Genomic DNA, 56855 nt, shown 5'->3' on the forward strand with positions numbered 1-56855 from the left:
AGCCTGGGACCTTTTCAGATGAGCACCAAATGAGCGTAAAGATAACATGGATTGACCTCCTTAACCTTTTGTTCATGGTTGTAATATTGTCCTGCGGTACGAGCATAGATTGTACAAAGTGAATTAGAGCTTGTGCGAATTCATTATTCTGAAGACGAGAGGGGTTTCAAGAGCATGAATAATTTCTTCTATGTCTTGAACGGGAAGAAAATAAAAAGGTTCTTCTTTGTTTTCGCGGCTGCCCTGTTCGCCGCAGGTGTGATTTACGTGGAAAGTGATAATATTACTGTCTTCTCGGAAGGCAGTCCTTCGGCCGTATACAGTGTATCGACGGATAAGAAGATTATTGCTCTAACTTTTGATATCAGCTGGGGAGACAAACGTACAGAGCCCATACTTAAAGTGCTGAAGGAGAAAGGAGTCCAAAACGCAACCTTCTTCCTCTCTTCCCCTTGGAGCAAAACGCATCCGGAAATCGTCAAGGCCATCCAAGCAGAGGGTTACGAAATTGGCAGTCATGGGCACAAACACACCAATTATAGCGGGCTAAAAGAAGAGGAGATCAAAGAGCAGCTCAAGACTGCTCACTCTATACTAACCGATCTTACAGGTAAAGAACCCAAGCTGCTTCGTCTGCCGAACGGGGATTTTGATAAAAAGGTGCTGAAGGTGGCTGACGAGCTTGGTTACAAGGTCATCCAATGGGACACGGACTCCCAGGACTGGATGAACAAAGGAGTAGATACGATTGTGAACCGCGTAGTTACAAAGTCTCATCCCGGAGATATCGTGCTGCTTCATGCCAGCGATTCCAGCAAGCAGACTCATGAAGCCCTTCCTGTAATTATTGATGAGCTCCGTAAAAAAGGATACGAGTTCGTTACTGTCTCTGAGCTGCTGAACCAATCCAGTGCAAAAGGATCTGAGGTCCGGGATCAGACCTGGGTCGATCAGCAGTTGAATACGGCAGCAGGCCTGTGACTAAAATTGTAAAGCCAGGACCCAGCCTTTACGGTGGGTCTTTTTGTGCGCTGCCTGTACATAATTGCCCTATTCATGCACAAAAGCCCGGCAAAGTGCCGAGCTTCAAGGTTGTGTGAATTAAGCATTCCTCTTCACTAACTTATGTAGGAGCAGAATCTGATATGCATTACATGCTATCAAAGGAACAAGGATCAGGGTTGTAGCAAAATTAACCTGGATCTTGAGTACACCCACCATTTCGATGATGGTACAGGCTATCATGAAAAACAAGGTTGGAATCCAAGCATTCGAGTTCGTTGCCTTGGCCTTGAAATAAGCAACTGCTGCGGCCACCAGAAGAATAATAATGCCCAAGACAATATCTGTCTTGTCCCCCGCCTCCCCGCTAACAAAAATACGGAAGAACATCAGCTCAAGCAGCGCCAACGCGGTAAGAACCAGCTGAACATACTGCCAAGTTCGTCTTGAGAATACACCCGTTCCCATATAATTCATCATAAGGTAAGCGAAGAAGCCCATCTGGGAGTACACACTTACCATAATCCCCACGCCCAGAAGTATGCCGATATAAATAAAAAAGTCTGCTGTATTCTTAAATCCGGTACCTTGACTTAGCTTGAGGATCTCCCCCGCAATAAGTGCGCAGCCCGCGCCTACTGCAAGCGTTGTCCAAAATAAATATAACCATCTTTTCAAATTCAATGTTGTATCGCCCCCCACTTCGATTTATTTTACCAACGTTTATGACAAAAAACCATGCCCTTACCGAACATAATTCCTATTTGACGATCACATACTACCAGCAATGATAATTAGAAGGAGGCCAGGCACGGATGAAATGGACGAGATTCCGCTCATTATTGTGTATTGTATGTATGATTATTCTCCCGCTTACTGCATGCGGTTCAGATCAGGGATCCTCCTCTTCGCAAGGCGGGGGATATAAAGACACTAAGACGATGGTTCTTGATATTCTTAAGACAGACGATGGTAAAAAAGCAATCATGGAAGCATTAAGCTCCGGAGGACAGGGAAGCAGTGGTGGTGGAAGCAGCGGTGGCGGCGAGGGCGGTGGAGAATCAGGCTCCGGGGGCGAATCGGGCTCTTCTGGTGGTGAAGGTTCTGGTTCTGGCTCTGGCGGAAGCCCAGGGATCAAAATGCTTCTCGCGCCTCAGACTGCAGACCAGGTTCGAACTGCGGTAAAGGACACCATCACCTCCCCGGAATATAAAAAGGAAATCGAGAAAATCATGACGGATCCCAAGTTTGCCGGTGATTTCGCAAAAGTGATCAATTCTCAAAGTAAGCAGCTTCACATGCAGCTGATTAAAGATCCAACTTATCAGAAGTCTGTAAGTGAAATTATGAAGTCCCCCGAGATTTCAAAAATGTTCCTTGATCTGATGAAAACACCGGATTACCGGAAGCAATCCATGACTGTCATGCAGGAATCCATGCAGAGTCCTTTGTTCAAGATGGAGGTTATGGACTTACTAAAAACAGTGGTTCAGGAACAATTAATACCTAAAGTCGAAAAACAATCTGGCGGTGAGCAAGGTGAAGGCGGCGGCCAAGGAGATAACCAGTCAAAACAGAGTAATGGCGGAGGCGGGGGAAGTAAAGGTGGCGGGGGCGGCGGAAGTTAGCTAAGCCGGTCCGTTAGACGAGCCTGTCCAATCAATGGATTATAAAAAAACAAGGCTGGCCCAAAGGGTCAGTCTTGTTCGCACTTCTGGATGATTTGATCCGCCACGTCCGCATAGATATGGCCTGTACTGCTGTTCTCTTTGTATACCGAAGGTGAATAATCAGCCTCCGAAATGTGGTTATCCGGTGCTCCAAGAGGGATTTGGGCAAGCAGCTCGCTGTGAAGATCCTCCGCCAGCTTGGCTCCTCCGCCACGCCCGAATATATAATCACGCTTCCCGCAGTCCGAACATTCATAATACGCCATGTTCTCTACTACGCCGAGCACCTCATGTTTGGTCTGTACAGCCATCGCCCCAGCTCTTGCGGCTACAAATGCGGCCGTTGCATGAGGTGTGGTTACAATAACCTCCCGGCTCTGTGGCAGCATTTGATGCACATCCAGAGCGATGTCACCCGTTCCTGGCGGGAGATCAAGAAGAAGGTAGTCCAGTTCTCCCCAACTCACATCGGTCAAGAATTGACGAAGCATCTTCCCTAGCATAGGTCCCCGCCAGATTACCGGGCTGTTCTCCTGGATGAAGAATCCCATGGACATGACCTTCACACCATAGCGTTCAACTGGCTTGATCGCACCATCCAGTACCACAGGAGATTCTTCAATCCCCATCATATCAGGCACACTGAATCCGTATATATCCGCATCAATCAAGCCGACCTTCTTCCCCTTGCGGGCAAGGGCTACAGCCAGATTAACGGTTACCGTAGACTTACCCACCCCGCCTTTACCGCTGGCTATGGCAATAAAATTCACCTTAGACTCCGGGTCAAGCAGCGGCAGTTCCTCCAGGCCCTCTCCCCGCCCTTTAAATCTTTCGGCGGATGAATCTGGCTGCTGGATACCTGCCTCTTTCTTCTCCTGCTCAGAGGCTTCCCGGAAGCGGATGTGCACATCTCCCGCTCCAGCTGAAGCGAGCCTGTCTTTGATTTGGTGCTCAAGCGTGGACTTTGTCTCCTCATTCGGCTTGGCACACACAACGGTGAGTGATACGCGATCTTCCTTAACCAGGATGTCCCGAATCCATTGTAGTCCGACTAAGCTCGTCTTAGTTGCAGGCTCCAGAACTTCACGCAGCGCTTCCTGTACTTGTTCTCTTGATAACAATATTAGCACCTCGACTTTATCTCAGAGATCTATGTCCTAGTGATACTTCGTCCATTATACCACTATGAGGCGCCTTCTGCGGAAGAGCCGGTTTTCTCACCTGAACTGTATCTAAGAATGCCTTTGTAAATGGATGCGGCCACTTTGCGTTGATATTCCTGCTCACCCAGCAGCTTCGACTCCAGCGGATGTGACAGAAAGCCCACCTCGACAAGGATTGAGGGAATCTTCAATGATTGCAGGATATAAATATGATCCGCACTCTTGGCCACCCGGTCCGTGTTCTCCAGGTTCCGTCTAAGCTCCTGCTGAACCAGATCAGCAAGGACTCCGCTCTCTACCTGCTTGCCCGGGTAGAACGTCTGGGCACCGCTCCACCTGTCCGAGGGAAAGCTGTTCATATGAATGCTGACAAACATTTTGGCTTCCTTCTCTTCAATAAAACGAAGCCGCTGCTGCAAATCCTCGGTCTTCCGCTTACTATACCCTTTGGTGCCAGGATCCGCTAAGTCCTTATCTTCTTCCCTCGTCATGACCACAATGGCCCCGGCCTGCTGAAGATAGTCACGCAAATACAGCGTAACAGCCAGATTAATATCCTTCTCAATCAATCCCTGCTTGCTAACAGCTCCTCCGTCCACTCCCCCATGTCCGGCATCCAGAGCGATTACCTGTCCTGCCAGCGGAAGACCCCAATAGTTCCAGGCCTTGGAGGAGGATGGCACCTCATAAGCTGCTATCCCAATTACAAGTGCCAGCAGAGCAAGTCCAATCAGAGCCCGCTTAATTAGGCTCAGCTGTATCCAGACCGTAACCTGATCCTTCCGTTGTCTCATCAAAAAAGTCCACCTCCGTACCCATAAATGATTCTAATCATCTATATGGGACGAGGTGGACAAATATAACCTTAGGAATTGACGTGTTCTTTCATGCCTTCAATCAGGACCTGGGCTACCTCAGGACGTGTGAATTCTGGCGGCGGGCAGACTCCTTCACGCAGAAGTCCGCGTACTTTGGTTCCCGAGAGCGTCATGTGATCTTCTTTTGGATGCGGGCAGGTCTTGCTTGAAGCCATATTCCCGCAGGTTGTACAAAAGAAGCTGTGCTCGAAGAACAGCGGTGAAATGCCAAGCTCATCCGCGGTAAAGTTAGAGAAGATCTCCTGGGCTTCGTATGTGCCATAGTAGTCACCTACACCAGCATGGTCGCGGCCAACGATGAAATGCGTGCATCCGTAGTTTTTACGAACCATGGCATGGAAGATCGCCTCGCGGGGACCAGCATAGCGCATGGCAGCCGGGAATACTCCAAGGAACGCTCTATCTTGTGGATAATAGTGCTTAAGAAGAACCAGGTAACTCTTCATTCGTACGTTAGCCGGCACATCGTCGGACTTGGTCTCACCCACAAGCGGGTTCAGGAACAAGCCGTCCACAATCTCCATCGCACTCTTCTGGATGTACTCATGAGCACGGTGGACCGGATTCCGGGTCTGGAAGCCTACCACAGTTCTCCAGCCTTTCTCGGCAAATATACGGCGCGTCTCGGATGGAGTGAAGTAGAATTCTTCAAATTTCGCTGGTTGTGGACGGTTCAGGACCTGGATAGGTCCCCCAACGTAAGTCGAGGACTTCTCGAAAAGCTTCTTAACCCCCGGATGCTCGAGATCATCAGTCTTGAAGACATTTCTGGCTTCCTCAGATTGATCTACCTGATAGATACTTTCGACATCAATCAGACCGTAGGTCACCCCGTCTTCCCCGATCAGGGCAACTTTGTCCCCAATTGCAAGCGAAGCGGCATCAGCCTCATCAACGGCAAGGGTAATTGGAATACTCCAAACGGTTCCATCTGCAAGGCGCATACGACTTACAACTGACTTATAGTCCTCTTCATTAAGAAATCCGGTCAACGGGGAGAAGGCGCCCACTCCAATCAGATCCAGGTCAGATATAGCCCAAGAGCTGATCGTCAGAGATTTAAGCTCCTTGGCGGTCTGTAAAAGCTTGTCCCGTTCATCCCCCTCTACAACACGTTGTACGAGGGTGCCTCCATGCGGCAAAATGGCTGTCATATCATTCGCTCCTATTCTATTATTTGTGAAGTCCACATTCTGTTTTCTCGGAAGTTGCCCAGCGTCCAGCGCGTGGATCTTCACCCGGCATTACAGCGCGTGTGCAGTATTCGCATCCGATACTTGGGAAGTTCTGATCATGAAGCGGGTTGTAGAGCACATTATTCTCGCGGATGTAATTCCACACATCTTCGGTAGTCCAGTCAGCGATAGGATTGAATTTAATCAAGCCAAACTTATAATCATATTCCACCTTCTTAGCATTTGCCCGTGTAGGAGCCTGGTCACGGCGAATACCTGTGATCCAAGCATCATAACCCGACAGCACACGAGTCAGCGGCTCTACTTTACGGATGTTGCAGCAAGCATTCGGATCACTCAGCCACAATTGGTCACCATGCTGGGCGGCCTGCTCTTCAGGTGTCAATTTCGGTGATACACGAACAAACTCAATGTTATATTTCTCAGCCATCTTGTCGCGCGTCTCATAGGTTTCTTTGAAATGGAAGTCGGTATCCAGATAAAAAATATCTGCCGTGGTGCTGATCTTACGCAGCATATCCACAAGAACTACGTCCTCTGCACCAAAGCTGCAGGCAAAGGTAATGTTAGGAAAAGTCTCAACAGCCCAAGAAATAATCTCTTGAGGAGTTGCCGTCTCGAGCTCTTCCGCCTTGATCTTGACCAGATCTTCTTTCTCCAACAAATTCATATTGTGTACCCCCAATTGTGTTGTAATAAAGAAATAAAGTGATAAAGTCCAACTAAACGAATAAGAATTACTGTTAATAGTATAAAACACTTGAAATTGATGTCAATGACTTAGCCGCAATTCGAATAGAAAACTCACTAAAAAGGGCTGATGCCTGTTAAAAAGATAAACACCTCTCCAAATCGTATGCACGACTTAGAGAGGTGTTCAGGAGTAATCCTATTTTTGCGAGCTGCGACTGAAGGTGCGTACAGCTTGTGCCTACAGCTTATGAATAAGGTTGTACATCACTTGAGAAGCCTCGGCCCGGGTTGCCTGCTTCTTAGGTGCAAAGGTGTCCGCAGAGCGTCCTTTGAGCAGTCCTTCCTTCACCGCCGCAGCCACATCATTCTTGGCCCAGGTGCTGATATCGCTGCTATCCTTGAATGCAGCTGCTCCTGCTTCGCTAGTCTTACCGGTGGTCAGATTGTAAGCTTTGACGATCATGACACTCATCTCTTCGCGGGTAATCTTCTTGTCAGGCCCGAACTGAGTGCTGCTGATGCCGTTAACCAGGCCGCTGCTGTAAGCTGCCGCAATGGCATCCGCATACCAGCTGTCTTGGCTTACATCAGCTAACTGAACCGCCTTCGTAGCTTTCAGGTTCAGCTGTCTAACCAGCATGGCCGCGAACTCGGCGCGGGTAATCTCTTGTTCAGGAGCAAAGCTCTTATCGCTAACCCCCTTCACAACGTGCTTAGCCGTAAGTTCTCTGATAACTCGGTTACCCCAGTGACCGGCTGGCACATCGCTGTACGATTTGTCGTAAGCAAAGACTCCGTATTTACTAAAATGGGTAACCTCGGCAGTCATTGTATTTCCAGTGATCTTCCCGCCAATATATTGCATACTTCCGCTATCTGAAATGTAATACACACCAAGCAACGTGTGATCCGCTTGCCCTGTTAATTGGAAGGTTAACGCGATCGGCTTGGAGAATTGATCCAGTCTGGTTGCCTTTCCACTACTGTCTTTGGCAGAGAGTGTCAGTTCCAGAATTGAACTCGCAGGCTGCACTGCCGCTCCACTGGTGCTGTTCGCACTCGAGATTTGGGCTGTCTGTTCAGAAGTCAGCTGGTTAACCTGCAAAGCGATCTGTGACCCGCTCTGTTTATCCGAAGGAATCAGCTTGGTCAGACTATCCACAACTTCTTTTGGAATTACCACTGAAGCCACTCCCAGGTTAAGCTGGACACTATTGTCCCCGGCAACCTGACCCAGAGTTCCCGGCAACAGAACTTCCGTGCTGGCTTGATTCTGAAGAATGGTGACATTCACGCTAAGCAGTCCATTCTGAGGCTTAGGCAGATCAGCTGGCTTAATAATCACTGAGCCTGTAGCTGGATTTGGCGTTGTAGTTCCTGTGTTAGGAGTGCTGCCGCCGTTTCCTGAGTTATAAATATTTGTGATTCTGCCCTGCAAGCTGGAAGCTATTACTCCGCCCTTGAATTTCTTAACAATGTAATTATAGAACGCGTCCAAATCGTTCACTGTTGTGCCTGTAGTCAAATCCTTGCCTTCGGTAAGAACTTTATAATTGTCCCCGCCTGCTGCCATAAAGTTATTCACCGTTATAGTATATAGGGCTTTATCATCGATCGGTGTCCCGTCCTCTTTGGCGAGGGCTGTAACCCTTTGCTCTATCGGTCTTCTAAAGTCAGCTGTGTACTTCAAGCCTGAGATTTGAAGTGTTTTGATATTATCAGTGCCATCCGCATTTTTGCCCCACTGCTGCATAAGAAGAGTTCTTATCTGAGCCCCAGTCACTTGGAGCTTCACCAGGGAATTACCAAAAGGCTGAATTTTGGCCAAATCCGAGAAGGTGATATCCCCTTTAGGAAGATCCGCACGAATTCCACCCGGGTTCATGAAAGCGAAGTCTGTATCCATGGTATCCCGCATAGCATCAGCAATTAAGTTCCCGAGTGCGGACTCAGCATTATAAGCATTAGTTCTGGTAATAGCCACAGTAGTGGTACCCACAGGCTTTGTGAGCTCCGGATGTCTGGCCAGTGCATCATTAACGAGCTTCGTAACCTGCGGATCAGGAGTGACTCCCTCCTGCTTCACGTCAACAACATCCGCTTGTTTCTTAACAATATCATGAGTCTTAGGGTCAATTTCCAGGTCGATATCCGCATAGGCTGTACCATACGAGTAAGCCTGTACAATCAGCTTATTGTTGATGACAGTATTTACTTTAGCATGATTGTCTCCGGCAAAAATTACATCAACATCGGGATCGACAGCCTTAGCCAAGTCTACAGCCTCACCGGTAGTTACCTCATTTTTAGTACTAGCCGGGTCATGGGCGAGCACTACAATAGCATGCACACCTTGAGCTTGAAGTTCTTTTACAGCTGCATTGACTACCGGAGCCTGTTCTACCAGCTTCACTCCTGAAAGCGCACTAGGCGATACCTTTGTAACTGTTGCCATTGTTACCACACCGATAAATCCTACCTTCTCGCCCCCAATTTCCTTGATGACATATGGCTTAACAATAGGCGCATAGGTATCCTCTGTTGCTGATGGAGATTTATACAAAGCATTGGCATTAATATAATCAAAATTGGCTTTATCAAAAACAATTTCAGGTTTAATCGGATCCGGTCCCCCGTTCACTTGAGCGAGAAGCGCGGGAACCCCCTGGTCAAATTCATGGTTGCCCAGTGTACCCACATCAAATTTCATCATATTCAAGAAATCCATCGTAGGCTTATCCCGTTCCAGAGAGGACACCGGTGCGCTGGCGCCAACGGAATCGCCGTTATGAACCAGAAGCGTATTCGGGTTGGTGGCTCTGGCTTTGTTCAAATAAGCTGCGAGGTAGTCGGCACGACCAACATTTCCCTCACCAAAATTTGATGTCGTATCAAGCTGGCCGTGGAAGTCATTAATACCTAGAATCTGTACCTTCACATTAGAACCCGGATCTACTGGAGGCGTAGTTCCTCCTGCCAATGAAAGTGAGTAGACTCCAAATCCCTTTTCATCGGTTTTGTTCGTATATTTAATCTCTGTATTGTTATTCAAGTATTTCACTGCATCAGGAGAGGATGTGAAAGTTACATTCACCTTGTCATTTACCGGCAGAATCGACCAGTTGTTATCTGCTGCCGGGTCAATGTCCTTATGCTCTGTGATATAGTTCATCAGGATCTGACGGTTCTCATCAGCAGAGTCGACAACTAATTCAGCACCCTTAAGGCCCGGGAAGTTCCCGCCACCGCCAGCGCGATAGTTGTTCGTCACTACGATGAATTCCTGCTCAGGATTAATGTCCTTGCCACCGTATTTGAGATTCACAATTCGGCTCGACTCTGCGTTATTAGTACTGCCATCCGCATTGTATTTAGCCGGCTTGGTTACATCAAACTGATAGGTTACGCCATCAATGATGTCAAAGTTATACACGGCGAACTTGGGACTTAAAAGCGACTGTTCCTCTGTCTTGGCCGGATCGATCTGGTTGAACATTCCCGCTGACATCTCGAGCCACTCTTTTACCGTGGAACCTTTAACTTTAACAGCTTTTAACGTGTTGTCGTACAAATAAAGGTCACTTGCGCTCTTAATCGCGATTGGCCCTTTAGCGATATCCGTGTACTCGGCGGGACCGTTTCTACCTGCTTTGAAAGGCGCTCCTACGGATAGAATTGGCAGATCTTTATACTGGGGCGCATTTTTACTGATATAGTCCTTAACAAACCATTCCTGCGCCTTGGTCACGATTTGTACAGATGGATCATCCTTCACTAATGCGAAGTAACTATAAATCGGTGCCGAAGTCTCTCCAATCGGACCGTTCGCATACTTAATTGTCGCCTCATGCTCTGACTTGACTGCCTCCTCAATTGCAGGATCAGCAGTTACGAGAGGCTTCTTATTCACCTTATCATAGATTTCTCTGTTCGAGGATTGCGAGCTGGATACTGTCCAACGACCTTCAGCGTTCTTGGTAAGCGTCAGATCAATGATACCAAGCTCAGCACCCCCAAAGCCTGCTTGAACAGCTGCTACACCGTTAATTGTACCTCGTACATTATCAACACCTGCAACCGGATTGCCACTAGTATCCTTGAAAATAACATCTAGTGACTTATTGTCACCTGTAGGAAATACCTTATGGGTATGAGAGAAAGTAATTGCATCGATCCCCTTCACTTTGCTCAGTGGAAGAATCGCATTCTCTGCCATAGTGTTGGCTTCAGCGCCCGCATCAAAGCCTGAATGTGTCAGAGCGATAATGATATCGGCTCCTTCTTCCTTCATCTTGGGAACAAACTTCTCAGCAGTTGCCACAATATCTTTTGTAGTCACTTTACCTTCGAGGTGGCCTTTATCCCAGTCCATAATCTGTGGAGTAACTAGACCCAGTACCCCAACTTTGACTGTTTGTTCATTTCCTTCTTCATCAATATAAGTTTTATTTAAAATTTCGTAGGGATCATATTTATTCTCATCATTATCTGGATTATTGTCATGATCATCGACATATACATTGGCATTCACATAAGGGAAGCTTGCTCCTTGAATTGACTTGTTCAAGAAATCAAGACCATAATTGAACTCGTGGTTACCAAACGTAGCAATGTCGTACCCCATCATATTCATTGCTTTATACACGGGGTGAACCGACCCAGGTTCCTGCAGCTGATCTACTTTAGCCACGTAGGTCCCGAGAGGAGTTCCTTGAATCAGATCACCGTTATCGACCAGCAATGTGTTCTTAACTTCCTCACGCGCTTGCTTAACTAAGCTGGCTGTCTTAACCAAACCAACAGTTGGCGAAACTTGATCTTTATAGTAATCATAGGACATAAGATTTGTATGAATATCGGTTGTTTCCATTATTCTTAGCTTAAGATTAGAGTTAACAGCAGGAGTAGTATCGTCAGCTGGGGTGTTAGTCGGATCTTGATTTGTTAAAAGAGCTGCCGCAGATGATGTCTGCTCCGATGACAAGGTTCCAGCATTGGAGGAAGCCGCCGCATGCATCTGTCCCGCCAAAAACTGAGTTGATAATACACAGACAGCTAGAGTGCTCGTTGCTGCCTTTCTAAATCCTTTTCGAAGATTGAAGTCCATTCCTTGTTTTCCACCCTTCTAGATTACTGTTACTGTGGGAGGTTATCCCTATTATTAATTTAATTTCAGTATGTTAACTAGGTTCCAGTTAATTGTTCAATAAAGTAGCTATGTAGGTAAAATATAAGTGCGTTATTTGAGATATGGCAAAAAACCGCTATCCCGTTGGAAATAGCAGCCTTGAAGAAATATCTATACAGTTATCTATGTATAGAAAAAGCCCCTGGCCGAATGGCCAAGGACTTTGGTGTTGATTAACGTTTCGAGAACTGTGGAGCGCGACGAGCGGCTTTGAGACCGTATTTCTTACGCTCTTTCATACGAGGGTCACGAGTCAAGAATCCTGCTTTTTTCAAAGCTGGACGGAACTCAGGGTCTGCTTTAAGCAGAGCACGGGAGATACCATGACGGATCGCGCCCGCTTGACCAGAAATACCGCCACCATGTGCAATAACAATTACATCATAGTTAGTCAGGGTTTCAGTCAAGTTCAGAGGTTGTTTAACGATGAGTTTGAGTGTTTCCAAACCGAAATATTCATTGATATCACGTTTATTGATGACAATGCGTCCTTCACCCGGTACAAGGCGAACACGAGCTACCGAATGTTTACGACGACCTGTCCCATAGTATTGTACTTGTGCCATGAAACTGTCCTCCCTTTTAATTATCCGCGAAGTTCGTAAACTTCAGGTTTTTGTGCTGCATGTGGATGTTCAGTGCCAGCGTATGCTTTCAGTCTCAGCTTCATTTTCTCACCTTGGCGAGTTTTTGGAAGCATCCCGTGAACAGCAGACTCGATCATACGTTCAGGTTTAGTTTTCAGGAGATCCTGAGCAACTGTCACTTTCAAACCACCTGGGTGCAGGGAGTGACGATAGTATTTCTTGTTCTCCAATTTCTTACCTGTCAAATGAATCTTCTCAGCGTTGATAACGATAACGAAATCGCCGGAATCAACGTGAGGTGTGAATTGTGGCTTGTGCTTGCCGCGAATTAGAGCAGCAGCTTCACTTGCCAGACGGCCCAAAGTTTTGCCTTCAGCATCGATAATGTGCCAATTGCGCTCTACTTCATTTGGCTTAGCCATATAGGTGGTACGCATGAAAAGATCCTCCTTCATTCTCGTCCGAAATCTAAGTTTCTATGATACAAATGTGCAGCTGTAAAGCCCATCATTCCATCATATATATCTTCGTTCGTTGTTAGTTGTTGTTGTAGTTAGTAAAGCTAAAATCACATTTTGGCGGTTCTCTTAATTGGGGGCTGTGGGATAGCCGTTAAGAAAACACAAACTTTATTTTACAGTATACAACTTTATTAAGCAAGTAGTTTTTTGAAAACTCATGGCATGTCCTCGTAAAATTATTCAAGTTAATTAAATAAATCACCGAACACATCAAGAACGGACTTTTTCTTCTTAGAATGTCCGTAATTCTTATGACTTCCTTGCTGCGGATAATGCGAGTTATGACGGTCCTTGTTATACTCAGGTCTATATTCATTATCATGAGGTTTGCGGTATTGTTCCCGATCGCGTCCACCGTACCATTCATTAAAAGCCGGGCGGGCCTCATTAACCTGGTTCATCAGCTTATCCAGTTCTCCACGATCCAACCATACTCCCTTACAGCTCGGACAGACATCAATCAGGACACCATTCTTCGCCACTTCTCTCAGTTGTACATTATCACAAATCGGACACCGCATATTAATTCCCTCCTTGAGTAAACGCACTATATCCTTCTTAATACGTCTCACAAGGACTCATGGTTTCACTGAAGAGATTACTCTGCATTCCCTTCCACCTCTTCCAAGGCAAAAGAAGGCGGCTGCGGCTTATCCTCCAAAAAGTTGTACTCTACCTTCCAAAGCATCAGGCCTTTCCCTTCAGCCGTTGGGCCAGCGGCACCCCGGTCTCTAGCTTCCAATATTGTCCGGAAGTCCTGGGGCTTACGCTTGCCTTCCCCGACTTGGAGAAGCGTACCCACAATAATCCGCACCATATGCTGCAAGAAGCCGTTACCGGTGATAAAGAGTTCAATGACTCCTTGATCTCTTGGGTGCCCCTCGCGGCACTTGGATCTATCCACCTCAATATGGGCCTCATATATGGTACGCACATGATTCTGTTTGGTAGAATGGCGGGAAGCAAACGAGGTATAGTCGAAAGTTCCAACCAGATACGCCAAGGCCTCTCTCATTGCATCAATATCCAGAATGCCGGGATGATGAAGCTGGAGATGACGATGAAACACATCCGGGTATTGATTAGCGTTGATTGTATACCTATAAGTTTTTCTCTTGGCTGAATGACGAGAGTGAAAACCAGGCTTCACTTCCCTTGCTTCGAGAATGACAATGTCTTTGGGAAGCCGGCCATTCAATGCAAGACACCAGCGTTCAAGCGGAATAGCTGACAGCGTATGAAAGTTAAATACCTGCCGGTAGGCGTGAACCCCCGCATCCGTTCTTCCTGAACCGATTATCTTGATCTCTTCGCCCGTTAATTGACGTATTGCTTCTTCCAAATGATCCTGAATTGTATTCCCACCAGGCTGCGATTGGAATCCGTAATAATTCGTTCCGTCAAAGCTGACGGTCATACAGAGATTGCGCAACATAGACCCTCCTTAGTCCCCCAGGGGGGATTCCAAAGGGCTGCGCCCTCTGGACACCTATTAAAGGATGGTGATCCTTAAACCTATTGTTTTCACAACCCTCCCAAACCCTCCCTTCCCTAAGGGAGGTCCCCAAGGGCTCTGCCCTCTGGACACCCTGATGAGTGACCTGGGAGAGCAAGAGGGAGTGTTTGGGATTGGCGAGCATGGATTCGCTTGTCGTCCCCTCCAGGGACCCGCTTGGGTTAGTGGTGCATAGTTACAAGCTGAATGGTGGCGGAGGAGGCTTGTTGGCGCAGGAAGGGCTGCGTAGTGCAACGAGCCGCTTGCCGTCCCTGCGGGACCCGCTCCACTTCTTCGAGATTGCTTCCAGGCCTGCCCCTCGGGATGCCGCGGCCAATAAGGCCGCGCTGACCGGGAGGTGAGCTCTTCCTTCTCGATCTACTCACAAAGCCTGCTCCCTGGAGGCCGGGGCCGGTAAGGCCACGCTGAGCAGGGAGCTGCTCGCCTCCTCGGGTTCACCCTCAAGGCTGCCCCTCGGGATGTCGCGGCCAATAAGGCCGCGCTGACCGGGAGGTGAGCTCTTCCTTCTCGATCTACCCACAAAGCCTGCTCCCTGGAGGCCGGGGCCGGTAAGGCCACCCTGAGCAGGGAGCTGCTCGCCTCCTCGGGTTCACCCTCAAGGCTGCCCCTCGGGATGTCGCGGCCAATAAGGCCGCGCTGACCGGGAGGTGAGCTCTTCCTTCTCGATCTACCCACATAGCCTGCTCCCTGGAAGTCGGGGCCGGTAAGGCCGCGCTGAGCAGGGAGCTGCTCGTCTCCTCGAGTTCACCCTCAAGGCCTGCCCCTCGGGATGTCACGGCCAATAAGGCCGCGCTGACCGGGAGGTGAGCTCTTCCAAGAATAGCCCCAGACAAACTAAAACTCTCTGGAAGCCGGGTCCGCAGGGCCCGCTGACAGAGAGTAACTTAGCTTCGGAGCTACACTTGTATAACATAGGAGCAGCTCTATAATAGAGCAAACCCCGCGCAAACCAAAAGGCTCGCCCGGGGCTGAATGCCGCGGGATTGAGCCGGGCTCCACCGCGAAAGTCGCTCTCTATGAGTATCCCTAATCCATCCACAAGAAACTTGCGGGTGTCCAGAGGGCTGCCGCCCTTTGGGGTCCCCCTGTTAGGGGGATTTAGGGGGTAACCTCAAAAATTTATGCGCGGTCTACCAGTTCCAAGTAAACCATAGGTGCGCCGTCACCACGACGAGGTCCCAGTTTCAGGATACGAGTGTATCCGCCTGGACGCTCAGAGTAACGAGTTGCGATTTCCGAGAATAGTTTTTGGATTGCATCCTGTTCACCATCAACGGATTCGCGGCGTACAAATGCAGCTACTTGACGACGAGCGTGCAAGTCACCACGTTTTGCTTTCGTAATCAGTTTTTCCGCAATAGAGCGAACTTCCTTCGCTTTTGCTTCAGTAGTCTGGATACGTTCATACAAGAACAAATCAGTTACCAAATCGCGGAACAATGCTTTACGAGCGCTGGAATCACGTCCCAATTTTTGATAAGCCATGTTTTTCCCCTCCTTTGCTAAACGTTAGCAGGCTATTCCTCTGTACGGAGTCCCAAACCAAGTTCCTCAAGCTTCTCTTGAACTTCTTCCAAAGATTTGCGTCCGAGGTTACGGACTTTCATCATATCTTCTTCAGTCTTCGTAGTCAGCTCTTGTACTGTATTAATGCCAGCACGTTTGAGGCAGTTATAAGAACGAACAGAAAGATCAAGCTCTTCTATCGTCATTTCAAGCACTTTTTCTTTTTTGTCTTCTTCTTTCTCAACCATGATTTCAGCGTCCTTCGCTTCGTCCGTGAGGCCCACGAACAAGAAAAGGTGCTCGGTCAAAATCTTAGCGCCGAGGCTGACCGCTTCTTCCGGTCTGATACTTCCATCGGTCCATACTTCAAGCGTGAGCTTGTCATAGTTGGTCACTTGACCAACACGCGTATTCTCGATAGAGTAATTCACCCGGGAAATCGGAGTATAGATAGAATCAACAGGTATCACACCAATCGGTTGATCGTCGCGTTTGTTCTTGTCTGCTTGAACATAACCACGGCCACGGTTGGCAAAGATACGCATGTGGAGTCTGGAACCCGGTGCCAGAGTAGCAATGTGAAGTTCTGGATTCAGAATTTCCACATCACTATCTGCACGGATATCACCTGCAGTGATTGCTCCATCGCCATCCGCATCAATCTCGAGAACTTTCTCCTCGTCAGAATGAATCTTCAGGGAAAGAGCCTTCAAGTTCAGAATGATTTCCGTAACGTCTTCCATAACACCTGGGATCGTAGCGAACTCATGCAGAACACCATCGATTTGAACCGAGGTTACCGCTGCACCTGGAAGCGAGGAGAGCAAAATCCGGCGTAAAGAGTTGCCGAGAGTTGTTCCATACCCACGCTCAAGTGGTTCCACTATAAATTTACCATAGGTGCCTTCCACGTTAACGTCTACGGTCTCAATTTTTGGCTTTTCGATTTCTATCACTGCAATACCCTCCTTCGAAACGTCGTTTCTTCTGAAACTGTCACCTTTTTGTGAGTCTATCATGTAGTATGCCTAAACAACCATTCTTACCAAGTTGCGACGGGGTTATACCACACTAGAGGTTGACTTCATTAGACACGACGACGTTTTGGAGGACGGCATCCATTATGCGGCACTGGAGTAACGTCTTTGATCATGTTAACTTCGAGTCCTGCAGCTTGAAGCGAGCGGATTGCAGCTTCGCGGCCGGCGCCTGGACCTTTAACCATGACTTCAACGGACTTCATTCCATGCTCCATTGCAGCTTTAGCAGCGGTTTCCGCAGCCATTTGAGCGGCAAAAGGAGTCGATTTACGGGAACCTTTGAACCCTTGACCACCAGAACTTGCCCAAGAGATCGCGTTACCGTGTGGATCCGTAATTGTAACGATCGTATTGTTGAAAGTGGAGCGAATGTGCGCCACGCCAGATTCGATATTTTTACGGTCACGACGTTTAGTACGTACGACTTTTTTCGGTTTAGCCATTGTCTGTTATCCCTCCTTCTTATTTCTTCTTGTTCGCTACAGTACGACGAGGTCCCTTACGAGTACGGGCATTCGTTTTAGTACGTTGTCCACGAACCGGCAATCCACGACGATGACGAACACCGCGGTAGCAACCGATCTCGATGAGACGTTTGATATTTAAAGAAATTTCACGACGCAGGTCACCTTCTACCTTAACCGTTTTGTCGATAGATTCCCGGAGTTTGCTTACTTCGTCTTCTGTCAAATCCCGAACGCGAGTGTTCGGGCTGATGCCTGTTGTGCTCAAAATTTTCTGGGAAGTCGTTTTACCGATTCCGAAAATGTAAGTCAAGGCGATCTCAACGCGTTTATCACGTGGCAAATCCACACCAGCTATACGAGCCATTTTACGCTACACCCCCTTCTTAACCTTGTCTTTGTTTGTGTTTCGGATTTTCGCAAATAACCATTACATTGCCTTTACGACGAATGACTTTGCATTTTTCGCAAATTGGCTTTACAGAAGGTCTTACCTTCATATCAATTACCTCCTAAAAGTTTTACCAGAGTAAAACTAATTTCGAAAGCATACGGCTGGCTTTGCTGAGCAAAACCCACCTCCAAAGTTGTTAACCTGGTTTATATTAATTGGCATTAATAAAACCCAACTTTGCTATCATACCACGAAACTATACTCATGCGGTATGGAATCTATTTACGGTATGTTATACGACCCTTAGTCAAATCATAAGGTGATAACTGTATAACCACTTTGTCCCCTGTCAGAATACGGATAAAGTGCATCCGCAGCTTACCAGAAACATGAGCTAGAATCTGATGACCGTTCTCAAGCTCAACTTTAAAAGTAGCATTCGGCAACGGCTCAATAACCGTTCCTTCAACTTCAATGACATCTTCTTTAGCCATAAGTCAGTCTCCTTTCTTTTCAGCTTTGGTTTCGGTGAATTGAACAAACGTGCTTACTGCATGACGCAATTTGCCGTTTGTTACCCGACCACTTTCATTTAAACTATTAACAACTTCGCTGCTAATCAAGTCCTGAAATTCTAAATGCTGAATGTTCTTCCGTTTTGCCTGATCAAACTTTCGTTTGTTCCCGTCAGCGATCCGGACAAACCTGTCATCCAGAAGCTCTACAATAACTCCGATCCCTCCAGCATCCTTGCCTTTGAGAATTCTTACGATTTGACCGATCTGCGGGTCTGTGCGGTGTGTCAAAGGGTTCACCTACGCATCCAGTTTCGTAAAAATTTCGAGGCCGTCAGCTGTGACAGCAACCGTATGCTCAAAGTGAGCACACCATGAACCGTCAACCGTGACAACCGTCCAATTATCTTCCAACGTCTTGACATAACGCTTTCCGATATTGACCATCGGTTCTATTGCAAGCACCATCCCAGGCTTGAGCCTAGGACCACGATCAGGAACACCGTAGTTTGGAATCTGAGGTTCTTCATGGAGCTTCGCTCCAATTCCGTGACCTACATACTCTCTGACAACAGAAAAGCCTGCATCTTCAATCACTTTTTGAATCGCATGCGATATTGTAAATAAGCGGACATCTGGCTTAACAAGCTCAAGACCGGCATATAGGGAACGCTCCGTTACATCAAGAAGCTTTTGAACCTCATCAGTAACTTTACCTACTGGATAAGTCCAAGCTGAGTCACCGTGGTAGCCCTTGTATTCCGCTCCGATGTCAAGACTGATGATGTCGCCTTCGTTTAATTTACGCTTGCCGGGGAATCCATGAACCAGCTCTTCGTTAGTCGAAGCGCATATGCTGTAAGGAAAACCGTTATAGTCTTTAAAAGATGGCACTGCATTTTGACTCCGAATGTACTTGTCAGCGATTTGATCAAGTTCTCCCGTCGTAATACCGGGCTCGATCGCTTGTGCCAAGATCCGGTGCGTCTCCGCAACGATCCGCCCTGCTTCTCTCATAAAGCCAAGTTCCGTTTCGGATTTACAAATGATCATTCAGCTAACCTCTCAGTAATGATACGATTTCTTGAGATACCGTATCGATTTCCAGTTCGCCATCGACTTCACGAAGCAAACCTTGTTGTTCATAAAAGTTGAGGAGCGGTGCAGTTTTGGTGATATATTCGTCCAGCCGTGTTCCTACGCTCTCTTCGTTATCATCAGAACGTTGGTACAACTCACCGCCGCATTTATCACATACACCTTCCTGTTTGGAAGGATTAAAGAGCACATGATAAGTAGATCCACAAGATTTGCAAATACGTCGTCCTGTAAGACGAGCCAGCAGCTTGTCACGATCCACTTTCAGGTTAACCACATGATCCAGCTTGCGTCCTAGTTCAGTAAGCAGCTGATCCAGCGCTTCCGCTTGCGAAAGGGTTCTTGGAAAACCATCCAGTAAAAAACCTTTTTCGCAATCGGACTGCTGGAGGCGCTCACGAACGATGCCCACAGTTACATCATCTGGTACCAACAGGCCTTGATCGATGTATTCCTTAGCTTTAATCCCAACGGGAGTTCCCTGCTTGATCGCTAGACGAAATGCATCGCCTGTCGAAATATGAGGAATGCCGAATTCACCAATAATGACTTCTGCTTGTGTTCCTTTTCCTGCCCCAGGAGGCCCCATAATCAAAATGTTCAAGTCTGTCACTCCCTCCATAACTAGCTTGAGTGCAAGAACATAACAATAGGTGCCGGTTCGAGTCTAGAAGAGCCCGGCCGGAACCTATCGCCTACTTATTAATAAACCCTTTGTAATGGCGCTTCATCAATTGGCTTTCGATCGTCTTCATCGTATCCAGTGCAACACCGACTACGATAAGAAGAGATGTACCTCCAATTTGGATAGAGCTAGGTAGTCCAGCCCAAGAGCCCAAGGCTATCGGAAGCAGTGAAATAACAGCCAGGAAGATTGCACCGGTCATTGTCAGACGTGTCATTACACGAGTGAGGTAAGTAGCCGTTGTTTTCCCTGGTCGAACTCCCGGAATATAACCTCCGTTCTTCTTCATCTGATCCGCCATTTGAGTCGGATTCATTTGAACAAAGGTGTAGAAGAACGTGAAACCAATAATCATTATGACATACAACACCATGCCTAACGGTGCTCCGTTTTGCATGGATAAATTGTCCATAATCCACTTAGCCCAAGCATGTGTAGACCAGAATCCAGCTATGATCGTTGGGAACTGAAGGAGGGAGACTGCAAAGATAACCGGGATTACGCCAGCTGCATTGATTTTCAATGGGATATGCGTATTTTGTCCACCGTACATCTTATTGCCTACAACCCGTTTCGCATACTGTACCGGGATCTTGCGGATCGCCTGTTGGATATAGATAACACCGACAATAATCAGTATTACAACCAAGGCAATGATTATAAATTTAGTGATATTCAGGAAGGTTTGGCCTTCCCCAATGAAATCAGAGTTGATCAAGCTTTGAATGTGACCTGGAATACCTGCAATGATACTCGCAAAGATAATCAGCGAGATACCATTACCGATTCCCTTCTCAGTGATCTGCTCACCCAGCCACATCAGGAATGCTGTTCCTGCTGTAAGCACGATGGCGATCAAGGCATAGTCCGCAAAAGTAGCATTGGGAACCATTTGAGTACCGTAGAGTCGGTTGAATCCAATCGACATCGCAAAAGCTTGAATCACACCCAGCACAATTGTCAGGTAACGCGTGAGCTGTGCTGATTTCTTTTTCCCCATCTCGCCCTGTTTGGCCCATTCCGCTAACTTCGGAACGACATCCATAGACAGGAGCTGAACGATGATGGAGGCCGTGATATATGGGTAGATCCCGAGGGCAAGTATTGAAAACTGCGCCAAAGCGCCGCCCGAGAACGTGTTCAGGAGACCGAACAATGCATTACCTGCTTGATTCGTTGCCGTAAACACATCCGTGTTAACACCCGGAACTGGTACGAATGTACCAATTCGGTAGATCAAGAAAATAAACAGTGTAAACAAAATCCGGTTGCGTAAATCCTTCACATTCCATATATTCTTGAGGGTTTTAAACATTAGATCACCTCGGTTTTACCGCCGGCAGCCTCGATCTTCTCTACCGCAGATTGAGAGAACTTATTTGCTTTTACAGACAATTTGACAGTAACTTCACCGTTGCCAAGAATCTTGATTCCGCTCTTAGCGTTCTTAACGATTCCTTGTTCAAACAACAGTTCAGGAGTAACTTCTGTATCAGCCGCAAAGTTGTTAAGTTCCTCGATGTTCACAATCGCATACTCTTTACGGGTAGGGTTAACAAAACCACGTTTTGGCAAGCGACGATAGAGCGGGTTTTGTCCGCCTTCGAAGCCCGGACGAACACCACCGCCGGAACGAGCATTTTGACCTTTGTGACCACGTCCAGATGTTTTACCCATACCACTGCTGGTACCGCGTCCTACGCGCTTGCGTTCTTTGCGGGAACCAGGAGCTGGGGAAAGCTCATGTAACTTCATCGTTCGTTGCACCTCCTTCATAATTGTAAGCTAGATCTATGTGTCTTAGTCTTGAATTTCTTGTACAGATACCAAGTGAGTCACTTTGTTCACCATACCACGAATAGCAGGGTTGTCATTGTGAACTACTTGTTGGTTGATTTTGCGAAGTCCCAAAGTGTTAACGGTTGTACGTTGGTCCTCCGGACGGCCAATCAAACTCCGTACGAGGGTAATTTGAAGTTTTGCCATTTAGATTCCCTCCTTAACCGAGAAGTTCTTCGACGGTTTTGCCGCGCAATTTCGCAACATCTTCAGCACGCTTCAGACGGGACAAGCCCTCCAAAGTCGCGTTGACCATGTTCATGGAATTCGAAGAACCTAGGGATTTTGTCAAAATGTCGCCTACACCAGCAAGTTCAAGAACCGCACGAACTGGTCCACCAGCGATAACTCCGGTACCTTCCGATGCCGGCTTCAAGAGAACGCGGCCGGCACCAAAGTGTCCGGTCACAAGGTGAGGAATAGTCGTTCCAACCAGGGGAACGTGTACCAGATTCTTCTTCGCATCTTCGATACCTTTGCGAATTGCATCTGGAACTTCGCCTGCTTTACCGATACCAGCACCAACCCAGCCATTGCCGTCACCGACAACTACTAGTGCACTGAAACTAAAACGACGTCCGCCCTTTACAACTTTAGCTACACGATTAATATTTACAACTCTTTCAGTCAGTTCTAAAGCGTTAGGATCTACACGCAAGTCGTTAACCTCCTTTTAGAAATAATCTTAGAATTCAAGGCCTGCTTCGCGAGCTGCATCAGCCAGCGCTTGAATCCGTCCATGGTACAAGTAACCTCCGCGGTCGAATACCACGTTTTTAACGTTTTTATCTTGAGCACGTTTCGCGATGAGCTCTCCAACTTGACGAGCAGACTCAACACTACCGCCATTCTTGATGTTCGCGCTAAGCTCTTTATCAACTGTAGAAGCAGACACAAGAGTTACGCCTGCTACGTCATCGATTAGTTGAGCATAGATATGTTTGGAAGAACGGTATACGTTAAGTCTTGGACGTTCAGCCGTTCCTTGGATTTTTTTACGCACACGCAGGTGTCTTTTCAGACGCGCTTTGTTTTTATCCGCTTTTGTAATCATGACTTCCATTTCACTCCCTTCGGTTTACCATACAAGCTGTTTCAATTCAAGCCGCAATCGGGTTAACTGAACTAAGAAGCTTACTTCTTCTTACCAGCTTTACCTTCTTTACGAATAATACGTTCGCCTTCATACTTGATCCCTTTACCTTTGTAAGGTTCAGGTTCGCGTACGGAACGGATTTTAGCAGCGTATGCACCTACGCGCTCTTTATCAATTCCTTTAACGATGATCTTTGTGTTAGCAGGAACTTCAAATTCGATGCCTGGTTCCGGAGAAATTTCAACCGGGTGGGAGTAACCCACGTTCAGGACGATCTTGTCACCAGATTTGCTTGCACGGTATCCAACCCCAACCAATTCAAGGTTCTTAGAGAAACCGTCGGTTACGCCGCTCACCATGTTGCTAACAACGCTGCGCGTTGTGCCATGAAGGGAACGGTGAAGTTTATTATCGGAAGGACGTTCAACTGTGATTTGGTTCTCTTCCACAGTTACTTTCATGTCCTTATGAAGTTCACGAGTCAAGGTACCCTTAGGTCCTTTTACCGTAATCACGGTGTTATCAACTTTGATATCAACACCACTTGGTACATTTATTGGTTTGCGACCAATACGAGACATTTGCTGCACCTCCTTGTTTTGTGACTTTAATTACCAAACGTAGCAGACAACTTCGCCGCCAGCTTTGGATTGACGAGCTTCTTTGTCGGTCATAACTCCCTTGGATGTGGAGATGATCGCAATACCCAAACCGCCAAGGACACGAGGAACTTCGTTGCTCTTCGTGTACACGCGAAGGCCAGGCTTACTAATTCTTTTCAATCCGGAAATAACACGCTCGTTATTGGATCCGTATTTCAAGAAAATGCGGATAATCCCTTGTTTATTGTCATCGATATATTCTGCATCACGGATAAAACCTTCACGCTTCAAGATTTCAGCGATTTGTTTTTTGATCGTGGATGCAGGCATTTCCACAGTTTCGTGACGCACTACATTCGCGTTACGAATACGTGTAAGCATATCAGCAATTGGATCTGACATAGTCATTCGTGTAAACCTCCTTCCCGTTGTTGATTGTTTACCAGCTTGCTTTTTTCACGCCAGGGATCTGGCCTTTATAAGCTAATTCACGGAAACAAATTCTGCAGATTTTATATTTTTGCAGCACCGAATGTGGACGACCACAACGCTCGCAACGTGTGTATGCACGTACTTTAAACTTAGGTGTGCGTTGTTGTTTAACTTTCATTGAAGTTTTTGCCACTTAGCCTGACACCTCCCGAATCGATTCCAAGAATCGAATTTTTCCTTACTTTACAAAAGGCATTCCGAGTTGAGTCAGCAATTCGCGGGACTCTTCATCGGTTTTAGCCGTAGTTACGATAACGATATCCATACCGCGCACTTTGTCAACTTTATCATATTCAATCTCAGGGAAGATCAATTGTTCCTTGAGGCCGAGTGTGTAGTTACCACGTCCGTCAAACGCTTTGTTTGATACACCGTGGAAGTCACGTACACGTGGAAGAGTTACATTGAACAGCTTGTCGAGGAAGTAATACATACGCTCACCGCGAAGTGTTACTTTCACACCGATTGGCATGTTCTCACGAAGTTTAAATCCGGCAATGGATTTCTTCGCACGAGTGATTACTGGCTTTTGACCAGAGATCAACTGCAGATCATTTACCGCAGAATCAAGTACTTTCGAGTTAGCTACAGCTTCACCAACACCCATGTTGATAACTACCTTCTCGATTTTTGGCACTTGCATAACTGTTGTATAGTTAAACTTTTGAACCAAAGCTGGGGACACTTCATTCAAATAACGTTCTTTCAATCTTGCTGCCATGAATCATGGACCTCCTTTCATTCAATGCTGGATTAGTCGATCACTTCTCCGGATTTCTTAGCTACACGAACTTTTTTGCCGTTGTCCAATACTTTGTAACCGATACGAGTTACTTTTCCGCTCTTTGGATCGACATGCATAACGTTCGATGCGTGAATCGGAGCTTCTTGTTCAATAATTCCGCCTTGTGGGTTAAGTTGATTTGGTTTTTGGTGTTTCTTAACCATATTAACGCCTTCCACAAGCACACGGTTCTCACGAGGATAAGCGGCGATGACACGGCCTTTCTTGCCTTTGTCTTTACCACTGATCACGATAACCGTATCGTCTTTTTTGACGTGCAGTTTATTATTGTGAGACTCCAGAATCTTTTTCAATCTAGGCATTTGTTACACCTCCCGGTTGCATGGATATAAGGGACTAACTTTATTTAGATAACTTCCGGAGCCAAGGAAACGATTTTCATGAAATCTCTATCACGAAGTTCGCGGGCAACAGGTCCGAAAATACGAGTACCACGTGGGCTCTTGTCATCTTTTACCACAACAGCTGCGTTCTCATCGAATGCGATGTAAGAACCATCTTTACGGCGAACGGAACGCTTAGTGCGAACTACTACCGCTCTTACAACATCACCTTTTTTGACAACGCCGCCTGGTGTTGCTTGTTTTACTGAGCAAACGATCAAATCACCGATTTGAGCAGTACGACGACCAGTACCACCCAGAACGCGGATACACATCAATTCCTTCGCTCCAGAGTTATCAGCAACATGCAAACGTGTAAATGGTTGAATCATTCTAAGTTCCTCCTTTCAACTTCACTGACAAGTACAATTAGATAATAACCGCTTGTTCTACGATCTCAGTCAATCTCCAGCGCTTATCTTTGGAAAGTGGGCGAGTTTCTGTGATTTTCACAGTGTCACCAATTTTCGCAGAATTGTTCTCATCATGTGCTTTGAATTTCTTAGTGTGCTTAATGCGTTTATGGTACAAATCATGCTTTTTGTAGGTTTCAACAGCTACTACGATGGTTTTATCCATTTTGTCGCTGACGACTTTACCAATTTGAACTTTACGAGTGTTACGTTCGCTCATGGTTAGCCTCCTTCCTGATTTCAAGCACTGCTATTAAAGCTGCACTTTGATAATTAGCTTGTTATGCCAAGGGCTCTCTCATGTAAAATGGTTTTAGCACGAGCTATATCCTTGCGCACGTCACGGATCCGAGTTGGGTTGTCAAGCTGGCCAGTAGCCAGTTGAAAACGCAGGTTGAAGAGTTCTTCCTTGAATCCAGTGATTTTTTGTTCTATCTCAACAGTGGTTAAGTTGCGAAGTTCATTAGCTTTCATTTGCTTCACCACCCAATTCTTCACGTTTCACAAACTTAGTCTTAACAGGTAGCTTGTGAGCGGCAAGACGCATCGCTTCGCGTGCGATTTCCTCCGATACTCCAGCAAGTTCAAACATGATCTTACCTGGTTTCACAACTGCAACCCATTTTTCTACGTTACCTTTACCACTACCCATACGAACCTCAAGAGGCTTTTGAGTAATTGGCTTGTCTGGGAAAATCTTGATCCATACTTTACCACCACGTTTGATGTAACGCGTCATGGCAATACGAGCCGCTTCGATCTGACGGTTCGTAATCCAAGATGGCTCAGTTGCTTGCAGGCCGTATTCACCGAAGTTAAGTTCAGTGCCGCCTTTAGCTTGACCTCTCAAACTACCGCGTTGTTGTTTGCGGTGTTTTACACGTTTAGGTACCAACATGATTAGTTGCCTCCTTCCTGAGCAGCTTGCTTCTTAGCTGGAGGAAGAACCTCTCCACGGTAGATCCATACTTTCACGCCGATACGGCCGTAAGTTGTATGAGCTTCAGCTGTACCATAGTCGATATCAGCACGAAGTGTATGAAGTGGAACAGTTCCTTCGCTGTAGCCTTCTGAACGAGCAATTTCAGCACCGCCAAGACGGCCGCTTACTGCTGTTTTAATCCCTTTAGCACCGGAACGCATAGTTCTTTGAATCGCTTGTTTCAATGCACGACGGAAGGAAACACGACGCTCCAATTGTTGTGCAATGCTTTCTGCTACCAGAATCGCATCCAGTTCAGGGTGTTTGATTTCAGAGATATTGATGTGAACTTTTTTACCGCCTGCAATTTGAGTGATTTCGTTACGAAGGTTCTCAACTTCAGAACCGCCTTTACCGATAACCATACCCGGCTTCGCAGTGTGGATTGTTACATTCACACGGTTAGCTGCTCTCTCGATTTCAACACGAGATACTGCAGATTCTTTCAATTTGCCTTTTAAATGCTCACGAATTTTAACGTCTTCCATAAGAAGATCACCAAAATCTTTACCTGCATACCATTTAGATTCCCAATCACGGATAATACCTACCCGCAATCCGACGGGATTTACCTTTTGGCCCACACGTTTTCCCTCCTTATTTTTCGGATACCACCAAAGTAATGTGGCTGGTGCGTTTGTTGATCCGGCTTGCACGTCCCATTGCACGTGGACGGAAACGTTTCATTGTCGGACCTTGGTTAACGAAAATTTCCGAAATAACCAATTTATTTACATCCATAGAATAGTTATGTTCAGCATTCGCAATCGCCGAGTTCAAGAGCTTCTCAACTACCGGTGAAGCTGCTTTAGGAGTATGGCGAAGAATGGCGATGGCTTCACCCACTTGTTTGCCGCGAATCAGGTCAACAACGAGTTTAACCTTACGAGCAGCAATACGGATGGATCTTGCATGTGCTTTTGCTTCCATGTTTGTTACCTCCTCTCAAACGAAGAACTCATCTTAACGTCTTGTTTTCTTATCGTCGTCCGTATGTCCTTTGTAGGTACGTGTTGGTGCAAATTCACCCAATTTGTGTCCTACCATGTCTTCCGTTACATACACTGGCACGTGTTTGCGTCCATCATATACACCGAAAGTGTGTCCGATAAATTGTGGGAAAATCGTGGAACGACGGGACCATGTTTTAATCACGGTTTTTTTGTTGCTCTCGTTCACTTCATCCACTTTTTTGAGTAGGTAGCCATCGATAAATGGCCCTTTCTTCAAACTGCGACCCATAGCTTGAATCCTCCCTTCATGAAACCATCATAAGTCTCTAGTCCGTTAGCCGGAGAAGTAATGCGCCTAAGCGTATTACTTCGTACGACGGCGAACGATGTATTTATCAGAAGCTTTACCTTTTTTACGCGTTTTGTAGCCAAGGGTTGGTTTGCCCCAAGGAGACAATGGCGATTTACGACCGATAGGAGCGCGTCCTTCACCACCACCGTGAGGGTGATCGTTAGGGTTCATGACAACACCGCGGACTTCCGGACGTTGTCCGAGCCAGCGACTGCGTCCAGCTTTACCGATTTTCACAAGCTCGTGGTCTCCGTTACCTACGGAACCGATTGTAGCGCGGCAAACTTTAAGGAGCTTGCGAACTTCACCGGAGGAAAGACGAACTGTGACATATTTTTCTTCTTTACCAAGAAGTTGAGCTTCAGTACCAGCTGCACGAACAAGCTGTCCGCCTTTGCCTGGTTGAAGTTCGATGTTGTGGATCACAGAACCTACTGGGATATTCTCCATCGGAAGTGCGTTACCGATTTTGATATCAGCTGTTGGACCTGATACTACAACGTCATCAACTTTCAAGCCTTTAGGAGCGATGATGTAACGTTTCTCTCCATCTGCATAGTGGATCAAAGCGATGTTGGAAGTACGGTTCGGGTCATACTCGATTGTAGCAACGCGGCCCGGTATTCCATCTTTGTTCCGTTTGAAGTCGATAATACGATATTTACGTTTGTGTCCACCACCGTGGTGACGAACCGTAATTTTACCTTGGTTGTTACGACCAGCAGTTTTGCTAAGTGGTGCAAGCAAGGATTTTTCCGGCACATTTGTAGTGATCTCTTCAAAAGTAGACACGGACATTGCGCGTCTTGCCGGGGAAGTCGGTTTATACTTTTTGATTGGCACTTATGTTCCCTCCTATCTTCAAAAATTTCTTATACCGATTCAAAGAACTCAAGCGGCTTGCTGTCTGCCGTAAGAGTAACGAACGCTTTCTTCCACTCTGGCGTGTAACCAAAATGACGTCCGTAACGTTTAGGCTTCGCAGGAACACGCAAAGTGTTAACTTTATTTACCTTAACGCTGAAGATCGCTTCAATTGCTTGTTTGATCTCAGTCTTGTTAGCACGGATATCCACTTCGAACACATACTTCTGTTCACCCATGTATTCAGCCGTACGTTCTGTGATTACTGGACGTTTGATAACATCACGAGGATCTTTCATTACGCGAGCACCTCCTCTACCTTCTGAACTGCTTCTTTCGTAATGATCAGTTTGTCGTACGTAAGTACGTCAAGAACATTGATGCCGTCAGCTGCTACGAATTTTACACCTGGAATGTTACGTGCAGATAGTGCAACTTTGTCATCATAGCTGGAAGCTACGATCAAAGCTTTACGTTCTACCTTCAGGTTATTCAGGATAGCTGCGAACTCTTTTGTTTTCGGCGTTTCAAAGCTCAATTGATCTAGTACGATAATATCGTTATCGACAACTTTCGAAGAAAGTGCGGATTTGATCGCCAAACGACGAACTTTCTTAGGAAGCTTGAATGCATAGCTGCGTGGTGTTGGTCCGAATACGACACCGCCGCCTACCCATTGTGGTGAACGGATCGAACCTTGACGAGCACGGCCAGTACCTTTTTGTTTCCAAGGCTTACGACCACCGCCGCGTACTTCAGAACGTCCTTTAACTTTGTGAGTGCCTTGACGAAGAGATGCACGTTGCATAACAACAGCATCATGAAGAACGTGAACGTTTGGTTCGATACCGAATACCGCATCATTCAATTCAACTTCGCCCACTTGGCTGCCACTTACATTAAAAAGTGCTACTTTAGGCATTGATTGTTCCTCCTTTCTTCAGAAGATTATTTCTTCACCGTTTCTTTGATTTTCACGAAGCCTTGTTTAGGGCCTGGAATAGAACCTTTTACAAGCAAGACATTACGCTCAACATCAACCTTGATAATTTCAAGTCCTTGAATCGTAACTGTCTCATTACCCAGATGTCCTGGCAGGCGTTTGCCTTTAGGAACACGGTTAGCTTGAATGGAACCCATTGAACCCGGTCTACGATGATAACGGGAACCGTGAGCCATTGGTCCGCGGCTTTGTCCCCAACGTTTGATAACGCCGGCAAAACCCTTACCTTTGGAAATACCCGTTACGTCAACATATTCGCCCTCAGCAAAGACATCGGCTTTAACCTCTTGGCCAACCTCATATCCTGCCAAATCAATACCGCGAATTTCGCGAACGTAGCGCTTAGGTGCAGTGTTAGCCTTTTTGGCATGCCCTGCTTCTGGTTTGTTAGCTCTGCTCTCTTTCTTATCAGAGAAACCTAGCTGAACCGCTTCGTAACCATCGTTATCCGCGTCCTTTTTCTGCAAAACAACATTGGGGCCTGCTTCAATAACGGTTACTGGAATTACATTACCTTCAGCGGTAAATACTTGAGTCATTCCAAGTTTTTTTCCTAAGATACCTTTCATGTTGACACCTCATTCCCTTTTCTAATCAATTACATTTTTTATGACTTACAGTTTGATTTCGATATCTACACCGGACGGTAGATCCAAGCGCATCAAGGCATCCACAGTTTGTGGAGTCGGATTAACAATATCGATCAGACGCTTATGTGTACGCTGCTCGAACTGCTCCCGAGAATCCTTGTACTTGTGTACCGCACGGAGAATAGTAATAATTTGCTTTTCTGTTGGAAGCGGAATCGGTCCAGATACACCAGCACCCGAACGTTTTGCAGTTTCAACAATTTTCTCAGCGGATTGATCAAGAATTCTATGGTCGTAAGCCTTCAAACGAATACGAATCTTTTGCTTTGCCATTTTTAGTCCCTCCTTCTATCGCCCAATTTATTATCGGACATACTCCGTGAAAATTTTCCAAACACCTGCCTCATGGCAAAGGGGCCGGGTGTGTCGGTAACCTCTCACATCATCGCAACGTCACAGAACAACATATATTATTATATTAAAAAGATAGGCTCAATGCAAGCCTTATATACAAAAAGTTTGAAATCTCTTTCTCAGGGAACGAGCCACTGTTCTCTGACATAAAACAAGAAGGTCCATCTCCAAAGAGACGGACCTTCTCTTCTTTCGGTTACAGTACACTGTTGCTCGTTACATCACACTGTTGCTTTATAATCAATCAGGCTTAAGGTCGCCTAATTACTTTTGAATTGTTGCTACAGATCCGGCACCTACTGTACGTCCGCCTTCACGAATGGAGAACTTAGTTCCTTCTTCAATCGCGATTGGGGAGATCAGGGAAACAGTAACGGTGATGTTGTCACCAGGCATTACCATTTCAGTACCTTCAGGCAGGTTGATGATGCCTGTTACGTCAGTTGTACGGAAGTAGAACTGCGGACGGTAACCAGTGAAGAATGGTTTGTGACGTCCACCCTCTTCTTTAGTCAACACGTAGATTTGAGCTGTGAATTCTGTGTGAGGCTTAACAGAACCTGGTTTAGCCAATACTTGGCCACGCTCGATGTTGTTACGGTCAACACCACGAAGAAGTGCGCCGATATTGTCACCAGCTTGAGCGGAATCCAGCAATTTGCGGAACATCTCAACGCCTGTTACAACGGATTTCTTAGTTTCTTCAGTGATACCAACGATTTCGATCTCTTCGCCGACTTTAACAGTACCACGCTCTACACGGCCAGTTGCAACTGTACCACGGCCAGTGATAGAGAATACGTCCTCGACAGGCATAAGGAAAGGCTTGTCAGTTTGACGCTCAGGAAGCGGGATGTAAGTGTCGATAGTTTCGAACATTTCAACGATCTTCTTAGCCCATTCGCCATCAGGGTTTTGAAGAGCTTCACGAGCAGAACCACGAGTGATTGGAGTGTCATCACCAGGGAATTCATATTCGTTAAGAAGGTCGCGAACTTCCATTTCAACCAATTCAAGAAGCTCTTCGTCTTCAACCATGTCACATTTGTTCAAGAACACAACGATGTAAGGAACGCCTACTTGGCGGGACAACAGGATGTGCTCACGAGTTTGTGGCATTGGGCCGTCAGCTGCGGATACAACCAGGATTGCTCCGTCCATTTGTGCAGCACCAGTGATCATGTTTTTAACATAGTCGGCGTGACCTGGGCAGTCAACGTGTGCATAGTGACGGTTGTTTGTTTCATACTCAACGTGTGCAGTTGAGATTGTGATACCGCGCTCGCGCTCTTCTGGAGCTTTATCGATTTGATCGAATGCTACAGCAGCACCACCATAAGTTTTGGACAATACAGTAGTGATTGCAGCAGTCAGGGTTGTTTTACCATGGTCAACGTGACCGATAGTACCGATATTAACGTGCGGTTTTGTACGTTCGAATTTAGCCTTTGCCATTTTGAACAGTTCCTCCTTAAAATATGGGATTGTTATGTTTCACTGTACGGAGTGTCTTTCTAATGAAAAACACCCGAACAGCAGTTAAAAACAAATTAAGCTGATCCTTTTGCTTTGGAAACAATCTCTTCTTGAATGGATTTCGGCACTTCTTCATAGTGAGAAAGTTCCATCGAGAACACACCGCGACCTTGAGTACCGGAACGGATAGTAGTCGAGAATCCAAACATTTCGGAGAGAGGCACCTTAGCACGGATAATTTGAGCTCCACCGCGGGAATCCATACCTTCGATACGGCCACGACGGGAGTTCAGCATACCCATAGCATCACCCATGTACTCTTCAGGCACTGTTACTTCAACTTTCATAACAGGCTCAAGAATGACTGGCTTACATTTCTCCGCAGCAGCTTTAAGCGCCATGGATCCTGCAATTTTAAATGCCATTTCGTTGGAGTCAACATCGTGGTAAGAACCATCAACGATAGTTGCTTTAACATCCACGAGAGGGAATCCAGCGATAACACCATTCTTCATTTGCTCTTCGATACCTTGCTGTGCCGGTCCGATGTATTCTCTTGGTACGGAACCACCCACAACTTTGCTGTCGAACTGGTTGCCAGAACCTGGCTCCAGCGGTTCGAATTCAACCCATACGTGACCATATTGTCCACGGCCCCCGGATTGACGTACGAACTTACCTTCAACACGCGCTGGCGCGCGGAAAGTTTCGCGATAAGCAACTTGTGGTGCACCTACATTGGTATCCACTTTGAACTCACGACGCATACGGTCAATGATGATGTCCAAGTGAAGCTCACCCATACCAGCCAAGATCGTTTGGCCTGTCTCTTCATTAGTATGCGCACGAAGAGTTGGATCCTCTTCAGTCAGCTTACTAAGAGCAACACCCAGCTTATCTTGGTCAGCTTTGGTTTTTGGTTCAACAGCGATCTCGATAACTGGTTCTGGGAAGTTCATAGACTCCAGGATAACTGGACTCTTCTCATCACACAGTGTATCACCTGTACCGGTATCTTTCAAACCTACGGCAGCTGCAATATCACCAGAGTACACTTCATTGATCTCTTGACGGCTGTTCGCATGCATTTGAAGGATACGTCCGATACGCTCGCGCTTACCTTTTGTTGCATTCAGCACATAAGATCCGGATTGAAGCACACCGGAGTATACGCGGAAGAACGTAAGCTTACCAACGTAAGGGTCTGTCATGATTTTAAATGCTAGCGCCGAGAAGGTTTCTTCATCCGAAGATTTACGAACCGCTTCTGTACCATCTTCAAGGTGTCCCTTGATGTCTGGAACGTCAATCGGAGCTGGCAAGTAATCAATAACTGCGTCCAACATCAATTGAACGCCTTTGTTACGATAGGAAGATCCGCAGATAACCGGGAAGATTTTTACTTCTACAACACCCTTACGAAGAGCGGCTTTGATCTCTGCAACAGTGATCTCTTCACCTTCAAGGTATTTCATAGTAAGATCTTCATCAAGCTCTGCAACCTTCTCGATCAATAACGAACGAAGTTCTTCGACTTGCGCCTTGAACTCTTCAGGAACGTCCACAACTTCGATGTCCTGACCCAGATCGTCCTTGAACATGTGAGCTTTCTGTTCAACGAGGTCAATGATACCATTGAATTCGTTCTCTGCACCGATTGGCAGTTGAATTGCAACTGCGTTCGCTTGCAGACGCTCATGCATGTCTTTAACCACGTTGAGGAAGTCAGCACCAATGATGTCCATTTTGTTAACATATGCAATCCGTGGAACGCCGTAACGGTCAGCCTGTCTCCATACAGTTTCAGACTGTGGCTCTACGCCTTCCTTCGCACTGAAAACGCCTACTGCCCCGTCCAATACACGAAGGGAACGTTCAACTTCAACTGTGAAGTCAACGTGTCCCGGGGTATCAATAATATTTACGCGGTGACCCTTCCAAGCAGCGGTAGTAGCGGCGGACGTAATCGTGATCCCGCGCTCCTGCTCTTGCTCCATCCAGTCCATTGTTGCAGCACCCTCGTGAACTTCACCGATTTTGTGCGTACGGCCTGTGTAGAACAAGATCCGTTCTGTAGTCGTGGTTTTACCGGCGTCAATATGCGCCATGATCCCAATATTACGTGTATTTTTCAAGGAGAACTCTCTTGCCATGAATAAAGTCTCCCTTCAAAAATGAAGTTATTAGTTGTGGCCTTATCCTACCAACGATAGTGAGCAAACGCTTTGTTCGCTTCAGCCATTTTGTGCGTATCTTCGCGTTTCTTAACAGAAGCGCCGGTGTTGTTGGATGCGTCGATGATCTCAGCAGCCAAACGCTCTTCCATAGTCTTCTCTCCGCGGTTGCGGGAGTAGTTCACGAGCCAACGTAAACCAAGGGAAGTACGTCTTTCCGGTTTAACTTCGATAGGCACTTGATAGTTCGCACCGCCCACACGGCGAGCTTTAACTTCAAGAACTGGCATAATATTTTTGATCGCTGCTTCAAACACTTCCATTGGGTCGTTACCAGTACGTTCTTGAATCAGTTTGAACGCATTGTATAGAATGCTTTGAGCAACACCGCGTTTTCCATCAAGCATGATGCGGTTGATTAGGCGAGTAACAAGCTTGCTGTTATACACCGGATCTGGCAACACGTCTCTTTTTGTAACTGGACCTTTGCGTGGCATTGATTATCCCCCTTTCAGAAATAGTTCATTCTAGTTTGTGAAATCTTATGACTTCTTAGCTTTAGGACGCTTAGCACCATATTTCGAACGAGCTTGCATACGGTTGTTAACACCTGCTGTATCCAAAGCACCGCGAACGATGTGATAACGTACTCCTGCAAGGTCTTTGACCTTACCACCACGAATCAATACAACACTGTGCTCTTGCAAGTTATGTCCGATACCTGGAATGTAAGCTGTTACCTCCAGACGGTTAGTCAAACGTACACGGGCATATTTACGAAGTGCGGAGTTCGGTTTACGCGGAGTCATTGTACCCACACGAGTGCAGACACCACGTTTTTGTGGAGCGCTCAAATCAGTAGTCTCACGCTTCAGGGCGTTGAACCCTTTTTGGAGAGCTGGTGATTTGGACTTCTCAACTTTGGCTTGACGGCCTTTACGAACTAGTTGGTTAATTGTTGGCATGTTGTTGCCACCCCCTTCCTCAAATTTTCATGTCTTTACAAACCTTTTAATTAAGCCCACAGACCCAGGCGGTTCATAAAAGAACAAAGGAAAGTTTCTGCCCCATGCTTTCGCTTGAAGCAAAAACGTTTCATACCATTATTGTTTCACTATCGCAGCCACCGCTGCCCCAACTTCAATTCCACATGCCTTGCCGAGTTCTTTCATCGTATCGACATAGGTGATCTTGATTGAAGCTTTGTTACAGAGCCCGATGATCTTCGACGTAATTCGAGGATCTGCATCTTGTGCGATGTATACCTCTTCGGCCTGACCAAGTTCCACAACCTTCGCAGCTTGCTTGGCGCCGATCTTGACATGAGCATCCTGTAATCCTCTATCATTAGACATCTTACGAATCCTCCAAAAATACAGGGAATTACCGCTACTCACGCACCTTTGCTATAGTAGCATTTGCATTGGGCGATGTCAAGCACTTATTAAATAATACGGGGAGCAGCCGTATACGGGATGTTGCCCTTCATAAGCTGCTCCACCAGTCTATCCTTGTAATCTATTCTACCGATACTGTCTCAAGATTCTCAGCAGATACGTCGCCTTCTTCTTGATCGTCAAACTGAACACTGCGGTAACGGTTCATACCCGTACCTGCCGGGATCAGCTTACCGATAATAACATTCTCTTTCAAGCCGAGCAGCTTATCAACTTTACCTTTGATAGCAGCATCGGTAAGAACCCGGGTCGTCTCCTGGAAGGAAGCGGCCGACAGGAAGGAGTCTGTCTCAAGCGAAGCCTTGGTAATCCCGAGTAAGACCGGTTTAGCTACAGCAGGCTCTTTATCCGACAGGATCGCCTCTTTGTTCGCAGTCTCGTATTCGTAAATATCCACAAATGAGCCTGGAAGGAGTGTAGTATCTCCAGCATCCACAATACGGATCTTGCGAAGCATCTGCTTGATCATAACTTCAATGTGCTTATCGTTGATTTCTACGCCTTGGTTACGGTATACACGCTGCACTTCTTGCAAAATGTAGTTTTGTACGCCGCGGATACCTTTGATGCGCAGAATTTCTTTAGGGTCGATAGAACCGTCGGTAAGCTCATCTCCGGCTTCGATCTCTTGACCTTCGCTTACGCGAAGACGAGAACCGTAAGTTACGGAGTAGACCTTAGTCTCCGCTTCACCTTGGATCTCAATTTCACGGCGATCCTTAGCTTCACGGATTTCTTTGACTACACCATCAAGTTCACTGATTGTGGCCTGACCTTTCGGATTCCGGGCTTCAAAGAGCTCCTGAATACGCGGCAAACCTTGAGTGATATCGTCTCCCGCAACGCCCCCGGTATGGAACGTACGCATCGTGAGCTGGGTTCCCGGCTCTCCGATGGATTGGGCTGCGATGATACCCACCGCTTCACCGATCTCAACGAACTTGCCTGTAGCCAAGTTACGGCCATAACACTTCTTACAAACACCATGACGGGCACGACAGCTCAGTACAGAACGAATCTGGAGCTTCTCTACACCGGCATTCACAATGGCATTCGCACGATCTGTATCGATGAGCTCATTACGAGCCACAATAACCTCGCCTGTCTCCGGATGCTTGATCGTCTGGAACGAGTAGCGTCCTTCAATACGGTCGAAGAGATCCTCGATGATTTCCTTACCATCCTGGATACGGGATACTGTAATCCCTTTATCTGTTCCACAGTCGTCCTCGCGAACGATAACGTCCTGTGCAACGTCAACCAGACGGCGGGTCAGGTAACCTGAGTCAGCTGTACGAAGAGCTGTATCCGCCAGACCTTTACGTGCTCCGTGAGTCGAGATAAAGTACTCGAGGACCGTAAGACCTTCACGGAAGTTCGCTTTGATCGGAAGCTCATAGATACGTCCTGATGGTGTCGCCATCAGACCCCGCATCCCACCCAGCTGAGTGATCTGCGATTTGTTACCCCGCGCTTTGGAGTCAACCATGAGCATGATGGAGTTGAAGCGGTCCATCGATTTCATGAGGACTTCTGTCAACTGGTCCTTGGATTTGGACCAGATGTCAATTACACGGTCATAACGCTCTTCATCCGTAATCAAGCCGCGGCGATACTGGTTCGTAACTACACGTACTTTCTCATCGGATTCGCGCATAATGGTTGCTTTTTCTTCAGGTACTATAACGTCAGATACGGCAATACTTACACCCGCACGCGTAGAATACGTGAATCCAAGCTGTTTGATTCTATCCAAAATCACAGACGTTTCGGTCGTGTGATAAGTCTCGAAGCAGCGTGCAATGATGGATCCCAGATACTCCTTACCAACAGCTCCTGCAATAGCAGGATCATTGATACGTTCTGCGAGATCCGCACCCTTCTCATGTACAAAGTAGCGATCCGGTGTACCATTGAACAGGTTATCCCGGGTAGCTTCGTTAATGTAAGGGAAGCTGGATGGGAAGATTTCATTGAAAATGATTTTCCCTACCGTAGTTACCAACAGCGCTTTTTGCTGTTCAGGTGTAAATCCTTCTTTATTCAAGGCTTTAGCCGGAATAACGACACGTGCATGCAGGGATGCTGCTCCACGCTGGTAAGCGGACACGGCTTCGTTCACGCTTCCCAGAATCATGCCTGAACCTTTAGCCTGGTTATCATCCATTGTCAGGTAGAAGGATCCAAGGACCATATCTTGGGATGGAGTAACAACTGGCTTGCCATCTTTCGGGTTCAGGATGTTACCCGATGCCAGCATCAGGATTCGAGCTTCTGCTTGCGCTTCCGCTGACAGAGGAACGTGAACCGCCATTTGGTCACCATCAAAGTCGGCATTGTAAGCCGTACATACGAGCGGGTGAAGACGAATCGCGCGTCCTTCTACCAGGATAGGCTCGAACGCTTGGATACCCAGACGGTGAAGCGTCGGTGCACGGTTCAGAAGAACCGGATGCTCCTTGATCACTTCTTCGAGTACGTCCCATACTTCAGGGCTGACACGTTCAACCTTGCGCTTCGCGCTCTTGATGTTATGAGCAAGTCCTTTGTTGACAAGCTCTTTCATCACGAATGGTTTGAACAACTCAAGTGCCATTTCCTTAGGCAGTCCGCATTGGTACATCTTCAGGTAAGGACCTACGACGATAACGGAACGACCAGAATAGTCAACCCGTTTACCGAGCAGGTTCTGACGGAAGCGTCCTTGCTTACCTTTCAGCATATGGCTGAGAGATTTGAGCGGACGGTTACCAGGACCAGTTACAGGACGCCCGCGGCGGCCGTTATCGATCAGCGCATCAACAGCTTCTTGAAGCATCCGCTTCTCGTTTTGGACGATAATATCAGGTGCTCCGAGATCCAGGAGACGCTTCAACCGGTTGTTCCGGTTGATTACGCGGCGGTACAGGTCATTAAGGTCAGAGGTTGCAAAACGTCCGCCATCGAGCTGAACCATCGGACGAAGTTCCGGAGGGATGACCGGAAGAACGTCCAGAATCATCCACTCCGGCTCATTGCCGGAGTTGCGGAAGGCTTCGATAACTTCAAGACGTTTGATCGCACGGTTACGACGCTGACCTTGAGCAGTACGCAGTTCTTCCTTCAGGAAATCAAGCTCTTTCTCCACGTCGATATCCTGCAGAAGCTTCTTAACTGCTTCGGCACCCATACCGGCTTGGAAGCCGTAGCCGTATTTCTCACGGTAGCTGCGGTATTCCTTCTCGGACAGGAGCTGCTTTTTCTCAAGCGGCGTATCGCCAGGATCTGTTACAACATATGATGCAAAATAAATAATCTCTTCCAGTGATCTAGGGGACATATCCAAAGCCAATCCCATACGGCTTGGAATCCCTTTGAAATACCATATATGAGAAACTGGAGCAGCCAGCTCGATGTGACCCATGCGCTCACGGCGGACCTTCGCACGTGTTACTTCAACGCCGCAGCGATCGCAGACAACGCCTTTGTAACGCACACGCTTGTACTTACCGCAGTGACATTCCCAGTCTTTTGTAGGACCGAAAATTTTCTCGCAGAAGAGCCCCTCTTTCTCCGGCTTCAGCGTACGATAGTTAATCGTCTCCGGCTTCTTCACTTCTCCGCGGGACCAAGAACGAATTTTATCTGGGGAAGCAAGCCCAATTTTCATAAACTCGAAATTGTTGACGTCCAACAAAGAGCATCCCTCCTTAACCAAATCCTGATTTGTAATGCTATTCTACGCCGACTTCAGAGCCCTCCAGGTTCAAGCTAAGCTTGTCGCCTGCAGCATCCTCTTCATCGTCTATTTCTCTCATTTCGATCTCTTCTTCATTCTCACTCAGGATTTTCACGTCCATACCCAAGCTTTGAAGCTCTTTGATCAATACTTTGAAGGACTCAGGAACGCCTGGCTCCGGCACATTCTCGCCTTTGACAATGGATTCGTAGGTCTTAACCCGTCCCACCACGTCATCGGATTTAACTGTGAGAATCTCCTGGAGAGTGTACGCCGCACCATATGCCTCAAGCGCCCATACCTCCATCTCCCCGAAACGCTGTCCACCGAACTGAGCTTTACCACCCAGAGGCTGTTGGGTAACGAGTGAGTAAGGACCTGTAGAGCGGGCATGGATCTTATCGTCAACCATGTGAGCGAGCTTGATCATGTGCATGACGCCTACTGTAACTTCACGTTCAAATCTGTCACCCGTACGGCCATCATACAGAACGGTTTTACCATTACGCTGCATACCTGCCTCTTCCATGGTATCGAACACATCGTACTCGTTCGCTCCATCAAAGACTGGTGTTGCCACGTGGATACCGAGCTTCATTGCGGCCATACCCAGGTGGATCTCAAGCACCTGCCCGATGTTCATCCGTGAAGGTACCCCCAGCGGGTTAAGAACAACCTGCACTGGTGTTCCGTCAGGCATGAACGGCATATCTTCCTCTGGCAAAATACGCGCTACGACACCCTTGTTACCATGTCGTCCGGCCATTTTGTCACCTTCGGAAATCTTACGTTTTTGGGCAATATATACACGAACCAGTTGATTAACACCTGGCGGCAGTTCATCCCCGTTCTCACGAGTGAAGACCTTAACATCCACAACGATACCGTCAGTACCGTGCGGTACACGCAGGGAAGTATCACGAACTTCACGAGCCTTCTCACCGAAAATCGCATGAAGCAAGCGCTCTTCCGCAGTCAGTTCAGTAACACCCTTTGGTGTAACTTTACCAACCAGAATATCACCGGCACTGATCTCAGCACCTACACGAATAATTCCGCGCTCGTCGAGGTTTCTAAGAGCTTCTTCACCTACGTTAGGAATATCGCGTGTAATTTCTTCCGGTCCAAGCTTCGTGTCACGCGCTTCGGATTCATACTCCTCAATGTGGATCGATGTATATACATCTTCTTTGACGAGCTTCTCACTAAGGAGAATCGCATCCTCATAGTTGTAACCTTCCCAAGTCATGAAGGCCACGACCACATTGCGGCCCAGTGCCAATTCACCCATCTCTGTGGAAGGGCCGTCAGCAAGGATATCACCCTTCTTGACGATATCGCCTCTCTTGACGATTGGACGCTGGTTAATGCATGTCCCTTGGTTCGAACGCATAAATTTGTGTAATTTATATTTAACAAGGTCGCCTTTGACTTCCTTGCCTTCGACCGTCTCAACGCGGCGCAGCCAAATTTCATTAGCTGCCGAACGCTCAATGATCCCGTCATACTTAGCAACTATACATACACCAGAGTCTTTCGCAGACTTGTGCTCCATTCCCGTCCCTACAAGAGGTGCCTTAGGAATTAGAAGTGGTACAGCCTGCCGCTGCATGTTCGATCCCATGAGTGCGCGGTTGGAGTCATCGTTCTCCAAGAAAGGAATCAGCGCTGTAGCAACAGACACTACCTGCTTCGGAGAGATATCCATGTAGTCAACGCGGTCACTAGGCATAGTCAAAATGTTATCGGACTGCTTGTTATAACGAACAATGACTTGTTCTTCCTTAAAGCTGCCGTCTTCATTGAGCTCGACATTGGCCTGCGCGATAACGTAGTTATCTTCCTCATCCGCAGTCAAGTAAGAAATTTGCTCCGTAACTTTACCTGTCTTAGGATCTACCCAACGATATGGCGCTTCAATGAAGCCATACTCATTGATACGGGCAAATGTGGACAAGGAGTTGATCAGACCGATGTTCGGTCCTTCCGGTGTCTCAATCGGACACATACGGCCATAGTGAGAGTGGTGAACGTCACGCACTTCCATGCCCGCACGTTCCCGGGTCAAACCACCAGGTCCGAGTGCAGACAGACGGCGCTTATGCGTAAGTTCCGCCAGCGGGTTCGTCTGGTCCATGAACTGGGACAGCTGGGAGCTTCCGAAGAACTCTTTGATTGAGGCAATAACCGGACGAATGTTGATTAGAGCCTGCGGTGTAATTACATTAGCATCCTGGATGGACATTCTCTCACGAACTACGCGCTCCATACGGGATAGACCGATACGGAACTGGTTCTGCAGCAACTCACCAACAGAGCGTAGACGGCGGTTACCCAGATGGTCGATATCATCCGTGCTTCCGATTCCATGCAGCAGGTTAATGAAATAACTGATTGAGGAGATAATATCAGCAGGCGTAATGTTCTTAACTGATTTATCGATATCGCGGTTAGCGATGACTTTAACAACTTTACCATCTTCAATTGGAGAGAATACATCAATAGTCTGTAGAGGCACATCCTCAGTTTCAAGCACACCATTAGCTACATGGTAAGTCTTGAAGCCAACTCCCTCTTCCAGGTTCTTAAGAATCTCATCCAGCAAACGGCGATCAACCATTTGACCCGCTTCTGCAATAATCTCACCTGTTGATGTATCAATCAGGGACTCTGCAAGGCGTTGGTTAAAGAGACGGTTCTTAATATGAAGCTTTTTGTTGATTTTGTAGCGGCCTACGTTCGCCAGATCATAACGCTTCGGATCAAAGAAACGCGCAACCAGCAAACTTCTTGCATTATCAAGTGTAGGAGGCTCGCCCGGACGAAGACGTTCATAAATTTCAATGAGCGCTTTCTCCGTGGAGTCCGTATTGTCTTTGTCCAGCGTATTGCGGATATATTCATCGTTACCGAGAAGGTCTAGAATCTCAGCATCCGTACCAAAACCGAGTGCGCGAAGCAATACAGTTACAGGTATTTTACGAGTACGGTCGATCCGGACATAAATAATGTCCTTAGCATCCGTCTCAAGCTCAAGCCATGCACCACGGTTAGGAATTACCGTCGCAGTGTAGGCCTTCTTGCCGTTCTTATCTATTTTGGTATTGAAATAGACGCTAGGGGAGCGGACCAACTGGCTGACAATAACCCGTTCTGCACCATTGATAATGAAGGTGCCGGTTTCCGTCATCAGCGGGAAATCCCCCATGAACACTTCCTGCTCTTTGACTTCGCCGGTTTCTTTATTAATGAGCCGGACTTTTACTCTAAGTGGTGCAGCATACGTAACGTCACGCTCTTTCGCATCGTCTACCGTATACTTTGGTTCACCAAGACTGTAGTCGATAAATTCCAGAATCAAATTGCCGGTAAAATCCTGTATCGGCGAGATGTCCTGAAACATTTCCCGAAGACCTTCCTCCAAAAACCACTCGTATGATTTTTGTTGGATCTCAATCAGGTTCGGAACCTCGAGTACCTCGTTAATTCGCGCATAACTACGCCGAGTGCGTCGACCATATTGAACAAGATGTCCTGCCAACTTAAACTCACCCCTCATGTCTACTCACTTAAAAATTTCATTGCGAACCCGTGTTTGTCCCTATATAATAAAGTCCATAGAAACGGATTCCTGCACAAATAAAGAAAAGCCCTTATCGAATGCTTTCGAAAAAAGAGCATCATTATTAGTGCCTTTCCTGTCGATGTCCTCATTATCAGTAGACTTGCCAAAATTGGGCATTATATACGTTTATAGAAGATCAGTGAACCTCTACTCACGAAATTATGCTTGACATTTCAGCAGACTAAAGCCATGTAGGGCATCCTAATACTGACATTTTACAATAATATCACACTCATAATCCCAAGTCAATAGCCTTATTTTTTTGTAGCCCTAAAGATTCGGTAACCCTTCTCTTTGGTAACTTCCTCAACTTCCCCAAATAAGGATTCCAGCTTTTCCTTCGCCGAAGGGGCTCCCTGCTTCTTTTGAATTACTACCCACAGTGAACCACCTTCATTAAGCCTGTCTGCGGCTCCTTCAAAGATAGCATGAACCGTTGCCTTGCCTGCTCGTATTGGTGGATTCGTTAATATTACATCAAACTTCTCATCACCGAGCGCCTTGTAGAGATCACTTTGGATCACCGTGACGTTCTTGATTCCATTATTCGAGACATTCTCTTTGGCTAATTCAATAGCACGTTCATTCACATCAATCAGGGTCACTCGCCCCCGTGAGGCAAGCCCTGCCGCAGCCATTCCCATTGGACCGTATCCACAGCCTACATCCAGAACGCTAGCATCCTCAGGAATTTCCATAGCATCAATCAATACACGGCTTCCGAAGTCTACCCCTTGCTTGGAGAACACTCCAGCATCGCTCACGAACTTATAGAGCCTGCCTCTTAGCGTCGCCTCCCAGGTCTTGCGGTTATGAGCCGTCACCGGCTTACTGGAATAATAATGATCGGACATCTTCTTCCTCCAGGTTGATATATTCGATAACCTATCTTTCTATAATATCGATAAGAATGATTCACTCCAAGTTTGTCCAGAAACCCTCACTTATATAAAAACAAACCCCTTGAATATCTTCAAGGGGTTTGTGCGGGAGAAGTAGAATTACTTAACTTCTACAGAAGCGCCTGCTTCTTCCAATTTAGCTTTAACCGCTTCAGCATCTTCTTTAGATACTTTTTCTTTCAATGCTTTTGGAGCGTTGTCAACCAGGTCTTTTGCTTCTTTCAGACCAAGACCAGTGATTTCGCGAACCACTTTGATTACGTTGATTTTGGAAGCGCCAGCGCTTGTCAAAATTACGTCGAACTCGGATTGCTCAGCAGCTGCTTCGCCACCGCCGCCACCTGCTACAACTACTGGAGCTGCTGCAGTTACGCCGAATTCTTCTTCGATTGCTTTAACGAGATCGTTAAGTTCAAGAACAGTCATACCTTTGATTTCTTCCAAAATTGTTTCTTTACTCATGGTAGAACCTCCGTTATATAATTTTATAGTTTTTTTGTTAAATTACTAGATCAAAAAGATTCTTACGCGCTAGCGCCAGTTTCTTCTTTGTCAGCAACGGCTTTAACTGCAAGCGCGAAGTTGCGCACAGGAGCTTGAAGCACGCTGAGGAGCATGGAAAGGAGACCTTCGCGTGAAGGAAGCTCTGCAAGAGCTTTGATTTGGTCAACGCCGACTACACGGCCTTCAACCACGCCACCCTTAACTTTAAGAGCATCATTCTTCTTAGCGAAATCGTTAAGAATTTTAGCTGGAGCTACTGCATCATCCGCGCTGAATGCGATTGCTGTTGGACCTGTCAGAACTTCATCCAGTTCTGTCAATTCTGCAGCTGCAGTCGCACGGCGAACGATCGAGTTCTTCAGTACTTGGAATTCGATACCAGCTTCACGAAGCTGCTTACGAAGTTCGGTTACTTGAGAAACATTCAGACCGCGATAGTCAGCAACAACAGTTGTTACGCTCTCGCGCAGCTTAGTAGTTACCACGTCAACGGCATCTTGTTTTGCTTGAATTACTTTTGCATTTGCCAAACTGTACACCTCCTGTTAGATTTACTGAGCGCCGGTCGTTCATCTCTGTCGACTGTCTCTGACGCTCTCCTGCAATAACGGACAAGCCGTTTATATGAGGAAGTTCTTTGTTGGGTTCAGATCACTACGTTACCGCCCTGTCTGATGCCCATCAAAAAAGCCTCCGTAGAATCACGAAGGCCTGATAAATCATCATTCACAGAATACTGCAAAGTCCGAATCTCTATCACAACACCTCGGTAGGAAATTAAGCCGCAAGGCACCTACTGTCTACGGTAAGCATATTCACATTTAATTGTTGAAATCAATGCAACCACTTCACTATACCAGAGGGTATACTCTAGAGTCAACCCTGAATTTATTACCAGTGGTAATAAATCTTATCTGTAAGATGTAGTGTTCACACGGGCACTTGGTCCCATCGTCGAAGAGATCGCGATGTTCTTCAAGTATACGCCTTTAGCAGCCGCTGGTTTAGCGCGGTTCAATGCATCGATGAGAGCTTTAAGGTTCTCATTCAGCTTTTCAGCATCAAAAGATACTTTGCCGATTGGTGCATGAATTTGACCTGCTTTATCAAGACGGTATTCGATTTTACCCGCTTTGATTTCTTGAACCGCCTTAGCTACATCAAATGTAACTGTTCCCGCTTTAGGGTTAGGCATCAAACCTTTACCCCCGAGAAGACGACCCAATTTACCAACTTCACTCATCATGTCCGGTGTTGCTACACACACATCGAACTCGAACCAGCCTTGTTGGATTTTGTTGATAACGTCTTGATCGCCTACGTAGTCAGCACCAGCAGCTTCCGCTTCTTTTGCTTTCTCGCCTTTAGCGAATACAAGGACACGTTGAGTTTTACCAGTACCGTGTGGCAATACAACTACACCACGAACAGCTTGGTCTTGTTTACGAGGGTCTACACCCAAACGTACTGCGGCTTCAACAGTCTCGTCGAATTTAGCAGTAGCTGCCTTCTTAACCAGTTCAACGGCTTCAGCAGGCTCGTAAGTTGCTTCACTATCAATCAGCTTAGCAGCTTCAAGGTATTTTTTACCGTGTTTAGCCATTTAAATTTCCTCCTTTGTGGTATTAGCGGATATTCCTCCCACTTGTTGGCCGGACTTGTCCGGCAGCATCCAAAAGATTAGTCTTGGATTGTGATACCCATACTACGGGCAGTACCTTCAACCATAAGCATTGCTGCTTCAACAGAAGCTGCGTTAAGGTCAGGCATTTTTTGTTCCGCGATTTGACGTACAGTCGCACGGTTCACAGTTGCTACTTTCTTCTTGTTAGGTTCACCAGAACCCTTCTCGATCTTAGCAGCTACGCGAAGCAATACTGCAGCCGGTGGAGTCTTGGTAATGAAAGTGAAAGAACGATCTTCAAATACCGAAATTTCAACCGGAATGATCAGACCTGCTTGATCGGCAGTACGAGCGTTGAACTCTTTACAGAATGCCATGATGTTGACACCTGCTTGACCCAGCGCCGGACCTACCGGAGGTGCTGGATTCGCTTTCCCCGCAGGAATTTGCAGTTTTACAACTTTAATGATCTTTTTAGCCATGTAAAACACCTCCTTGCACTAATAGTGGTACCCGGGATCAAACTCGTCAATCCCTCCCACAGAAAACCTTAAGAAAACTATAGCTTCTCCACTTGAGTAAAATCAAGCTCAAGCGGGGTTTCCCGTCCAAACATGTTGACGTGAACCTTCACTTTGCTCTTGTCGGTCAGTATTTCTTCAACAGACCCAACAAAGTTAGCAAAAGGACCAACCTTAATACGTACAGATTCCTTGAGTTCAAACTCAATAACCGGCTTCGGTTCTTCCATGCCCATGTGGTTCAGAATCTGTTCCACTTCTTCAGGAAGCAAAGGTGTCGGTTTGGAACCGGAACCTGTCGAGCCGACGAAACCTGTAACTCCCGGTGTATTGCGGACAACATACCAGGAATCGTCAGTCTGGATCATTTCCACCAAGACATAACCAGGGTAAACTTTACGCATAACGGTCTTCTTCTTACCGTCTTTGTTCACGATCTCTTCTTCCATAGGAACAAGAACCCGGAAAATCTTGTCTTCCATGCCCATAGACTCAACGCGTTTTTCCAAATTGGCTTTGACTTTATTCTCATACCCGGAATAGGTATGAACCACATACCATCTTTTTTCCATATCAAGCCACCTGGGACCCTTCTTAAATAATCGCGTTGATCACAGCGGAAATGCCGATGTCAAGAACCCAAAAATAAATTGCGACAACTACGATTGTACCGAGGACAATCAGCGTATAATTCGTCAGCTCTTTACGATTAGGCCAGCGAACTTTTTTAAGCTCAGCCCAGCTTTCAGAGAAAAAAGAAAACATCGACTTGAAACTACGTTTCATCCGCACCTACACCTCCAAAGACTATCTGGTTTCGCGATGAGGAAATTGCTCGTTACAGAACTTGCAAAATTTCTTCATCTCCATGCGGTCGGGGTGGTTACGCTTGTTTTTCGTTGTCGTGTAGTTTCTTTGTTTGCAGTTCGTACAAGCCAACGTGATAATTACCCGCATGATGTGCACCTCCCGAAGACATTCTTTCTTACAGAAGTCTCTATATTGATCCCGACATAGTCGGGCCGTTCAGAGAGGCCTAAGGTCGCTCCGCCTCATCCGAAATCCAGGAAAAATCAAGCAAATGCCTAAATCTCCTTAATTCAAAAAAAGCAAGCGCGAAATTTGGCCTACCTAAAACACTTTATCATAAGGGTATAGCCGTGTCAATGAAAGAATGGCCTTGTTCCTGTGCGGATCCTGCCTGCCGATATTGTTCTTTTTCACTCTGAAGCCACTTCCCACTCATGTCTCAGTATGAACCCTTGTCCCTACCTCTAAACATCCTGATTACGAATCTAGCTCAGCGAATTGAAGGTAGAAAGCCAATATCCCCTAGATTAAGAGTGAAAAGAAAAAAAGACTCCATCATGAGTCCTTTCTCTACTTGCTGCTATAGTTCGTCGCGAACTTCTAAATATCGTTCAAGCTTCCGCTTAACACGCTGAAGAGCGTTATCTATTGATTTCACATGCCGTCTAAGATCGACCGCAATTTCCTGATAAGATCTTCCGTCCAGATAGAGCATCAGTACCTTACGCTCCAGGTCACTGAGGATTTCGGACATCTTGTCTTCCAGTCCAACAAACTCTTCTTGATTGATAATAAGTTCTTCAGGATCAGACACCTGCGTGCCGCATATTACATCCAGCAGAGTACGATCGGAGTCCTCGTCATAGATAGGCTTGTCCAAAGATACGTACGAATTGAGAGGAATATGCTTCTGCCTGGTGGCTGTCTTGATCGCAGTTATAATCTGCCTGGTAATACATAGCTCGGCGAAAGCCTTAAAGGAAGCAAGCTTATCACCCTTGAAGTCTCTGATCGATTTATAAAGACCGATCATGCCTTCCTGAATAATATCCTCCCGGTCAGCTCCTATTAGGAAATAGGATCTTGCCTTGGCTCTGACGAAACTGCGATACTTATTGATCAAGTACTCCAGTGCTTCGCTGTCGCCTTCCCGGACTGCCTCGACAATGTCTTCATCACTTTGAATCTCATAGTCAAATTTCATCATTACTTTGAGGTCGACACTCAACACAATCCCTCCGGCTGCAACGCACAGTGCCCCGTCACTTCAATCAAGTATACGATCAGTATATATGATGGGGTGTAACAGCGTCAACCACATAAGTCCTAAATTTTGTAAAGTCGAACTTTGTCAAGAGCTATTGGAAGCATATCGGAATGTGCCTTTCTACTCTCTACGCCAACGTTCGAACATCTTTTTCACTTCAGGACTAAGCTTTCCTCCAAGCGTATTCCGGCTTGAATTCATGCGATCCTCGGCAATTTTCGACTGAATCTCCCGCTCAATCTGTTCCACCTGGGTCAATAATTCCCTTGCCGGAATACGCAAGGCGCCCTGACCGAAGATCACATGCTGTTCAACTAGGTCACTAGTCGCAACATATATCTGGCGACGCCGGTGGCTAAGCTCGCGTACGAGCCGCTCTATACACTCATCGGCAGTTTCTTTTTCACTTGTGAAGTAGATCTGTATCTTATTCTGTGCAAAAGATTTGCCATGCCCCGGTACCCGGTAAGCATCAAAAACAGCGATCACATGCCTGCCGGTATAAGCCTGATAATCCGCCAGTCTCTCCAGCAGTCTGTCCCTGGCTTCCTGCAGCCCAATCTTGGACAGCTTGGTCAGCTCCGGCCAATCTCCGATCATGTTGTATCCATCTACAAGGAGAACATCCCGCATCTCCTCCATCATGAGCCTATCCCTGACTCTTGCGTCTGCGAAGAGTCTCGTACATGATTACACCCGCGGCAACGGATGCATTGAGCGAATTAAGCCGGCCAACCATTGGCAGCTTAAGAAGAACGTCACATTTTTCCCGGATCAGTCGGCCCATGCCCTTATTCTCGTTCCCAATCACAATGGCTACAGGCCCGGTAAATACGCCGTTATCATAAATTTCCTCTTTGGCAGTAACATCCGTTCCAACAATCCATACTCCCGCTTCCTTCAGCTGCTCCATAGTCTGGGCCAAATTTGTTACCCGGGCCACAGGCACATACTCCACTGCGCCCGCTGAGGTCTTGGACACTGTTGAAGTTATTGATGCGGACCGCCGCTTCGGAATGATTACTCCATGGACGCCCGTACATTCAGCCGTACGAAGAATAGAACCCAGGTTATGAGGGTCTTCAATCTCATCGAGCAGGAGTAAAAAAGGAGCTTCTTCCTTCTCCGCGGCTCTCGCGAGAAGGTCTTCCACCTCGGCATACGCATACGGAGCCACCTGGGCTGCAACGCCTTGATGCTGCAAATCCGGCACCATTTGATCCAGCTTACGTCTGTCCACATGTTGAACGACAATGCCATTCTTTTTGGCTTCGGCAATAATAGGCTGTGTCAAGTGCTTCTGAGCACCTTCGGCTATCAGAATTTTGTTAATTGTGCGGCCGGCGCGAAGCGCCTCAAGCAGGGAATGCTTGCCGCCGATCCAGTCTTCGTTCGTGTTGTCCACCTGTATATCCTCCAAAGTAGGATTCCGAGGGGGGCCTCGGGCTCCCTTAATTTTTTTTCACAACCCTCCCAAACCCTCCCTTACCTAAGCATATGCTTACGACGTGGTTTTCCCTTTGGGAAAACCTTTAGGAGGGCCCCAAGGGCTACGCCCTCTGGACACCCGGAATTGGAATAACAATAGGTGTATATAGAGGCGGGGTTTAGCCGGCTGGGTGGGAGGAGCGCTTGCCGCCCCTTTGGGGCCCGCTTTACTTGCTGCGGTGTTTAGTTGCCTGTTTCCGTTGGCGTGATACGCTGGGCTTTGGGCACCCGGGCCGGCTGCGAGCGGTTAGCCGCTTGCCGCCCCCTTGGGGCCCGCTCTACTTTCGGCGCCCCTGCACTGGGCGTGACTGCTGCTGATTATGCAGTACTGATCTTGCGTGCTAGGCATCGCTCTCCCTGCGGGACTCGGCTCACGTCTGCGCAGAGCTTGGTGCTGCTGATTGAGCTCTTTCTGGTCTTCCGTGCTCGGCATCGCTCTCCCTGCGGGATTTGCTTACTTCCCCAAGATCTAAGTCTTGGGACCGGACAGCATCAGATCAAGTCCATAGGTGATCAGATAGATCATCCGGTCTTGCTCGCCGCCGTAATACAGGTAACCGATCAATGCCTCGAACGCGGTGGCGTGACGGTAATCGATGACGTTCGCGTTCTTCGGCACGCTGCCGGATTTGGCGTTGCGGCCCTGACGTACGACGTCAAGCTCGGCTTCCGTAAGCTCTGGCTCGATCAATGAGAGCAGCGTGGCCTGGGCCTTGGCGGAGACGAACTTGGTTGACTGCACGTGCAAGTGATGCGGACGCAGGTTAGGCCGCGAGATGACATACTGCCGGACTGCTACTTCGAAGATGGCATCGCCGATATAGGCCAGTGCCAAGGGAGGGAGCAGCCGGGCCGGCTTGGATGACGGGTAAGGGAACCACAGCGGCGCTCCAGTGAGGCCGCTGTTCATATCGCCAGTATCTGTCATTTACGACGCCACCGCATACCCTGTGGTGTATCCTCAAGCAGGATGCCCTCAGCATCAAGCAGGTCCCGGATTTCATCGGCACGTGCCCAATTCTTGTTCTTCCGCGCTTCAGCACGCTCGGTGATGAGACGCTCGATATCTTCTGAAGGAAGCTCTGCGCTTTCAGCCGTATAGATCCGCAGCACTTTATTCATCTCATCGAACACTTGCTTGGCGGCAATCAGATCCGCACTGCTGACAACCGCTTGACTCAGCAGGCAGTTCACCTCGTTCACCCATTCAAATACAGCTGTAATGGCATCAGGGGTATTGAAATCGTCCTGCATCTTATCGTGAAACAGCTGACGAATGGCAGCAAGCTTAGCCGCCAGTTCAGGCGATACTTCACTGCCCGTGTCTCCAACCGCCTGAAGACGATGATTCAGGTTAACCACCGCATTTGCGATACGCTCTACGCTTTTCTCGGCCTGCTCCATGGTCTCCTCTGTGAAGTTCAGCGGATTCCGGTAATGGCTGGAGAGCATGAAGTAGCGGATAGCTTCCCGCTTATACATGTTACGAAGATCCTTGACAAGCACACCATTGCCGAGGGACTTCGACATTTTTTCTCCGCTGATATTAATGAATCCGTTATGCATCCAGTAGTTCGCAAGCGGCTTGCCGGTAACAGCCTCAGACTGGGCTACCTCGCACTCATGGTGAGGGAACTGCAGATCCTGACCTCCGCCGTGAATGTCCAGTGTGTCCCCAAGCAGCTCGCGGGCCATCGCAGAGCATTCAATATGCCAGCCTGGTCTACCATCGCCCCAAGGACTGGACCAATAAATCTCACCCGGTTTGGCCGCTTTCCAGAGCACGAAATCCTGTGGATTCTCTTTGCGCTCATCCACATTGATCCGGATGCCGAATTGCAGCTCCTCAATGTTCTGATGGGACAGCTTGCCGTATTCCTCGAATTTGCCAGTGCGGTAGAAGACGTCGCCCCCCTGCTCATAAGCATACCCTCTGCGCTCAAGCTCCTTAATAAAATCAATAATCAAGGTCATATTCTCCGTAACCCGCGGATTGGCGGTCGCGCGGGGAATCCCGAGCCCTTCCAGGTCCTCATAGTAAGCCTTAATGAATGTCTCCGCGACAGTTGGGACTGTCGTGCCCATCTCATCCGCTTTGCGAATCAGCTTATCATCGACATCCGTAAAGTTGACAACAAAGTTCACGTCATATTCCAATGCTTCCAAATAGCTGCGTACCACATCAAAAAAGATAGCCGGACGCGCATTCCCAATATGAATATAACCGTAAACGGTAGGTCCGCATACATACACCTTGGCTTTGCCCGGCTCCTGGCTGACGAACCTTTCCTTCTTGCGGGTTAGTGTATTGTAGATGTGAAGTGCCATACTAACATCCTTTCGTTTCTTGAGATACGGGTGTCTGAACCCTGCTGCTTGCTGTATAGTGTAATTTTAGCCTTTGTCCCCATGAGAGAGGACCTCCGCACGCAGCTCCGCCCGTTCTTCCTTCAAATTCCTAAGCTCCTCTTGCAGCTCCTCGATCTCACGCTGGAGCACCCGCATCGTATCGACAACCGGGTCGGGCAGCTGGTGGCTGAGCCGGTCCATACGCACGCCTCCCTGCTTAACCACTTTACCCGGAATCCCCACCACGGTGCTGTTCGGAGGGATTTCCTTAAGAACCACAGAGTTGGCTCCAATATTGCTCTGGGCTCCTACGGTGAACGAACCTAGAATTTTGGCACCCGAACCTATAACAACATTATTGCCAATTGTAGGGTGTCTTTTGCCTTTTTCTTTTCCGCTGCCGCCAAGGGTTACACCCTGATAGATCACCACGTCATCCCCGATTTCACAGGTCTCTCCAATGACAACGCCCATACCGTGGTCAATGAACAGACGATTCCCTATTGTTGCGCCCGGGTGAATCTCAATCCCCGTGAAGAATCGGCTAACCTGGGAGATGATACGGGCCACAGAGAACCACTTTCTCCGGTAAAAGGCATTTGCAATCCGGTGACTCCATATAGCATGCAGTCCAGAATAAGTAAAGACGACCTCGAACCAGCCTCGTGCCGCGGGATCATTGTCCAGCACTGCTTCAATATCTGATCTCATCTTCTTAAACATAAGCTATGCCCCCTCCCCCGTAAGTCCCTGACTATACTAAAAAAAGCGCCCCCGCAGCTTTCGCTGCAGAGACGCCTTACACGCGGTCCCACTCTGCTTAAATGCCGCAGCCTCTGTATAACAGAGTCCGAGACATTTCTCTCAAACGTCCTTAACGGGGACGATACGGCGGAATCTACCCGCGCACTTTAGCGCGCTCAATTCCACAGCTCCCGGGTGCATTTCCGCCGAATGCATTTAGATAACTCGCAGCCTGGCGGCGCGTGGCCACCGGTTATCTTCTCTGATAAATACATCAATAAGCGTACTTCTCCCGATCTGTGCTTTTGGGTTGTAATCGAAGTTATAACTGTTCAATAGCTTTCTTCTATATTAACGAAAAGAAATCGAACTGACAAGAAGATTCGCCGCCTAAGCACCCCGAATTTGAGATTTAAGGCGGTCTAAGACACGATCTTTACCCAGAAGGTAGATAGTCTGGTTCAAATCACGTCCATGCATTTGTCCTGTGAGGGCAACACGGATAGGCATGAACAGCTGTTTGCCTTTGTAACCCGTCTCTTTCTGCACTTCTTTAATTAACACAGCCATGCTCGAAGCCGAGAATTCCGAAGCTTGTTCAACTTTAGCCAGGAAGGCCTGCAGCACTTCAGGCACCTGAGGCTCTGATAATACAGACGCAGCTTCCGCATCCAGCTCCATATGTGTACGGAAGAACAAGGCTGACAGCTCAACAATATCGGAAGCCGATGTCATCTGCTCCTGATAGAGGGCAACGAGCGACTTGGCCCAGCTGAGCTGTTCTTCTGTAAGCTGTTCCGGGAGACGGGACGCCTTCTGCAGCTGTGGAATCGCAAGTGCAGCGATCTGTTCCGGGTCTGAATTCTTGATATAAGTGTTATTAATATGCGCCAGCTTATTTGTATCAAAGACTGCCGGGCTCTTCGAAAGCCGGTTCGCATCAAAGATGGAGATAAGCTCTTCCCGGGAGAAGATCTCCTCTTCCCCTTCCGGCGACCAGCCGAGTAAGGCAATGAAGTTAAACATCGCTTCAGGCAGGTAGCCAAGCTGCTCGTACTGCTCAATGAACTGAATAACCGATTCATCCCGCTTGCTCAGCTTCTTGTGATTCTCACCCACGATCAAGGTCATGTGTCCGAATTTTGGCGGCTCCCAGCCAAATGCTTCATAGATCATCAATTGGCGGGGTGTATTGGAGATATGGTCTTCTCCGCGAAGCACGTGGGAGATCTTCATCAGGTAATCATCCAGCACAACGGCAAAGTTGTACGTTGGAATGCCGTCCTTCTTCACAATGACGAAATCTCCGGATATATTGGACTCGAAGGAGATTGGTCCTTTTACCAGATCATCAAAAGCGTAGGTCTTGTTCTCAGGTACACGGAATCTGATGCTTGCCGTGCGGCCTTCAGCCTCGTAGGCCTTCTGCTGCTCTTCCGTCAAATCACGGTGTCTGCCCGAGTAGCGCGGGGTCTCTCCTCTGGCCGTCTGCTCTTCCCGCTCCTGCTCAAGCTCCTCTTCCGTACAATAACAGCGGTAAGCAAGACCCTTGTCCAGCAGCTCCTGCCAGTACTGACGGTAGATGTCAAGACGCTCCGTCTGCCGGTAAGGACCGTAATCCCCGCCGACATCGACACTCTCATCCCAGTTCATCCCCAACCATTTCAGGTACTTCAGCTGGCTCTCTTCGCCGCCTTCAATATTGCGCTTCACATCGGTATCTTCTATACGAATAATGAATTTGCCCCCTAGATTACGGGCGAACAAGTAGTTGAATAGTGCCGTTCTTGCATTACCAATATGTAAATGACCTGTTGGACTCGGCGCATACCGAACACGAACTTCTGTCATTGAAATCCCCTCCGCGTACTAATTATAATAAAGCCCTCTTCCATCCGTATCCCACGATCATAGCATATCTTTGACAAGGCAGACAACACACTGTGCAGCAATCCCCTCGCCTCGTCCCGTGAAGCCCAGCTGCTCTGTGGTCGTCGCTTTCACATTGACCTGATCCACCTGTGCACCAAGCGCAGAAGCAATCACCTCTACCATTTGGGGAATGTACGGAGCCATCTTTGGACGCTGGGCAATAATCGTAGCATCGAGATTTCCAAGCACATATCCCTTGTTCAGCGCTTTCTCCCACACTTCCTTCAAGAGCTTAAGGCTGTCCGCGTCCTTGAATTCCGGATCTGTATCGGGAAAATGCCGGCCGATATCCCCTTCTCCAATAGCCCCCAAGATGGCATCACTGATCGTATGCAGCAGCACATCGGCGTCTGAGTGCCCCAGAAGGCCCTTTTCATAAGGAATCGTCACCCCGCCAATTATGCAGGGTCTTCCCTCTACCAGCTGGTGTACGTCAAATCCTTGTCCTACTCTAATCATGTCAACCTCTCCCCGTCTTCTCTTTAGTCCTGATGAAATCGGCATAATCCAAGTCTTCAGGCGTGGTAATTTTGATGTTGCTGTAACTGCCTTCAACCACCTTGACAGCCACCCCTAACCGCTCAACCAGCATGGAGTCGTCGGTCCCAAGGAAGCCATCCTTCAGTGCCTCTTCGTGAGCCCTCTTGAGATCAGAATGCCGAAAAGCCTGCGGGGTCTGGATAGCCCACAAGCTGCGGCGATCAGGGGTTGAAGTCACATAGGCCTGATCATTAACCTGCTTGACGGTGTCCTTCACAGGCACAGCCAGGATTGAAGCTCCGTCCTGCATGGCTGCTTCATAGCATGCCGTGACCTGAGCTTCGCTGACGAAAGGCCTTACCCCGTCATGGACGAGGACCCATTCGCAGTCCGTTTCAAGCAGTCCTTTATAAACCGAGTGCTGGCGTTCAGCCCCGCCCGGTATCACTTTTACTGTATGTTCCATTCCATACGCCCTGACCCAATCCTGACATCTGGGTACATCCAGCTCTCCGGTTACAAGTACGATCTCCTTAATAAAGGGAAGCCGTACAAACACTTCAAGCGTATGAACGAAGATGGGCTTGTCCTCTAGCAGCAGATACTGCTTGCTCTCCTTCGTTCCCATCCGGGTTCCCCTGCCGGCAGCCACCACGATGACCGCTGCTTCCCGATTGTTAGATTCCACTGTCATCCCTGCCCCACAAGTAATATAAGCAAAGCTGCCTCATACAGCCTTCCTCATCATACCGTGTTTACTGGGCTTTTTCCAACAGTTTCGGTTTGGCAAAAATCATCCGGCCCGCCGAGGTCTGCAGCACACTGGTCACAAGCACCTCAGTTACCGTGCCAATGTAATCTCTGCCTCCTTCGACTA

71 protein-coding genes and 1 other annotated feature (2 of these 72 cut by a window edge) are annotated in these 56855 nt (G+C 47.5%); of the genes, 3 read left to right on the plus strand and 68 right to left on the minus strand.

Annotated features, from left to right (window positions below; translation table 11 throughout):
* Positions 1-48 carry the start of a stage II sporulation protein M gene (locus LDO05_RS15835; RefSeq protein ID WP_251376299.1) on the minus strand. It extends 570 nt beyond the left edge of the window, so only the first 48 of its 618 coding nucleotides appear in the window; the start codon lies at positions 46-48; its stop codon lies beyond the left edge, outside the window.
* Positions 49-174: 126 nt separating this feature from the next.
* On the opposite strand from LDO05_RS15835, the gene pdaB reads away from it, so the two are divergent.
* The gene (pdaB, locus tag LDO05_RS15840) at positions 175-981 is read left to right on the plus strand and encodes a polysaccharide deacetylase family sporulation protein PdaB (protein ID WP_251376300.1); all 807 of its coding nucleotides are present in this window, start codon (positions 175-177) and stop codon (positions 979-981) included.
* A gap of 120 nt (positions 982-1101) precedes the next feature.
* Here pdaB and LDO05_RS15845 read toward each other — a convergent pair whose 3' ends face one another.
* Positions 1102-1686 (minus strand): KinB-signaling pathway activation protein, encoded by a 585-nt coding sequence (locus LDO05_RS15845; RefSeq protein ID WP_251376301.1) that lies wholly within the window; start codon positions 1684-1686, stop codon positions 1102-1104.
* A gap of 131 nt (positions 1687-1817) precedes the next feature.
* Between LDO05_RS15845 and gerD the strand changes: the two genes are divergently transcribed.
* Positions 1818-2630 carry a spore germination lipoprotein GerD gene (gene gerD / locus LDO05_RS15850; RefSeq protein ID WP_251376302.1) on the plus strand — a complete coding sequence of 271 codons (813 nt, stop codon included), beginning with the start codon at positions 1818-1820 and terminating at the stop codon, positions 2628-2630.
* Between the two features lie 68 nt (positions 2631-2698).
* On the opposite strand, the gene LDO05_RS15855 is transcribed toward gerD, so the two are convergent.
* From LDO05_RS15855 to truA, 9 genes are all read right to left on the minus strand, one after another.
* A complete protein-coding gene (locus LDO05_RS15855) occupies positions 2699-3796 on the minus strand; it encodes an Mrp/NBP35 family ATP-binding protein (protein ID WP_251376303.1) in 1098 nt (365 codons plus the stop codon).
* A 62-nt stretch (positions 3797-3858) separates the two neighbouring features.
* On the minus strand, positions 3859-4632 hold the full coding sequence (gene cwlD / locus LDO05_RS15860; protein WP_251376304.1) for an N-acetylmuramoyl-L-alanine amidase CwlD: 774 nt from the start codon (positions 4630-4632) through the stop codon (positions 3859-3861).
* 71 nt (positions 4633-4703) lie between these two features.
* Entirely contained in the window at positions 4704-5870 is a 1167-nt protein-coding gene (sat, locus tag LDO05_RS15865) for a sulfate adenylyltransferase (RefSeq protein WP_251376305.1), read from the minus strand.
* A 19-nt stretch (positions 5871-5889) separates the two neighbouring features.
* Positions 5890-6582 carry a phosphoadenylyl-sulfate reductase gene (locus LDO05_RS15870; RefSeq protein ID WP_251376306.1) on the minus strand — a complete coding sequence of 231 codons (693 nt, stop codon included), beginning with the start codon at positions 6580-6582 and terminating at the stop codon, positions 5890-5892.
* A 261-nt stretch (positions 6583-6843) separates the two neighbouring features.
* Positions 6844-11622 (minus strand): bifunctional 2',3'-cyclic-nucleotide 2'-phosphodiesterase/3'-nucleotidase, encoded by a 4779-nt coding sequence (locus LDO05_RS15875; RefSeq protein ID WP_481857063.1) that lies wholly within the window; start codon positions 11620-11622, stop codon positions 6844-6846.
* A 344-nt stretch (positions 11623-11966) separates the two neighbouring features.
* The gene (rpsI, locus tag LDO05_RS15880; protein ID WP_068620356.1) at positions 11967-12359 is read right to left on the minus strand and encodes a 30S ribosomal protein S9; all 393 of its coding nucleotides are present in this window, start codon (positions 12357-12359) and stop codon (positions 11967-11969) included.
* 20 nt (positions 12360-12379) lie between these two features.
* Positions 12380-12817 (minus strand): 50S ribosomal protein L13, encoded by a 438-nt coding sequence (rplM, locus tag LDO05_RS15885; protein ID WP_251376308.1) that lies wholly within the window; start codon positions 12815-12817, stop codon positions 12380-12382.
* Positions 12818-13086: 269 nt separating this feature from the next.
* Positions 13087-13422 carry a TFIIB-type zinc ribbon-containing protein gene (locus tag LDO05_RS15890; protein ID WP_251376309.1) on the minus strand — a complete coding sequence of 112 codons (336 nt, stop codon included), beginning with the start codon at positions 13420-13422 and terminating at the stop codon, positions 13087-13089.
* Positions 13423-13499: 77 nt separating this feature from the next.
* Positions 13500-14333 (minus strand): tRNA pseudouridine(38-40) synthase TruA, encoded by an 834-nt coding sequence (gene truA / locus LDO05_RS15895; protein WP_251378760.1) that lies wholly within the window; start codon positions 14331-14333, stop codon positions 13500-13502.
* 197 nt (positions 14334-14530) lie between these two features.
* Between truA and LDO05_RS15900 the strand changes: the two genes are divergently transcribed.
* On the plus strand, positions 14531-14758 hold the full coding sequence (locus LDO05_RS15900; RefSeq protein WP_251376310.1) for a hypothetical protein: 228 nt from the start codon (positions 14531-14533) through the stop codon (positions 14756-14758).
* A 778-nt stretch (positions 14759-15536) separates the two neighbouring features.
* Here the strand turns inward: LDO05_RS15900 and rplQ are convergent.
* From rplQ to LDO05_RS16185, 57 genes are all read right to left on the minus strand, one after another.
* Complete coding sequence (gene rplQ / locus LDO05_RS15905; protein ID WP_068620364.1) at positions 15537-15902, minus strand: 50S ribosomal protein L17; 366 nt, start codon at positions 15900-15902, stop codon at positions 15537-15539.
* Between the two features lie 32 nt (positions 15903-15934).
* Positions 15935-16879, minus strand: a complete 945-nt coding sequence (locus LDO05_RS15910; RefSeq protein ID WP_127200951.1) for a DNA-directed RNA polymerase subunit alpha — start codon at positions 16877-16879, stop codon at positions 15935-15937.
* Between the two features lie 131 nt (positions 16880-17010).
* Positions 17011-17406, minus strand: a complete 396-nt coding sequence (gene rpsK, locus LDO05_RS15915) for a 30S ribosomal protein S11 (protein ID WP_127200950.1) — start codon at positions 17404-17406, stop codon at positions 17011-17013.
* Between the two features lie 19 nt (positions 17407-17425).
* The gene (rpsM, locus tag LDO05_RS15920) at positions 17426-17794 is read right to left on the minus strand and encodes a 30S ribosomal protein S13 (RefSeq protein ID WP_127200949.1); all 369 of its coding nucleotides are present in this window, start codon (positions 17792-17794) and stop codon (positions 17426-17428) included.
* 19 nt (positions 17795-17813) lie between these two features.
* On the minus strand, positions 17814-17927 hold the full coding sequence (gene rpmJ, locus LDO05_RS15925; RefSeq protein ID WP_021296640.1) for a 50S ribosomal protein L36: 114 nt from the start codon (positions 17925-17927) through the stop codon (positions 17814-17816).
* 172 nt (positions 17928-18099) lie between these two features.
* On the minus strand, positions 18100-18315 hold the full coding sequence (gene infA, locus LDO05_RS15930) for a translation initiation factor IF-1 (RefSeq protein ID WP_028559500.1): 216 nt from the start codon (positions 18313-18315) through the stop codon (positions 18100-18102).
* 3 nt (positions 18316-18318) lie between these two features.
* Positions 18319-18627 carry a KOW domain-containing RNA-binding protein gene (locus tag LDO05_RS15935; protein WP_251376311.1) on the minus strand — a complete coding sequence of 103 codons (309 nt, stop codon included), beginning with the start codon at positions 18625-18627 and terminating at the stop codon, positions 18319-18321.
* Between the two features lie 9 nt (positions 18628-18636).
* The gene (gene map, locus LDO05_RS15940; RefSeq protein ID WP_251376312.1) at positions 18637-19389 is read right to left on the minus strand and encodes a type I methionyl aminopeptidase; all 753 of its coding nucleotides are present in this window, start codon (positions 19387-19389) and stop codon (positions 18637-18639) included.
* A 4-nt stretch (positions 19390-19393) separates the two neighbouring features.
* The gene (locus LDO05_RS15945) at positions 19394-20038 is read right to left on the minus strand and encodes an adenylate kinase (RefSeq protein WP_251376313.1); all 645 of its coding nucleotides are present in this window, start codon (positions 20036-20038) and stop codon (positions 19394-19396) included.
* Positions 20039-20129: 91 nt separating this feature from the next.
* Positions 20130-21434: a preprotein translocase subunit SecY gene (gene secY / locus LDO05_RS15950; RefSeq protein ID WP_251376314.1), complete on the minus strand. Its 1305-nt coding sequence runs from the start codon at positions 21432-21434 to the stop codon at positions 20130-20132.
* Complete coding sequence (gene rplO, locus LDO05_RS15955) at positions 21434-21874, minus strand: 50S ribosomal protein L15 (protein ID WP_127200944.1); 441 nt, start codon at positions 21872-21874, stop codon at positions 21434-21436. The genes secY and rplO overlap by 1 nt, the downstream gene beginning before the upstream one ends.
* Before the next feature lie 45 nt (positions 21875-21919).
* Positions 21920-22105, minus strand: coding sequence for a 50S ribosomal protein L30 (gene rpmD / locus LDO05_RS15960; protein ID WP_251376315.1), 186 nt, complete (start codon positions 22103-22105; stop codon positions 21920-21922).
* A gap of 13 nt (positions 22106-22118) precedes the next feature.
* Positions 22119-22616 (minus strand): 30S ribosomal protein S5, encoded by a 498-nt coding sequence (gene rpsE / locus LDO05_RS15965; protein ID WP_127200942.1) that lies wholly within the window; start codon positions 22614-22616, stop codon positions 22119-22121.
* Positions 22617-22643: 27 nt separating this feature from the next.
* Positions 22644-23012 carry a 50S ribosomal protein L18 gene (gene rplR, locus LDO05_RS15970; RefSeq protein WP_251378761.1) on the minus strand — a complete coding sequence of 123 codons (369 nt, stop codon included), beginning with the start codon at positions 23010-23012 and terminating at the stop codon, positions 22644-22646.
* A gap of 80 nt (positions 23013-23092) precedes the next feature.
* Positions 23093-23635, minus strand: a complete 543-nt coding sequence (gene rplF / locus LDO05_RS15975; RefSeq protein WP_127200940.1) for a 50S ribosomal protein L6 — start codon at positions 23633-23635, stop codon at positions 23093-23095.
* Between the two features lie 30 nt (positions 23636-23665).
* Positions 23666-24064, minus strand: a complete 399-nt coding sequence (gene rpsH, locus LDO05_RS15980) for a 30S ribosomal protein S8 (protein ID WP_127200939.1) — start codon at positions 24062-24064, stop codon at positions 23666-23668.
* Positions 24065-24095: 31 nt separating this feature from the next.
* Positions 24096-24281 (minus strand): type Z 30S ribosomal protein S14, encoded by a 186-nt coding sequence (locus LDO05_RS15985; RefSeq protein ID WP_009226651.1) that lies wholly within the window; start codon positions 24279-24281, stop codon positions 24096-24098.
* Between the two features lie 45 nt (positions 24282-24326).
* The gene (rplE, locus tag LDO05_RS15990) at positions 24327-24869 is read right to left on the minus strand and encodes a 50S ribosomal protein L5 (protein WP_251376316.1); all 543 of its coding nucleotides are present in this window, start codon (positions 24867-24869) and stop codon (positions 24327-24329) included.
* A gap of 32 nt (positions 24870-24901) precedes the next feature.
* Positions 24902-25255 (minus strand): 50S ribosomal protein L24, encoded by a 354-nt coding sequence (gene rplX / locus LDO05_RS15995; RefSeq protein WP_082927007.1) that lies wholly within the window; start codon positions 25253-25255, stop codon positions 24902-24904.
* Between the two features lie 44 nt (positions 25256-25299).
* Positions 25300-25668: a 50S ribosomal protein L14 gene (gene rplN / locus LDO05_RS16000; RefSeq protein WP_127200937.1), complete on the minus strand. Its 369-nt coding sequence runs from the start codon at positions 25666-25668 to the stop codon at positions 25300-25302.
* A gap of 37 nt (positions 25669-25705) precedes the next feature.
* Complete coding sequence (gene rpsQ, locus LDO05_RS16005; RefSeq protein ID WP_251376317.1) at positions 25706-25969, minus strand: 30S ribosomal protein S17; 264 nt, start codon at positions 25967-25969, stop codon at positions 25706-25708.
* A 53-nt stretch (positions 25970-26022) separates the two neighbouring features.
* The gene (gene rpmC, locus LDO05_RS16010; protein ID WP_127200935.1) at positions 26023-26223 is read right to left on the minus strand and encodes a 50S ribosomal protein L29; all 201 of its coding nucleotides are present in this window, start codon (positions 26221-26223) and stop codon (positions 26023-26025) included.
* Positions 26213-26647: a 50S ribosomal protein L16 gene (gene rplP, locus LDO05_RS16015; protein ID WP_068620409.1), complete on the minus strand. Its 435-nt coding sequence runs from the start codon at positions 26645-26647 to the stop codon at positions 26213-26215. Before rplP ends, rpmC begins: the two co-directional genes overlap by 11 nt.
* A gap of 2 nt (positions 26648-26649) precedes the next feature.
* A complete protein-coding gene (gene rpsC / locus LDO05_RS16020; RefSeq protein WP_251376318.1) occupies positions 26650-27315 on the minus strand; it encodes a 30S ribosomal protein S3 in 666 nt (221 codons plus the stop codon).
* 13 nt (positions 27316-27328) lie between these two features.
* Positions 27329-27661: a 50S ribosomal protein L22 gene (rplV, locus tag LDO05_RS16025; protein WP_068620412.1), complete on the minus strand. Its 333-nt coding sequence runs from the start codon at positions 27659-27661 to the stop codon at positions 27329-27331.
* A gap of 33 nt (positions 27662-27694) precedes the next feature.
* A complete protein-coding gene (rpsS, locus tag LDO05_RS16030; protein WP_251376319.1) occupies positions 27695-27973 on the minus strand; it encodes a 30S ribosomal protein S19 in 279 nt (92 codons plus the stop codon).
* A 75-nt stretch (positions 27974-28048) separates the two neighbouring features.
* Entirely contained in the window at positions 28049-28879 is an 831-nt protein-coding gene (gene rplB, locus LDO05_RS16035; protein ID WP_127200931.1) for a 50S ribosomal protein L2, read from the minus strand.
* A 29-nt stretch (positions 28880-28908) separates the two neighbouring features.
* Positions 28909-29199, minus strand: a complete 291-nt coding sequence (gene rplW / locus LDO05_RS16040) for a 50S ribosomal protein L23 (RefSeq protein WP_127200930.1) — start codon at positions 29197-29199, stop codon at positions 28909-28911.
* Positions 29199-29822, minus strand: a complete 624-nt coding sequence (rplD, locus tag LDO05_RS16045; RefSeq protein ID WP_251376320.1) for a 50S ribosomal protein L4 — start codon at positions 29820-29822, stop codon at positions 29199-29201. The genes rplW and rplD overlap by 1 nt, the downstream gene beginning before the upstream one ends.
* Positions 29823-29848: 26 nt before the next feature.
* Positions 29849-30472 (minus strand): 50S ribosomal protein L3, encoded by a 624-nt coding sequence (rplC, locus tag LDO05_RS16050; RefSeq protein WP_251376321.1) that lies wholly within the window; start codon positions 30470-30472, stop codon positions 29849-29851.
* Positions 30473-30517: 45 nt separating this feature from the next.
* On the minus strand, positions 30518-30826 hold the full coding sequence (rpsJ, locus tag LDO05_RS16055) for a 30S ribosomal protein S10 (protein WP_017692074.1): 309 nt from the start codon (positions 30824-30826) through the stop codon (positions 30518-30520).
* Positions 30827-31171: 345 nt separating this feature from the next.
* Entirely contained in the window at positions 31172-32362 is a 1191-nt protein-coding gene (gene tuf / locus LDO05_RS16060) for an elongation factor Tu (RefSeq protein ID WP_251376322.1), read from the minus strand.
* Between the two features lie 95 nt (positions 32363-32457).
* Entirely contained in the window at positions 32458-34536 is a 2079-nt protein-coding gene (gene fusA / locus LDO05_RS16065) for an elongation factor G (protein ID WP_251376323.1), read from the minus strand.
* Positions 34537-34583: 47 nt separating this feature from the next.
* Positions 34584-35054 carry a 30S ribosomal protein S7 gene (rpsG, locus tag LDO05_RS16070; protein WP_007432586.1) on the minus strand — a complete coding sequence of 157 codons (471 nt, stop codon included), beginning with the start codon at positions 35052-35054 and terminating at the stop codon, positions 34584-34586.
* A gap of 45 nt (positions 35055-35099) precedes the next feature.
* Entirely contained in the window at positions 35100-35522 is a 423-nt protein-coding gene (gene rpsL / locus LDO05_RS16075) for a 30S ribosomal protein S12 (RefSeq protein ID WP_251376324.1), read from the minus strand.
* A gap of 138 nt (positions 35523-35660) precedes the next feature.
* Positions 35661-35912, minus strand: a complete 252-nt coding sequence (locus LDO05_RS16080; RefSeq protein ID WP_251376325.1) for a ribosomal L7Ae/L30e/S12e/Gadd45 family protein — start codon at positions 35910-35912, stop codon at positions 35661-35663.
* A gap of 163 nt (positions 35913-36075) precedes the next feature.
* Positions 36076-39690, minus strand: coding sequence for a DNA-directed RNA polymerase subunit beta' (gene rpoC / locus LDO05_RS16085; protein WP_251376326.1), 3615 nt, complete (start codon positions 39688-39690; stop codon positions 36076-36078).
* Positions 39691-39727: 37 nt separating this feature from the next.
* On the minus strand, positions 39728-43273 hold the full coding sequence (gene rpoB, locus LDO05_RS16090; RefSeq protein ID WP_251376327.1) for a DNA-directed RNA polymerase subunit beta: 3546 nt from the start codon (positions 43271-43273) through the stop codon (positions 39728-39730).
* A gap of 338 nt (positions 43274-43611) precedes the next feature.
* Positions 43612-44211: a class I SAM-dependent methyltransferase gene (locus tag LDO05_RS16095; protein WP_251376328.1), complete on the minus strand. Its 600-nt coding sequence runs from the start codon at positions 44209-44211 to the stop codon at positions 43612-43614.
* A gap of 147 nt (positions 44212-44358) precedes the next feature.
* On the minus strand, positions 44359-44721 hold the full coding sequence (gene rplL / locus LDO05_RS16100; RefSeq protein ID WP_127200920.1) for a 50S ribosomal protein L7/L12: 363 nt from the start codon (positions 44719-44721) through the stop codon (positions 44359-44361).
* A 62-nt stretch (positions 44722-44783) separates the two neighbouring features.
* The gene (gene rplJ / locus LDO05_RS16105) at positions 44784-45293 is read right to left on the minus strand and encodes a 50S ribosomal protein L10 (RefSeq protein WP_251376329.1); all 510 of its coding nucleotides are present in this window, start codon (positions 45291-45293) and stop codon (positions 44784-44786) included.
* A gap of 144 nt (positions 45294-45437) precedes the next feature.
* Positions 45438-45587 (minus strand) — a sequence feature (ribosomal protein L10 leader region).
* 86 nt (positions 45588-45673) lie between these two features.
* Positions 45674-46366 carry a 50S ribosomal protein L1 gene (gene rplA / locus LDO05_RS16110; protein WP_251376330.1) on the minus strand — a complete coding sequence of 231 codons (693 nt, stop codon included), beginning with the start codon at positions 46364-46366 and terminating at the stop codon, positions 45674-45676.
* 77 nt (positions 46367-46443) lie between these two features.
* Positions 46444-46869: a 50S ribosomal protein L11 gene (gene rplK / locus LDO05_RS16115; RefSeq protein ID WP_127200917.1), complete on the minus strand. Its 426-nt coding sequence runs from the start codon at positions 46867-46869 to the stop codon at positions 46444-46446.
* A gap of 77 nt (positions 46870-46946) precedes the next feature.
* On the minus strand, positions 46947-47480 hold the full coding sequence (gene nusG / locus LDO05_RS16120; RefSeq protein WP_251376331.1) for a transcription termination/antitermination protein NusG: 534 nt from the start codon (positions 47478-47480) through the stop codon (positions 46947-46949).
* 22 nt (positions 47481-47502) lie between these two features.
* The gene (secE, locus tag LDO05_RS16125) at positions 47503-47694 is read right to left on the minus strand and encodes a preprotein translocase subunit SecE (RefSeq protein WP_068620446.1); all 192 of its coding nucleotides are present in this window, start codon (positions 47692-47694) and stop codon (positions 47503-47505) included.
* 21 nt (positions 47695-47715) lie between these two features.
* Complete coding sequence (rpmG, locus tag LDO05_RS16130; protein WP_127200915.1) at positions 47716-47865, minus strand: 50S ribosomal protein L33; 150 nt, start codon at positions 47863-47865, stop codon at positions 47716-47718.
* A 433-nt stretch (positions 47866-48298) separates the two neighbouring features.
* A complete protein-coding gene (gene sigH / locus LDO05_RS16135; protein WP_251376332.1) occupies positions 48299-48946 on the minus strand; it encodes an RNA polymerase sporulation sigma factor SigH in 648 nt (215 codons plus the stop codon).
* Between the two features lie 159 nt (positions 48947-49105).
* Positions 49106-49627, minus strand: a complete 522-nt coding sequence (locus tag LDO05_RS16140; RefSeq protein ID WP_251378762.1) for an NYN domain-containing protein — start codon at positions 49625-49627, stop codon at positions 49106-49108.
* Positions 49628-49634: 7 nt separating this feature from the next.
* Positions 49635-50390 (minus strand): 23S rRNA (guanosine(2251)-2'-O)-methyltransferase RlmB, encoded by a 756-nt coding sequence (gene rlmB, locus LDO05_RS16145; RefSeq protein ID WP_251376333.1) that lies wholly within the window; start codon positions 50388-50390, stop codon positions 49635-49637.
* A 330-nt stretch (positions 50391-50720) separates the two neighbouring features.
* On the minus strand, positions 50721-50906 hold the full coding sequence (locus LDO05_RS16150) for a hypothetical protein (RefSeq protein ID WP_251376334.1): 186 nt from the start codon (positions 50904-50906) through the stop codon (positions 50721-50723).
* 36 nt (positions 50907-50942) lie between these two features.
* The gene (locus tag LDO05_RS16155) at positions 50943-51401 is read right to left on the minus strand and encodes a Mini-ribonuclease 3 (protein WP_251376335.1); all 459 of its coding nucleotides are present in this window, start codon (positions 51399-51401) and stop codon (positions 50943-50945) included.
* Positions 51398-52801, minus strand: a complete 1404-nt coding sequence (gene cysS / locus LDO05_RS16160; protein WP_251376336.1) for a cysteine--tRNA ligase — start codon at positions 52799-52801, stop codon at positions 51398-51400. Before cysS ends, LDO05_RS16155 begins: the two co-directional genes overlap by 4 nt.
* 66 nt (positions 52802-52867) lie before the next feature.
* Positions 52868-53545 (minus strand): serine O-acetyltransferase EpsC, encoded by a 678-nt coding sequence (gene epsC / locus LDO05_RS16165; protein ID WP_251376337.1) that lies wholly within the window; start codon positions 53543-53545, stop codon positions 52868-52870.
* Between the two features lie 411 nt (positions 53546-53956).
* Positions 53957-55417, minus strand: a complete 1461-nt coding sequence (gltX, locus tag LDO05_RS16170) for a glutamate--tRNA ligase (RefSeq protein ID WP_251376338.1) — start codon at positions 55415-55417, stop codon at positions 53957-53959.
* Positions 55418-55474: 57 nt separating this feature from the next.
* Positions 55475-55957: a 2-C-methyl-D-erythritol 2,4-cyclodiphosphate synthase gene (gene ispF, locus LDO05_RS16175; RefSeq protein ID WP_251376339.1), complete on the minus strand. Its 483-nt coding sequence runs from the start codon at positions 55955-55957 to the stop codon at positions 55475-55477.
* A gap of 1 nt (position 55958) precedes the next feature.
* Positions 55959-56666, minus strand: coding sequence for a 2-C-methyl-D-erythritol 4-phosphate cytidylyltransferase (gene ispD, locus LDO05_RS16180; protein WP_481856997.1), 708 nt, complete (start codon positions 56664-56666; stop codon positions 55959-55961).
* A 67-nt stretch (positions 56667-56733) separates the two neighbouring features.
* Positions 56734-56855 carry the final stretch of a PIN/TRAM domain-containing protein gene (locus LDO05_RS16185; protein WP_251376341.1) on the minus strand. 964 nt of this gene lie beyond the right edge of the window, so 122 of the gene's 1086 nt are visible here — the last part of the coding sequence; its start codon lies off the right edge, out of view; it ends in the stop codon at positions 56734-56736.

Origin of the sequence: Paenibacillus sp. YPG26 (assembly GCF_023704175.1) — a bacterium.
GTDB lineage: Bacteria > Bacillota > Bacilli > Paenibacillales > Paenibacillaceae > Fontibacillus.

Coding starts and splice junctions, on each gene's coding strand:
- rpsQ (WP_251376317.1), bottom strand. CDS start 25,969: ATGAGCGAACGTAACACTCGTAAAGTTCAAATTGGTAAAGTCGTCAGC.
- rpsI (WP_068620356.1), bottom strand. CDS start 12,359: ATGGCACAAGTACAATACTATGGGACAGGTCGTCGTAAACATTCGGTA.
- rplO (WP_127200944.1), bottom strand. CDS start 21,874: ATGAAGTTACATGAGCTTTCCCCAGCTCCTGGTTCCCGCAAAGAACGC.
- pdaB (WP_251376300.1), top strand. CDS start 175: ATGAATAATTTCTTCTATGTCTTGAACGGGAAGAAAATAAAAAGGTTC.
- rpsG (WP_007432586.1), bottom strand. CDS start 35,054: ATGCCACGCAAAGGTCCAGTTACAAAAAGAGACGTGTTGCCAGATCCG.
- tuf (WP_251376322.1), bottom strand. CDS start 32,362: ATGGCAAAGGCTAAATTCGAACGTACAAAACCGCACGTTAATATCGGT.
- LDO05_RS15875 (WP_481857063.1), bottom strand. CDS start 11,622: ATGCATGCGGCGGCTTCCTCCAATGCTGGAACCTTGTCATCGGAGCAG.
- LDO05_RS16155 (WP_251376335.1), bottom strand. CDS start 51,401: ATGACAGATACTGGCGATATGAACAGCGGCCTCACTGGAGCGCCGCTG.
- LDO05_RS15890 (WP_251376309.1), bottom strand. CDS start 13,422: ATGCGGTGTCCGATTTGTGATAATGTACAACTGAGAGAAGTGGCGAAG.
- cwlD (WP_251376304.1), bottom strand. CDS start 4,632: ATGAGACAACGGAAGGATCAGGTTACGGTCTGGATACAGCTGAGCCTA.
- gerD (WP_251376302.1), top strand. CDS start 1,818: ATGAAATGGACGAGATTCCGCTCATTATTGTGTATTGTATGTATGATT.
- rpsL (WP_251376324.1), bottom strand. CDS start 35,522: ATGCCAACAATTAACCAACTAGTTCGTAAAGGCCGTCAAGCCAAAGTT.
- rpmD (WP_251376315.1), bottom strand. CDS start 22,105: ATGGCAAAACTTCAAATTACCCTCGTACGGAGTTTGATTGGCCGTCCG.
- rplV (WP_068620412.1), bottom strand. CDS start 27,661: ATGGAAGCAAAAGCACATGCAAGATCCATCCGTATTGCTGCTCGTAAG.
- rplW (WP_127200930.1), bottom strand. CDS start 29,199: ATGAAAGATCCTCGTGATGTTATCAAACGTCCAGTAATCACAGAACGT.
- rplA (WP_251376330.1), bottom strand. CDS start 46,366: ATGGCTAAACACGGTAAAAAATACCTTGAAGCTGCTAAGCTGATTGAT.
- rplC (WP_251376321.1), bottom strand. CDS start 30,472: ATGAAAGGTATCTTAGGAAAAAAACTTGGAATGACTCAAGTATTTACC.
- infA (WP_028559500.1), bottom strand. CDS start 18,315: ATGGCTAAAGAAGATGTCATTGAAGTTGAAGGAACGGTTATTGAGCCG.
- rpsJ (WP_017692074.1), bottom strand. CDS start 30,826: ATGGCAAAGCAAAAGATTCGTATTCGTTTGAAGGCTTACGACCATAGA.
- gltX (WP_251376338.1), bottom strand. CDS start 55,417: ATGACAGAAGTTCGTGTTCGGTATGCGCCGAGTCCAACAGGTCATTTA.
- secE (WP_068620446.1), bottom strand. CDS start 47,694: ATGAAACGTAGTTTCAAGTCGATGTTTTCTTTTTTCTCTGAAAGCTGG.
- fusA (WP_251376323.1), bottom strand. CDS start 34,536: ATGGCAAGAGAGTTCTCCTTGAAAAATACACGTAATATTGGGATCATG.
- rplE (WP_251376316.1), bottom strand. CDS start 24,869: ATGGCAGCAAGATTGAAAGAACGTTATTTGAATGAAGTGTCCCCAGCT.
- LDO05_RS16095 (WP_251376328.1), bottom strand. CDS start 44,211: ATGTCCGATCATTATTATTCCAGTAAGCCGGTGACGGCTCATAACCGC.
- rpmC (WP_127200935.1), bottom strand. CDS start 26,223: ATGAAAGCTAATGAACTTCGCAACTTAACCACTGTTGAGATAGAACAA.
- LDO05_RS16080 (WP_251376325.1), bottom strand. CDS start 35,912: ATGTCTAATGATAGAGGATTACAGGATGCTCATGTCAAGATCGGCGCC.
- rplM (WP_251376308.1), bottom strand. CDS start 12,817: ATGCGTACCACCTATATGGCTAAGCCAAATGAAGTAGAGCGCAATTGG.
- ispF (WP_251376339.1), bottom strand. CDS start 55,957: ATGATTAGAGTAGGACAAGGATTTGACGTACACCAGCTGGTAGAGGGA.
- map (WP_251376312.1), bottom strand. CDS start 19,389: ATGATCATTTGTAAATCCGAAACGGAACTTGGCTTTATGAGAGAAGCA.
- LDO05_RS15870 (WP_251376306.1), bottom strand. CDS start 6,582: ATGAATTTGTTGGAGAAAGAAGATCTGGTCAAGATCAAGGCGGAAGAG.
- rplN (WP_127200937.1), bottom strand. CDS start 25,668: ATGATTCAACCATTTACACGTTTGCATGTTGCTGATAACTCTGGAGCG.
- nusG (WP_251376331.1), bottom strand. CDS start 47,480: ATGGAAAAAAGATGGTATGTGGTTCATACCTATTCCGGGTATGAGAAT.
- rplQ (WP_068620364.1), bottom strand. CDS start 15,902: ATGGCTTATCAAAAATTGGGACGTGATTCCAGCGCTCGTAAAGCATTG.
- epsC (WP_251376337.1), bottom strand. CDS start 53,545: ATGTTTAAGAAGATGAGATCAGATATTGAAGCAGTGCTGGACAATGAT.
- sat (WP_251376305.1), bottom strand. CDS start 5,870: ATGACAGCCATTTTGCCGCATGGAGGCACCCTCGTACAACGTGTTGTA.
- rplL (WP_127200920.1), bottom strand. CDS start 44,721: ATGAGTAAAGAAACAATTTTGGAAGAAATCAAAGGTATGACTGTTCTT.
- rplX (WP_082927007.1), bottom strand. CDS start 25,255: ATGCCTAGATTGAAAAAGATTCTGGAGTCTCACAATAATAAACTGCAC.
- rplP (WP_068620409.1), bottom strand. CDS start 26,647: ATGTTGGTACCTAAACGTGTAAAACACCGCAAACAACAACGCGGTAGT.
- LDO05_RS16150 (WP_251376334.1), bottom strand. CDS start 50,906: ATGCCGAGCACGGAAGACCAGAAAGAGCTCAATCAGCAGCACCAAGCT.
- LDO05_RS16140 (WP_251378762.1), bottom strand. CDS start 49,627: ATGGAGGAGATGCGGGATGTTCTCCTTGTAGATGGATACAACATGATC.
- secY (WP_251376314.1), bottom strand. CDS start 21,434: ATGTTTAAAACCCTCAAGAATATATGGAATGTGAAGGATTTACGCAAC.
- rpsS (WP_251376319.1), bottom strand. CDS start 27,973: ATGGGTCGCAGTTTGAAGAAAGGGCCATTTATCGATGGCTACCTACTC.
- rplR (WP_251378761.1), bottom strand. CDS start 23,012: ATGATTACAAAAGCGGATAAAAACAAAGCGCGTCTGAAAAGACACCTG.
- rpsK (WP_127200950.1), bottom strand. CDS start 17,406: ATGGCTAAACCGAAAAAAGTCGTACGTACTAAACGTCGTGACCGTAAA.
- rplK (WP_127200917.1), bottom strand. CDS start 46,869: ATGGCTAAAAAGATCATTAAAGTTGTAAAACTGCAAATTCCTGCGGGG.
- rpmJ (WP_021296640.1), bottom strand. CDS start 17,927: ATGAAGGTAAGACCTTCTGTAAAGCCAATTTGCGAAAAATGCAAAGTC.
- rpmG (WP_127200915.1), bottom strand. CDS start 47,865: ATGCGGGTAATTATCACGTTGGCTTGTACGAACTGCAAACAAAGAAAC.
- rpsH (WP_127200939.1), bottom strand. CDS start 24,064: ATGACTATGTCAGATCCAATTGCTGATATGCTTACACGTATTCGTAAC.
- rplD (WP_251376320.1), bottom strand. CDS start 29,822: ATGCCTAAAGTAGCACTTTTTAATGTAAGTGGCAGCCAAGTGGGCGAA.
- cysS (WP_251376336.1), bottom strand. CDS start 52,801: ATGGCACTTCACATCTACAATACACTAACCCGCAAGAAGGAAAGGTTC.
- rpsM (WP_127200949.1), bottom strand. CDS start 17,794: ATGGCTCGTATAGCTGGTGTGGATTTGCCACGTGATAAACGCGTTGAG.
- rplF (WP_127200940.1), bottom strand. CDS start 23,635: ATGTCTCGTATTGGTCGCAAACCAATAAATGTACCAAGTGGTGTTGAT.